Source organism: Mesorhizobium sp. WSM4823 (genome assembly GCF_055811195.1).
The window spans coordinates 57,672-114,791 of sequence record NZ_JBVVQL010000004.1 but is presented as its reverse complement, the minus strand read 5'-3'; the positions used below and the strand labels follow the sequence as shown (position 1 = coordinate 114,791).

The window sequence follows — 57,120 nt, the reverse complement described above, 5'->3', positions numbered from 1 at the left end:
ATGTGGCTGGTCTGGACCGCGAGGGCCGCAAGCAGGCTGATCGGCTCGAAGCCGATCGAACGCGACGTCTGGCTGGCGATATCGACATTGGCCTCGCGCACGCCTGCGGCGTCCTCCCAGAAGATCATATCGAACTTCGCCGCCTCAGCCGTCCGCGCCAGCTGGATGTAATGCTCGATGTCGACCCCCGCGGTCACATGCGCCTTGGGATGGCGCCAGGCAGCGATGTGATGGCCTGTCGCCCACAGGAAGACGCCGAGCTTCATCTGACGGGCGGTCATTGTCCCTCCTCCCCGGCCAGTCCGAGATGGGAGCGCAGCGTCGCGCCGGGATAATCCGACCGAAGAAGGCCGCGGCGACGAAGCTCCGGCAGGACGTGATCGACGAACTCGTCGAGTACAGGCTCGACCGGCGGCATGACGATGTTGAAACCGTCGCAGTTTTTCGATCGGAAGGGCTCTTCCAGCCTGTCCGCGATAACCTCCGGCCCAGCGGCCAGTTCAGCATCTGGCGCGACGTTCATCAGCGCCTTTATCGCGTCCGGACCGCGCCCGACCGCAAGCGCGCGGCGCTTCAGATCGTCAGCGTTCACGACCGCTGGCTCGTCAAGCAGGATGACATCGGCGAAGCGGGCGGCGATGTCCATGTCAGCCTCCGACAGGCCCGACATGACGAGCACCGGCATATCCTGCGGCGAGCGAGCTACATTGAGCGGCCCACGCACGGAGAAAAACTCGCCCTTGTGGTCGAGCAGGTGCATCCTTTCGGGATCGAAGAAGCGGCCATCGCTTTTGTCGAACAGCAAGGCATCCGCATCCCAGCCGCGCCACAAGCCCTGCACGATCCCGATGAATTCCTCCGCACGTCGGCGGAAATCGTCGCCGGAAAACCCTTCCGGCCGGCTGAAATTGGCTGCCTCGCGTGGATTGGGGACCATGCTCGCGTTCCAGCCGGCGCGGCCGTGGCTGATGATGTCGAGCGAGGCAAAACGGCGCGCCAGATTGTAGGGTTGATGGGCGACCGTCGACGCCGCGGCGACGAGGCCGATCCTGCTGGTCACCGTCGCCAGCGCCGCCAGCAGGGTCGTCGCTTCGAAAGGGAGTTGCCGGTTCGGTGCGTCGCCGGCTGCAGCCGGCGCAGTATCGGCAAGGATCACCATATCCAAGCCGGCGGCTTCGGCCTTTTGCACGAGCCGCGCCAGAAGATCGAAATCCGGACCGGCGTCGGACGGATGGGAAGGGGCGGTTTCCGGAAGCAGTGAGACGGCGAGATGCATTGTGGCGCCGTTGGCCATAGGTCTTCCCTGGTGAGTGAGATTCCGCAGGAATTATCTTCGCCAGCTGGACGGAAAGCAACCGGTAAGCCGGCGATCATTTGCCGGCCAGAATATCCTTGATCAGCCGTTGGCAACGCTCGGCCATAAAGTCGAGCAGCAGCCGCACCTTCGGGTCCTGCAGCTTCTTGTGCGGGTAGACGGCCGCAAACTGCACCGGCGTCGGCGGCGTGTCGGCCAGGATCACCTTCAGCCGCCGGTCGCGGATGAACGGCTCGACTTCGAATCGCGGCTTGTTGATGATGCCGCGACCCGACAGCGCCCAGCCGGTCAGCACATCGCCGTCGTCCGTGTCATAGGGCCCGTGCACTTCGAACTTTCGCGGGCCGTCGGCGGTCTGCAGCATCCACACATATTCGCGTGCGCCGGAATAGCGCAGCATCAGGCAGTCGTGCTTCTTGCCGATCAGTTCCTGCGGCTCGATCGGCTCGCCGCGCGCCTCCAGATATTTGGGCGCCGCCACCAGTACCCGTTCGCATTCCATGATGCCGCGCATCCTGAGGCTGGAATCCTCGATGATGCCCAGCCGGAAGGCAACGTCGATGCCTTCCTTCATGATGTCGACATTGTGGTCTGAAAGCCTGAGCCGCACTTCAATATCAGGATATTTGTCGTGGAAATCGGGGATGCCCGAAGCGACCAGTCGCCGGCCTAAGCCGAGCGGCGCCGTCACTTTTATGGTACCCCGCGGCTGGCCGGATAAGGCGCTGACCGCGGCTTCCGCCTCGGTGACCGCCTCAAGCACCTGCTTGGCGCCGGAGTAGAACACGGTGCCGTGCTCGGTCGGCATAAGCTGCCGGGTCGTGCGGTTGAACAGCCTGACACCGAGATGCTTCTCGAGCTCCTTGATGCGGTTGGAGGCGACTGCCGGAGAAATGCGCATGTCTCGGCCCGCCGCCGACAAATTGCCGAGTTCGACGACGCGGACGAAAACGGCGATATTGTCGAGGTAGGCCATGCGACTTTAGGACTCTCATACGGCGGCGTAGGGATAATCCTAGTATTTTCCATTTTTTTTTGAAAGTCATCGTACAGCTCGGCCCTTTCCGTTTGCGCTCCAGCCCGTAAAGTCACCCGATCGGCAGGGACGATCTTTCAATGATGGATTTCGCGATTTTCTGGGACTGGCTGAGTTTCGCCGTGCGCTGGCTGCATGTCGTCACCGGCATCGCCTGGATCGGCTCATCCTTCTATTTCGTCGCACTCGATCTCGGGCTGCGCCAGCGTCCGGGCATGCCCGCCGGCGCCTTCGGCGAGGAATGGCAGGTGCATGGCGGCGGCTTCTACCACATCCAGAAATATTTGGTGGCGCCGGCCGAAATGCCCGAGCACCTGACCTGGTTCAAATGGGAGTCCTACGCCACGTGGCTGTCGGGCTTTGCCATGCTGTGCGTCGTCTACTATGCCGGGGCGGACCTGTTCCTGATCGATCCCAATGTCCTCGCCATGTCGGTGCCTACAGGCATCTTGCTGTCGCTGGCGACGATCGGCGTCGGCTGGGTGGTCTACGACCTCTTATGCCGCTCGCCGCTCGGCAGGAGCGACACCGGCCTGATGCTGGTGCTCTATGGCGTGCTGGTATTCATCGCCTGGGGTCTTACCCATCTGTTTACCGGCCGCGCCGCCTTCCTGCATCTTGGCGCCATTACCGCGACGATCATGTCGGCCAATGTCTTCATGGTCATCATCCCGAACCAGAAGATCGTCGTCGCCGACCTGATCGCCGGCCGCAAGCCCGACCCGAAATACGGCAAGATCGCCAAGCAGCGCTCGCTGCACAACAATTACCTGACCCTGCCTGTTTTGTTCCTCATGCTGTCGAACCACTACCCGCTGGCGTTCGGGACCGAGTTCAACTGGGTGATCGCCTCGCTGGTATTCATAATCGGTGTGCTGATCCGGCATTATTTCAACACCATGCATGCGCGCAAGGGCAACCCGACCTGGACCTGGCTGGCTGCGGCCGTCCTGTTCGTCGTCATCATCTGGCTGTCGACGGTGCCGAAAGTGCTGACCGGCGAAGTCCAGGCGTCCTCGGCGGCACAAATCTACGTCGCCTCGGCGCATTTTCCCGCCGTGCGCGACACCGTGCTTGGCCGTTGCTCGATGTGCCATGCGCAGGAGCCGTCCTACGAGGGCATCTATCACGCGCCGAAGGGGGTGATGCTCGACACGGACGCTGGTATCGCCGAGCAAGCCCGTGAGATCTACCTGCAGGCCGGTCGCAGCCACGCGATGCCGCCCGCCAACGTTACCCATATCACCGACAAGGAGCGGGCGCTGCTGGTGGCATGGTTCGAGGAGGCAGGGAAATAAGCATGACCAGCACGCTCCTGCGCGGCCGCACGCTGTCCTTCCTGCGTTGGCCTGAGACCGTCGACGACCATTCCGCCTGGCGCTACGAGGAGGACGGCGGCCTGCTGCTCCGCGACGGCAGGATCGTTGCCGCGGGCGCCTACGCCGAGGTCGAGAAAGGGGCTGATGAAGGCGCAAAGAAGATCGATCACCGCCCACATCTGCTGCTGCCGGGTTTCATCGACGCGCATGCGCATTTTCCGCAGATGCAGGTCATCGCCTCCCATGGCGCGGAACTGCTCGACTGGCTGAACACCTACACTTTCCCCGAGGAAACCAAATTCCAGAACGCCCAGCATGGCCGTCGCATTGCCAGGCTGTTTCTCGATGAGGTGGTGCGTCACGGCACGACGACAGTCGCCGCCTATTGCTCGGTCCACAGGGAGTCTGCCGAAGCGTTCTTCGCCGAGTCGCATGACCGCAACATGCTCAACATCGCCGGCAAGGTGATGATGGACCGTAACGCGCCGGAGGGCGTGCTCGATACAGCTCAGTCGGCTTATGACGATAGCAAGGCGCTGATCGCCGATTGGCACGGCAAGGGACGCCAGCATTATGCCATCACGCCGCGCTTCGCCATCACCTCGTCACCGGAGCAGCTGGAAATGGCGGACGCGCTCTGCCGTGAACATCCTGATCTGCACATGCAGACGCATCTGTCGGAAAACCACGCCGAGATCGCCTTTACCTTGCAACTCCATCCAAAGGCGCGCGACTATACCGATGTCTACGAGCATTACGGGCTGCTCGGGCGCAAAAGCCTGTTCGGCCACTGCATCCATCTGTCGGAACGCGAGGCGGATGCGCTTTCGGATTCAGGCTCGGTGGCGGTATTCTGCCCGACCTCGAACCTGTTCCTCGGCTCGGGCTTGTTCGACTATCAGCGCTACCGCCGCCGCGAAAAACCGCTCCGCATCGCCGCCGCTACCGATGTCGGCGGCGGCACCAATTATTCGATGCTGCGTACTATGGACGAGGGCTACAAGGTGATTGCGCTGAACGGCGAGAAGCTCAACCCGTTCCAGTCGTTCTGGCAGCTCACTCGCGGCAATGCCGAGGCGCTGTCGGTTGTAGAAAAAATCGGCACGCTGGACCAAGGCAGCGATGCCGACATCGTCGTGCTCGACGCGCGCGCCACGCCGGCGATGCGGCTGCGGATTGAGACGGTGGAGACGCTGGCGGAGGAACTGTTCCTGCTGCAAACATTGGGCGACGACCGCGCCGTGCGTGAGGTCTATGTCGCGGGGTGGCCGGCCAAGAGCGATCTGTTATAGTATAAACGGCAGGTGCGAGGGGAACCCACCAATGACCGTCCGTCAGGCGAAACTCATCGGCATGATAGGCGGGATGAGCTGCGAATCGAGCGCGCTTTACTATCGGCTGCTCAATCAAACCGCGCGTCGGCTCCTCGGCGGACATCACAATGCCAGGTCGGTCCTGTTCACGCTGGATTTCGACGAATTGAACGAAATGGCAGCACTCGGACGCTGGGACGTCATCGCTGAAAGAGTAGCCGAAGCGGCGCGACACCTGGAAAGGGCCGGCGCCGATCTGGTGATGATCACCTCCGTCACCGCACACCGTGTGGCCGACCAGGTGGAGCCCCTGCTTTCCGTCCCGCTGCTGCATATCGCGGATGTCTCAGCGCAGGCTATTCGCTTGCGGGGCTTTGCGCGTGTCGGGCTGCTGGGAACGCGCTACACGATGGAGCAGGATTTCTTCTCGGGACGTTTGCGCCGGCACCACGGCCTCGAAGTTCTGACACCGCAGCAGCAACAGCGCGAGGCTTTGCACAGCATCATCATCGATGAGTTGACGCTGGGTATAGTGGAGCAGGCCTCCAAGGCTGCATTGCTGGACGTGGTGGTAGACCTCCAGACGCGCGGTGCGCAGGCGGTGATCTTGGGTTGCACCGAGCTTCCGCTTCTGGCCGCTTTGGACGAGTATCCATTGCCGGCTTTCGATGTCATCCAACTTCATGTCGAGGCGGCGCTGGATGTGGTTCTGGTGGATGGGCGCGCCTGACGGTCGATGTCTTGACCGCGCCGCGATAGTCGGCCAAAGCCGGCTAAGACATTGGGAGCGAAGACAAATGGCCGACGACATCGAGGCGATCAAGCGACAGGAAGCCACACTCGTCTTCCCGACCTTCGACGAAGCAGTCGCCTTTAAGATCGGTTCGGCGATCCGCGAGCGGGCATTGGCCGAGAACATGCCGATCATTGTCGATATCAGGACTTTCGACCGGCCGCTGTTCTATGCCGCGATGCCTGGCTCCAACGCTTCCAATCCGGACTGGGCGCGGCGCAAGATCAATGTGGTGCGACGCTATCTCAAAAGCACCTATCGCATGGTGCTGGAGCAGCAACGCCCCGACCGCAGCTTCAAGATCGGTGAAGGGCTTGATGTTGCCGACTATGTGCTGGCCGGCGGCGGGTTTCCGATAACGGTCAAGGGCGCCGGCGTAATCGGCGTTATCGCCGTCTCGGGCCTGCCCGAGCGCGAGGACCATGGCGTCGTCATCGACGCACTGTGCGAGCATCTCGGCATTGACGGGCGCGAGTTGGCACTGCCGCCGGAAGCAAAATGACAGAGATCGATCCCAAGACCTTCCTCACCGCCATCTTCAATGCCGCCGTTGCCGCAGCCGATCCCCAGAGGACCATCAGGGATCATTTGCCGGCAAAGCCGAAGGGCCGCACTATCGTCATTGGCGCCGGAAAAGGCTCGGCGCAGATGGCGGCGGCTTTCGAGAAGGTGTGGGACGAGCCGATCGAAGGGCTGGTCGTCACCCGTTACGGCTATGGCGCGATCTGCCAGCGCGTCGAGATCATCGAGGCGGCGCATCCGGTGCCGGACGCCGCCGGTCTCGAAGCCTCGCGCCGGTTGCTCGAAAAGGTCCAGGGCCTGACGGCGGACGATCTGGTCGTGGCCCTGATTTCCGGTGGCGGCTCGGCGTTGTTGCCTTCGCCCGCCGGCAGCCTGACGCTGGCCGACGAGATCGCCGTCAACGAGGCGCTGCTTGCCTCCGGCGCGCCGATTTCGGCGATGAACACCATCCGCAAGCATGTTTCCACGATCAAGGGCGGCAGGCTGGCGGCAGCCGCCCATCCGGCCAAGGTGGTCTCGCTGGTAGTCTCCGACATTCCGGGCGACAATCCGGCGCTGGTCGCTTCCGGCCCGACCGTTCCCGATTCCGGCAGCCGCCAAGACGCCCTGGCATCGATCGCCGCCTATGGCATGAAGCTGCCGGCTTCGGTGATGACGCATATCAATTCGCCGGCTGCCGATGCGCCGCGTCCGGACGATCCGCGCTTTTCGCGCAATGAAGTGCATCTGATCGCCTCGGCCGGCGTATCACTGGAGGCGGCTGCGGCCGAAGCCAGGCGCCAAGGTATCGAGGCGGTCATCCTCTCCGACTCCATCGAGGGCGAAGCGCGCGAGGTCGGCGGTGTCCACGCGGCGATCGCGCGCGAGGTGGCTATGCGCAACCGGCCTTTCCAGAAGCCGGTGCTGATCCTGTCAGGCGGCGAGACGACCGTGACGCTTCGAGCCAAGGGCAAGGGCGGCCGCAACTCGGAATTGCTGCTTGCCTTCGCCATCGGCATCAGCGGTATGGATGGCATCCATGCACTGGCCGCCGACACCGACGGCATCGACGGTTCGGAGGACAATGCTGGCGCCTTTGCCGACGGTTCGACGGTGTCGCGGATGCGGGCGGCAGGCGTCGATGCCAAGGCGATGCTTGCTGGCAACAACGCCTGGACGGCATTCGACGCCGTCGGCGATCTTTTCGTGCCCGGCCCGACCGGCACGAATGTCAATGATTTGAGGGCGATCCTGATCAGATAGGGTCAGGCCGCCATCAGCTTTTTCACCGCTCTCATGTCCTGTAGGAATCGCTCGCGTTCGGCCTGTTTGTCCGCCGGCTCGCGAATGCGCAGGATGAAGGACGGGTGGATGGTGACAAAGACGCGCAAGCCATCCTCGCGCTCCACCACCGCACCGCGCATCTTCATGATCGGCACGACCTTGCCGAGCAGCGCCTGCGCCGCGGTTGCGCCGAGCGCCACCACAAGATTGGGCTTGATCAGATCGAGCTCCTTGTCGAGCCACCATCGGCAGGCCTGCACTTCGCCGGCATTTGGCTTGGAATGGATGCGCCGCTTGCCGCGCGGCTCGAATTTGAAATGCTTGACCGCGTTGGTGACATAGGCCTTCAGCCGGTCGACGCCGGCATCGTCAAGAATCGCGTCGAAGACCTTGCCCGCCGGCCCGACGAAAGGTTTGCCGGCCAAATCCTCCTGGTCGCCAGGCTGTTCCCCGACGAAGATCACCTTGGCCCCGTCAGGCCCTTCGCCGAACACGGTCTGCGTCGCGTTGCGCCATAGCGGACAGCGGCGGCAGGCTTTCGCGACTTCGCTGAGCTCAGGAATGGTGCTTGCGCCATCGTCTTCCGCCGTCTCAGGCAATTCGCGCTTGGGCAAGCGTCTTGCCTGCACCTTGGCGTGGCGTGGCATGGGATTTGTATGCATCCTGGCGATCATGGCTGATGCGGCCTTCGTCCGCTGCTGCGATCAGATGCGGAATGAGCGAAGCCCCGGAAAGGTTCCTTCAAATAACCCGGACCGTGCTTCGCCGGGAGAATGTCCGGCGATGCGATCGCCTCATACCTCGTGCAGATAGAGATGATAGTCCAGTTCGCTGACCGTGCGCGCTACGCGCAAATATTCGGATTGCTTGATCGCCACGAACGTTCGGTGCAGGTCTTCGCCCAGTGCGCCTTTGAGGAATGTCGAAGCCCTCGCCGCCTCGATCGCGGCGCGCCAGTCCACCGGCATCGTCGTGCGCGTGATTGCCGACTCGTAGCCATTGCCGATGGTTTCGGGGCCGGGATCGAGGCCCTCGTCGAGACCCCTGGTGATGCCGGCCAGCACCGTTGCCGCGACCAGATAGGGATTGGCGTCGACGCCCGACGGCCGGTGCTCGATGCGCCGGTTTTTGGCATCACCCGCAGGCACGCGCAGCGCCACCGAGCGGTTGTTGACACCCCAGCTCGGCGCTACCGGCGCATAGGATTGCGAGACGAAGCGACGCCACGAATTGGCGTGCGGTGCAAACACCAGCATCGATTCGGCCATGGTCTGAATGAGGCCGCCCAGACCGCGCAGCAGCGGCAAGGACCAGGTCTCGCCGCTGGCTTCAGCGAAGACGTTCTTGCCGGCCTTGTCCAGCAGGGAAACGTGGAAGTGCATGCCGGAGCCGGCATATTTTTCGATCGGCTTGGCCATGAAGCAAGCGGTGACGCCGTGGCGGCGCGCCTGCGCCCGCACCAGCCGCTTCAGCATGACGAGATCGTCGGCCGCCCGCATCACGTCCTGGCGGTAGTTCAGCGTCAGCTCGTATTGGCCGGGCGCATATTCGGAAATGACCGTCTCGGCCGGAATGCCTTGCACCTTGGCCGCAGCGTAGATGTCGGAAAACAGCGGCTCCATGCCGTGCAGATGGTCGACGGAATAGACCTCAGTCTTGGCCGAACGACGGCCGTCGAGCACCGCGTTCGCCGGCTGCACCTTGCCGTCGGCGTCGCGCTCGTTGGCGAGCAGAAAGAATTCGAGCTCGAAGGCGCCGGCCGGATGCAAGCCTTTGGCCGCCAGTATCTCCACCTGACGGGCCAGCGCCAGCCGTGGATCGGAGGACATCGGCTGGCCATCGAGATGATACATCGCCATCAGCACCTGGCCGCGCGGCGGCTGTGTGCCGAACAGCGGCACCAGCGTGCCGGGGATCGGCCATGCCCGCAGGTCGCCGTCGCCGGTCGTCCAGATCAGCCCGGTCTCGTGAACGTCCTCGCCGGTGATGTCGAGGCCGAGGATCGAGATCGGCATGTGCCGGCCACCCTCGAAGATGCTCATCAACTCATGCCGGCGCACGATCTTGCCACGCCCGACGCCATTGGCGTCGGTCAGCACGATGTCGAACGCTTCGATCTCGGGATGGGCGTCGAGAAAGGTTTGCGCCTCGGCGGGTGTCGAGCCCGAAGGGGAGGCGATGATGGCGTTCAAAGTTTGCTTGTGCGCGTCTCTCATGCGCAAGCTTGTCTCATGCTGCGAGCCTTGCCGCAACCGCATCGAAGGCGCTGATCAGGCGGTTGACCTGGGTGGCGCTGGTCGCCGGCGAGATCAGCATCATGTTGTGGAACGGCGCGATCAGCACGCCGCGATTGACCAGCGCGACATGGATCGCCGCTTCGAGCTCCGGCGCGTGCGCTGTTTCCGCCTCGCCGCCATTCCTCAGCGGACCGGGGGCGCAGATGAATTCGACGCGCGCGCCGACTCGGGCGGCATGCCAGGGCAGGCGGTAGCGGTCGATGACGGCGGTCAACCCGGCGTCGAGCCGCCGCGCCAGATGATCCATATGATCATAGTTCTCATCGGTCATCACTTCTTCGAGCGTGGCGCGCATCGCGGCGAATTGCAGCGGATTGGCCGACAACGTCGTGCCCATGCCGGAATAGCCCGGTTGCTTGGTCCTGATATAGTCGGCGTAGCGCGTGGCGACTTCTTCGCTCATGCCCCATACGCTGGCCGGCACACCGCCGGCGATCGGCTTGCCGAGCACGAACAGGTCTGGTTCCAACCCATATTGCCCGGTGTAACCGCCGGGACCGGTCGAGATCGTGTGCGTCTCGTCGATTAGAAGCAAGGTGCCGGCCGCGCGGGTGAGACGCCGTAGCGCGTCGTGGAAGCCGGAATCGGGCAGCACCATGCAGGAATTGGTCAACACCGGCTCGGTGATAAGGCAGGCCACCTCCTTGTCTTTGAGTGCGGCCTCAAGTGCCGGCACATCGTTGAACTCGATGACGTCGGTTGCCCGGGTCAGGTCACGGAATTCGCCGGCCAATCCTGGCCGGTTGACCGGTTTGCCGTCGACCAGCCGCACCATCGTCTCGTCGACCGAGCCGTGATAGCAGCCGTTGAACACCAATATCTTTTCCCGGCCGGTAATGGCGCGCGCGACGCGCAGGGCAAAGCGGTTGGCATCGGTCGCCGTCGTCGCGATCTGCCAGAACGGCAGGCCGAAGCGCTGTTGCAGCAGCGGGCCGATGGCAAGTGCATCTTCGGAAGGCAGCATGTAGGTGAGGCCGCGTCCAGCTTGCCTACGGATGGCGCGCGCGACCGGCGGCGGCGAATGGCCGAACATCGAGCCGGTGTCGCCAAGGCAGAAATCGTCGAGCCGGTTGCCGTCGATATCGGTGATGGTGGCGCCTCTGGCGCTGTCGACCAGGATCGGGAACGGCGTCGGCCAGTCGTTCATCCAGTGCATCGGCACGCCGCCGAAGAAGCCCGGCAGACCATTGCCGACTTTCGCTGCCGATTTCGGCCGCGCCTTGCGGAAGGTTTCGGCCTCGGTTTCGCGCAGACCGGCGATGCGGGCAGTGCTGATGCCACCGATGGACGTCTTTGAAGGATCGATTGAATGCATGAAGGCCCCTCTCGTACGTCACTCTAGCCAATCGGCGGCCGGAACCGCAATTGGTCACGGGGAATAGGGGAATGGGGTATGTATTCTCTACTGCCCTACTCGCTAGGCCGAAATGTCGATGACGCCGCAGTCGCCGGCAGCACTGCCGAAGGCGACGCGGCGCTCTTCCTTGTCCCACATCATCGAGGTGATGGCGCCCTTGCCCGGCCGGCGCAACAGCACCTCCTTTGCGTCGGCGAAACGCACCGCCATCACCATGCCGTCATCATAGCCGACGGCGACGACATCCTGGCTCGGATGGCAAGCTACCGAGGTCACCATGGCGTTGCCGCGCGTGCCGAGTTCCAGCGGCGCTTTGCCCATCGGCCCGTCCTTGCCCGAAAACGGCCAGACGATCGCCGCCGGCGCACCGGAACTCGCCAGCCATTTTCCCTTGGACGCCCAAGACAGGCTTTTGACCTTGCCTGGATAGCCGCTCATGCGCATGTGCTTGCCGTCGGCCAGCTTCCAGCCATGCAGCGCGTTTTCCTGCATGGTGGTAACAAGGAAGGCGCCGTCCGGCGAGAAGGTGATGCCGGTGTGGGCGCCGGCCCATTCGAGCTCGACCGGCTTGCCGTCGGTCGCCGGGAAATGCAGCGTCGCGCCATTGTAGCGGGCGACGCCGAAGCGCATGCCCTTGGGCGAGAACGCCAGCCCCTCTACCGAGCGCGGATGCATGAATTCCTTGGTCTTGCCGTCGGCGAAACGCACGAACGCGATCTTGCCCGAGGCATAGGCGATGGCGCCTTGTGGTCCGGCGGCTACGCTGGTGATCCATTTTTTGCCGGCGCTTGCTAGTTCTGCCGTGTTGCCGCCTGCGGTAATCGAAAAAATCTTCCCATCCTCGCCCCCGGTGATTAGCCGGTCGTTGGCCGCGTCGTGGAAGGCGGCCAGCAGCCCGTCATTGGCCTGCTCAGTCTTGTGGCCATGATCAAGCCGATGGATCGCACCGTCGGCCAACGCAAAGTGCGGCACGTCGCCAAGGAAGACGGCGGCGATGCAATGTCCCTGGAGATCAAGCGGCGCGACTGTCGGCATGAGAGACTATTCCAAAATCGTTGGCGCGGCTAGGTGCGCGCGACCTTCTCCCCTTGCGGGAGAAGGTGGATTGGCGCGCAGCGCCAAGACGGTTGAGGGGTGCTGGAAGGATCGCCGTTGGTGCCAAGCTGGAACACCCCTCATCCGACCGAGCTTCGCTCGGCCACCTTCTCCCACAAGGGGAGAAGGAAAGAAGGTGCAGCGCTAGCGTTATAAGACTTGGAAATCAAGCGGCCTGGCAGGCCTCAAAACTCTTCTTCAGCCGCTCCGCGTCGAGTTCGCGGCCGATGAACACCAGCCGGCTCTCGTGCTTCTCGCCGTCCTTCCAGGCGCGCTGGTGGTCGCCTTCGATGATCATGTGCACGCCCTGGATGATATAGCGCTCGTCATCGCCCTTGAGCGCGATGATGCCTTTCAGCCGCAGGATGTTCGGGCCTTCCATCTGGGTGATCTTCTCGATCCACGGAAAGAATTTCTTGGGGTCCATCTCGCCGCCGCGCAGCGACACCGATTGCACCGTCACGTCATGGATATCGGAAGCGTGCGCATGATGATGGTGGTCGTGCCCGTCGTGATCATGGTGGTGATGGCCGTCGTGATCATGATGGTCGTGGTCATGATGATCATGGTCGTCATGCGCCTCGAGGAAATGCGGGTCGTTTTCCAGCGCCCGCGAAAGATCGAAGGCGCCGCGGTCCAGCACCTCGGACAACGCCAGGCCGGCGCGCGTGGTGCGGTGGATCCTCGCCGCCGGGTTGATCGCGCGGATCGTCGCCTCGACCTTGCTCAGTTCCTCCGGCGTGACGAGATCGGTCTTGTTGAGCACGACGACGTCGGCAAATGCGATCTGATCCTCGGCTTCGCGGGAATCCTTCAGCCGCAACGGCAGGTGCTTGGCGTCGACCAGCGCCACCACCGCGTCGAGCCTGGTCTTGGAGCGCACGTCGTCGTCCATGAAGAAGGTCTGCGCCACCGGCACCGGATCGGCGAGGCCGGTGGTCTCGACCACGATGGCGTCGAAGCGGCCTGGCCGGCGCATCAGGCCCTCGACGACGCGGATCAGGTCGCCGCGCACCGTGCAGCAGACGCAGCCATTGTTCATCTCGTAGATTTCCTCGTCGGATTCCACGATCAGCTCGTTGTCGATGCCGATCTCGCCGAACTCATTGACGATGACGGCGTAGCGCTTGCCGTGGTTTTCCGAAAGGATGCGGTTGAGCAGCGTGGTCTTGCCGGCGCCAAGATAGCCGGTGAGAACGGTTACGGGGATCTGCGTCGTCTGTGCATCGCTCATGTTGGGCCTCGAAAAGGATTGTTGGCTCCATATAGGGTGCCGCCGGCCGTTTTGCACGGGGCAAACCGATGGGCCAAACAGACGCCAACATTGCTGAACTTTCCCAACATTGCTGAACTTTCATTGGCGCGGGCTGGTCTCCCTGCCTAGATAAAAACAATGCAGCTTGCTCCAGGATCAAAGAGGCGCCGGATGTCCGACAAACCATTGTCCTTGCCGTTGAGCCGGCGCCAGGCCCTCGGCCTGATTGCCGTTAGCGCCGGCGGCGGCGTCTTTCTGCCGGGCATCGCGCTGGCTCAGCAGGCCTCGCCCTATACCGGACTTGCCCTGTTCGATAGCGGTGCCGGCGTCTGCGCCATCACGCCGGAAGCGACCGAGGGGCCGTTCTATTTCGACCCGAAGCTCGAACGCGCCGATATCACAGAAGGCAAAGCGGGCATTGCCCTCAATGTGCGGCTGCAGGTGGTCGACGCGGGCTGCCGGCCGCTTGCCGGCGCGCGCGTCGACATCTGGCATTGCGACGCGCAAGGACATTATTCGGGCTATCCCGGGCAAGGCGACGGCCAGGATGCCGACACCTCAGGCCAGAGTTTTCTGCGCGGTTGGCAAAAGACCGATGGCACCGGCATCGTCTCGTTCGCCACCATCTACCCCGGCTGGTATCGCGGTCGCACCACTCATATCCACTTCAAGGTCTTCCCCGATGACAATTCGGTGATGACCGGCCAGCTGTTTTTCCCCGACAGCCTGAGCGAGCAGATATTCACCACTGTCGCGCCCTATACCGACCGGTCCGGCAGGCGCGATACGCTGAATGCCAGAGACGGTATCGCGCGGCGCGCCGGGCCACTGTCGCAGGCGGCCCTGCGCGAGGTAGCGGACGCCTACCAGGCCTTGATGATCGTCGCGGTAAAGGCAGATTGAGTTTCGTTTCATGTGTGCGGGGCTCCGGCTTAAGGCTCCCACCTGCACAGAAAAGTCGTTTGTCATCTAACTGAAATAAACATCTGGCATTAGCCACGGCGGACATCGCATTGCTTGCCGGCAAAGCTGTTTGCAAAGCCGGATCTGTTAGATCGTCGATTGCCAACCGGGCGGCTGCCTCTATGCTGTCCGCACCGGTTCGGCCGAAGAGGGATGACCATGGCCAAGGCGGACAAGACTGCGACAATGAGCCGGCTGCATTCGGCGGCGCGGCTGGCACGTACTGCGCTGGCTGCGCGGCTTCTAGGGCATGGCTTTTATGCCGGCCAGGACCAGATCATGCTGGCGCTCGACCGTGAAGACGGGCAGACGCCCGGCAATCTTGCCGGCCGCCTCGGCGTGCGCCCGCCGACCATCACCAAGACCATCAACCGGCTGCAGGCGCAGGGCTTCCTGGAAAAGCGCGCCTCTGCCGCCGATGCCCGCCAGGCCCATATCTTCCTGACCGACACTGGCCGCGAAATCATTCACGCCATCGAGAAATCGGTGAAGAAAACCGAGAAGCAGGCGCTGAAGGGTCTCGACAAAAAGGACCAGAAGGCACTGTTCAAGCTGCTCGCCCGCGTTGAGGCCAATCTCTCGAACGGCGAGATGGTTCTCGTCGATGACGAGATCGACGCCGACGAATGATCTGCAGCTGACGCCATCAGGCAGCCGCTGCCGACGACCCGTGGATCAGGGCCGACCAGCGGCCCGGGGTGACGCCGAACGCCTTCTTGAAGTGCCTGATAAAATGGCTTTGGTCGCTGAAGCCGGCCGCTATCGCGATCTGCGCCAATGGTTCATTCGCCTCGATCATGCGGCGTGCCCGTTGAAGCCGGCGCATCAAGAGAAAGCGATGCGGGCTGGTGGAGAAGGCAGCACGGAAATGCCGTGATAGGGCGTAGCGGTCCAGCCCGGTGATCGCCTCCAGCTCTTCGGAACGCACGATGCGGAAAACATTCTCTTCCAGATAGTCGCGCGCTAGGCTGGCAGCCCGCCACGCTGTCCTTGGGATCGGTTTGGCCGGCAGGCCTGCATGCCGTGCCAGGCTTTGCATCAGCTGCGCAATGAAGTCGGCGACAAACAGATCGTCCAGCTTCTGGTCCAACGGCCCCAGCGCCGAAAGCAGCCTGGTGCGAAAGACAGGATCCGTTACCACGGCATCCCTGACGAAAGGCAGCGGTGCGCCGACCGTATCGAGGCAGTCCAGCACGATGGACGGCTCCAGATAAAGCATTCTGTAACGCAGGCCGTCTTCGGTGCCAGCACCCCCATCGTGCAATTCGTCGGGATGCAGCACGATGATCTGGCCGGGCAGGCTGTGACGCGTCGCGCCGCGATAACGGAAGGTCTGTACGCCATGCAGCGTCACGCCGATGGCGTAGGTATCGTGACGATGGAGATCGAAGGCGCTGCCGTGGAACCGGGCCTCGATACGCTCCATACCGACGGAATCGGGGGCCGAGATGACGCAGTTTTCCGCCGCATCAACGCACAAACGTCCAAGACCCTGGAAGGCCTCGCCATTTAGATCGTGTGACATCGCTTCATTTGCGCCTTCGAATTAGAAAGTCTCTCATGTTCGACACGAAAATTGCAATCGTGCTGCAGGACGACCTTCCCGTCTGGCAGAAGCTCAACGTCACCGCCTTTCTGACCAGCGGCATCGTCGCGCAGTATAGAGACATCATCGGCGAACCCTATCGCGACCGCGCCGGCAACATCTACAATCCGCTGTCGATCCAGCCGGTCATCGTGCTTTCGGCCGACCGCTCGACGCTCAGTGCGATCCACCGGCGGGCGCTGGAGCGCGGTGTGACGACCTCGCTCTATGTCGACGAAATGTTTTCGACCGGCCATGACGCGGCCAACCGCGCCGTCTTCGCCGAATTCGCACCCGACGACGCCAAGGTCGTCGGCATCGCCCTGCGCGCCGAAAGAAAGCTAGTCGACAAGATCACCAAGGGCGCCCGTATGCATTCTTAGCGCATCGGCCCGAAAATCTTGATCGGGCCCGACCCGGGGCGCGTGCCGGTTGGGGCGGCGACATGCAGGAACAAGACCAAGCCTGTGACGGCTGATTGTTGTGCCAGTCTCTTTTGGCTTGCCGGCAAGTGGCAATTCCCGCAAAAGTGAGCTCTATCTCACCATCCGGCCTGAAATTTGAGTCCTCCCCCAAGACAAGACGAAAGCGCGACGCCTCCGACGGCGATCCTTTGCATGCTTTCCGTCTATGTGTTTTTCACTTTCCTCGATAGCAGCAGCAAATATCTTGTGGTGGCCGGCGTCTCGGCGCTGATCGTCGCCTGGGCTCGCTTCGCCGTCCATGTCGTGCTCGTCGGTATCTTTCTGCGCGGATGGCGCGAGCCGGCGCGCTTTCGCGCCAACAATCTGCCAGCGCATATCCTGCGCGGCGCGTTCCTGTTCGGATCGACCATTTGCAATGTCATGGCGCTGCGGACCCTGCAACTGGCCGAAACCACCTCGATTTACTTCTTTGCACCGATGGTGATCACAGCACTCGCCGGTCCTTTGCTCGGTGAGTGGGCGGGCTGGCGGCGCTGGCTGGCGATCCTGAGCGGCTTCATCGGCGTCCTCATCATCACCCGGCCGGGCGTCGGCGTCTTTGGCATCGGCCACCTCTTCGCGCTCGGCTCGATGCTGTCGAATTGTTTCTACGTCATCATGACGCGGCGCATGTCGGCGACCGAAACTTCGGAGAGCCTCATCCTCTTTTCAGCGCTGGCGCCTGCCGTACTGCTGCTGCCGATGCTGCCGTTTTCGCTTTCGCTGCCACAGGATGGCTGGCACTGGTTCATCCTGCTGATGCTCGGCGTCTTCGGCGCGATAGGCCACTGGCTCCTGGTTCAGGCCTACCGTCTCGCCACCACCACCGCACTGGCCCCCTATCCCTATTCGCAGATGATCTGGATGATCATTGCCGGTTGGATTGTCTTCAACCAGTTTCCCGACCGCTGGACGCTTATCGGAGCTGCCGTCATCGTCGCCAGCGGCCTTTATATCGTCCATCGCGAGCACCGGCTACGCGTGCGCAACCGCGCCGCCCTCGACGTCGAGGTGGAAGCGTTGGCAAAAAAACTTTGATTTGTTCCCGAAGGGTGGCATAAGGCCGCGTTTAAACTGTTTAGATCATGATCCCGCAAAGTGGAATCCGGTTTTAGCTGGAGATCATGGATCGGCTCTAGACCGTCGGGGGAGCGCAAGGCGCTGGCACAGAAGATCAAGCTTTCGACGATCGCGGACGCGCTCGGCGTGTCCACGGCCACGGTCTCGCTGGCCCTGCGCGACAGCCCGCTGGTCGCCGGAACCACCCGCGATCGCATCAAGGAACACGCCCGCGCTATCGGCTATATCTACAATCGCCGCGCCGCCAGCCTGCGCACCTCGCGTTCGGGCATCGTCGGCGTCGTTGTCCATGACATCATGAATCCCTTCTTCGCCGAGATCTTGCGCTCGATCGAGAGCGAGCTCGACCGCAGCCGGCAGACCTTCATCCTGTCGAACCATTACGACCAGCTCGAAAAGCAGCGCACCTTCATCGATACGCTGCTGCAGCTCGGCGCCGACGGCGTCATCATGTCGCCGGCCATCGGCACGCCGCCCGAAGACATCCTGATGGCCGAGGAAAACGGCCTGCCGGCGGTGCTGATCGCGCGCACCGTCGAAGGCGCCGACGTGCCGGTGTTTCGCGGCGACGATGCGTACGGCACCGGGCTTGCCACCAACCATCTGATCTCGCTCGGCCACAAGCGCATCGCCATGGTCGGCGGCACCGACCAGACCTCGACCGGCCGCGACCGCTACCAGGGCTATGTCAACGCGATGGAGGCGGCCGGGCTGGAGGTCAGGCCGTCCTGGCGCATCGCCGGCCCGCGCACCAAGCAGGCCGGTTTCGAAGCCGCCGGGCAGTTCCTGGCGCTGAAGGACAGGCCGACCGCCGCCTGCTGCTGGAACGACCTCGTTGCCATCGGCCTGATGAACGGCATCGCACGCGCCGGGCTGGTGCCTGGCATTGACATATCCGTCACCGGCTATGACGATCTCGAGGAAGCCGCCATCGCGACGCCGGCGCTGACCACCGTCTGGAACGGCCAGCGCGAAGTTGGCCGCCGCGCCGCCAGTGCGCTGCTCGACAAGCTCAATGGGCAGGTGGTGCGGCCGTCGCAGGAACTGATCAAGCCGGAACTGCATGTGCGCCAGTCGACCGGCAAACCGGTGGAACGTGCATGACAAAAGCCGAACAGCAGCAAGCAGTCGCCATTCTGGTGCCGGGCCAATTCAACGATCATGCCGTCGGTCGCATCGACCGGACGTTCACCCGCATGGGGATCGAACGGCCTGACGCGTCGCTGGTCACCGACGAGCTGCGCCGGTCGGTGCGCGGCATCGCCGCTTTCGGCGGCATAGATGCCGCACTGATGGACGCGCTGCCGAATCTCGAGATCATCGCCAATTTCGGCGTCGGCTATGATTCGGTGGATGTCCGCCACGCAGCAAGGCGCGGCATTATGGTGACCAACACGCCTGACGTGCTGACCGAGGAGGTCGCCGACACCGCACTCGGCCTGCTGATCAACACCGTCCGCGATCTGCCGCGTGCCGAGACATGGCTGCGCGACGGCAGTTGGGCGCGCAAAGGCAACTATCCGCTAAGCCGGCTGACCTTGCGCGGCCGCAGCGTTGGCATTTTCGGCATGGGCCGCATCGGCCTTGCCATTGCGCGGCGGCTGGAGGCCTTCGGGCTGCCGATCGCCTATCACAACCGGCGCCAGGTCGAAGGCCTGTCCTATGAATACCACGGCACGCTGAAGAGCCTCGCCGAGGCGGTGGATACGCTGATCTCGGTGGCGCCCGGCGGCGCCTCGACGCAAAAGGCGATCAATGCCGAGATCCTGTCGGCGCTCGGCCCCAACGGCGTCTTCATCAACATCGGCCGCGGCAGCACGGTGGACGAGGCGGCCCTTGCCACAGCCCTTGCCAATGGCACCATTGCCGCCGCCGGGCTCGACGTCTTCGCCGACGAGCCGAATGTGCCGCCGGCGCTGCTTGCCGCTCCCAACACGTCGCTTTTGCCGCATGTCGGCTCGGCGTCCGAGCATACCCGCCGCGCCATGGCCGACCTGTGCGTCGACAATCTGTTTTCCTGGTTTTCGGAAGGAAAGGCGCTGACGCCGGTGCCGGAGACGACAAACGTCAAGGCGCAGCGTTGAATGGCGATCTGCCACATTTATTAACGTCGGCTTAACGTTTTGAAATCCCTTCGCTGAACACGCGGAGAAACAGGATGGAGACGCTCCCCGCATTGCTCGCGACGGCCGCTCTGCTCGGCAGCGTTCAGTTGTTAAATAACAGTAGTAGCAAAGGTGGCACAGCCAATGAGCCTGCGCCATCGTCCGTTAGCTACAGGCTGGTGGCCAATGGCGACACCTTCAGCGCGAACGGCATCGACCCGATCGTCACTTTCGCCGTCGCCGACGGTTACGAATCCTATGCGCCGGCCCTGCCACCGCTGTCGCTGGCCGCCAGCATCCGCTGATTAACTTGTCTATTCCGCGGCGGCGCGCACACCGGACTTCGTCGCCGCGTGCAGGCGCACCGCGTCGCCGAAGGCACGGAATATCCTTGCCGAGACGCTGTCCGACTTGACCCAGTATTCGGGGTGCCACTGGACGCCGACCGCGAAGGCGCGGGCATCCCGCACCGAAACCGCCTCGACCGTGCCGTCGGTGGCGACCGCCTCTATTTGCAGCTTCGGGCCGAGCCGGTCGACCGCTTGGCGATGCACCGAGTTGACCATGATGTCGCCCGCCCCGAACACGCCGGCGAGGCAACTTCCCGGCTTGATTGAAATCCTCTGGCGGACGGCGAAGCGCTCGTCCTGATTTTCGCTCGCCGGAGCGCGATGGTCCAGCGACCCCTCGCGCTCCTGGATTTCCGCGGCCAGCGTGCCGCCCAGCGCCACATTCATCTCCTGGATGCCGCGGCAGATGGCGAGCAGCGGCACGCCGCGCTCCACCGCCTTGCGGATCAGCGGCAGCGTCGTGGCATCGCGGGCAGGATCGTAGGGGCCGTTGGCCTCGCTGGCGTCGCCGCCATAGAGCGAAGGGTGCACATTGGATTTCGAGCCGGTGATCATGACCCCGTCGACGGAGGCCAGGAGTTCATCGAAATCGAGCCGGTCGCCGAAGGATGGCACCAGCACCGGGAACACACCGGCGGCCGAAAGCGCCGCCTCCAAATATTGCTGCGGAGCGGCATGCCAAGTGTAATTGTCGAATTGGCGGACGTCAGTCGATATGGCGACGAGCGGCTGCTGCATTTTGATCCGGGTCCATTCAAGTGCAAGGATGCATTCTGCCTCTAAAATAGGCGATCCGAAGGCGCTTTGCCATGGCAAGTTTCGGTGCGTCACATGGGCCACGGAGCGGTCGTTAGACTATAGTTGCAAAGGGGGCGTTCACGCCGCGGATTCAGCGGAAATACTGTCAGCAAAAACCGGCTGCCATGCTGGACTCGACTTCTTGCCCGTGTATTGTTTGCCGCCAAGCCGATCCGGGAAACAGAGCATTTCCCGAACGTCGGTCTGTTGATCCAATAGGGAGGACTTCATGGATCGTCGATCATTCATCCGCAAGGCCGGCGCGACCGGTGTGGGCGCCGCCGCGGCTGCCGCAACGCTTGCCTCTCCGGCTATCGCCCAGTCCAATCCGAAAGTGACGTGGCGCCTTGCGTCGTCCTTCCCGAAATCCCTCGACACGATCTATGGCGGCGCCGAGGTTTTTTCCAAGATGCTATCGGATGCAACCGACGGTAACTTCCAGGTCCAGGTCTTTGCCGCCGGCGAACTGGTGCCCGGCCTGCAGGTCGCTGACGCCACCACCGCCGGCACCGTCGAGGCCTGCCATACGGTGGCATATTATTATTGGGGCAAAGACCCGACATGGGCGCTGGGCGCTGCGGTTCCGTTCTCGCTTAACGCGCGCGGCATCAATGCATGGCATTACCACGGCGGCGGCATCGACCTGTTCAACGAGTTTCTGGCCACGCAGGGTCTTTTTGGTTTGCCGGGTGGCAATACCGGCGTGCAGATGGGCGGTTGGTTCCGCAAGGAAATCAATACGGTCGCCGATCTTTCGGGTCTCAAGATGCGCATCGGCGGCTTTGCCGGCAAAGTGGTGCAACGGCTCGGCGTCGTGCCGCAGCAGATCGCCGGCGGCGACATCTATCCGGCGCTGGAAAAAGGCACGATCGACGCTGCCGAGTGGGTTGGCCCTTATGACGACGAGAAGCTCGGCTTCTACAAGGTCGCGCCCAACTATTATTATCCCGGCTGGTGGGAAGGCGGGCCGACCGTCCATCTGATGTTCAACAAGGCGAAATACGAGGAGCTTTCGCCGGCCTACAAGGCGCTGGTGCACACCGCCGCACAGGCAGCCGACGCCAACATGCTGCAGAAATACGATTACCTGAATCCGGCAGCCGTGAAGCGGCTGGTGGCTGGGGGTGCCAAATTGCGCCCGTTCAGCCCGGAAATCATGGCGGCCTGCTTCGAAAAAGCGAACGAGGTCTATGCCGAGATGGAAGCCTCCAACGCGCCGTTCAAGAAGATCTGGGACTCGATCAAGGCCTTCCGCAAGGAGCACTATCTCTGGGCACAGGTGGCCGAATACAATTACGACACCTTCATGATGGTCCAGCAGCGCAACGGCAAGCTCTGACATCGGGTTACGGCGCCACCGCCTTCTTAGGACGTGTGGCGCCGTAACACTTGGATTTGCCGGATCAGCGCGGCACCACCAGCACCTTGACTTCACCTGGCGCTGGCGGATTAGCGATCACCGCGACCGCTTCTTCAAGCGTTACCTGCCGTGAGATGAGCTTGTCGATCTCGATCGCACCTGACGCAATGAGATCGGCGGCCCGGCGGTGCGTAAACGGATTGAGGAACGAGCCCAAAACCTTCAATTCCCGGAACAGCAGGTCAAAGGGTTCGAATTCTGCCTTCATGCCTTGAGGCGTCACGCCGACGACGACGATTGTGCCGCCGGCCCTGGCGAGCCGCATCGATTGCTCGACGGTTTCTCTAACGCCAGCACATTCGAACACCACATCGACGCCGCCCGGCAGCAGACCCGACGGGCCGACGACCGTGTCGATGATATCGCAAGCACTGGGGTCGACCGTCGCAGTTGCGCCCAGTTCTTTGGCGAGGGCACGTCGCGAGGCCTGGCGCGTCGACAGGATGATTGTGGTCGCACCGGCAAGCCTCGCCAGTTGCACAGTGAGCAGGCCGATCACGCCGCCGCCAAGCACGGCGACCGAGGAGCCGGGCTTAATCCGGGCCAGGTCAACGCCATGCAGGCAGCAGCCAAGCGGCTCGCAGAACGCGCCATGCGTCGGCTCGAGGTCTTTCGGAAGAAGGAAGGCCTGCTTCTGAGGCAGCACGACATAGTCGGCGAAGCCGCCGTCGCGGCGGATGCCGATGGCAGCCAGATTCTGGCAGAGATTGACCCGGCCGGCATGGCAATGCGGGCAACGGCCGCAGACGATGTTGGGGTCGCCGGTGACGCGATCGCCGACCGAAAAGCCGGACACTGCAGTTCCAATCGCTTCGACGATCCCGGAGAATTCATGTCCGGGCGTCACCGGTGGCGTACAGGGGAATTCGCCGTGGTAAAGATGCCGATCGGTGCCACAGACACCACACGCCTCGATCCGCACCAGGAGATCATCCGGCCCGACGGTCGGTTTGCCGACCTCTCGTAGGGCAATGATGCCCACGCCCTCCAGCCGCACCGCTTTCATATCTGTTGCGCCTCCGGCATCAATTGAAGCTCGGTGGTTGGGACAGATCGGGTGCTGGCGCTGCCGGCTTGGTAGGCGGGGTTTCACCGAAATTCGGCGGCTGCGACAGATCCGGTGCAGGCGCAGTCGGCGCCGTGCCATCCGCCGACGGTGCGCCAAGCGGCGACAGGCCCGGCGTTTCCGGCACCTGGTAATCGATCGTGCCCGGATCGACTGGCGTGCCCTTGTAGTGCATCACCATTTGCGGGAAGGCGATGGTCAACCCAATCATGATGACCTGAATGCAGACGAAGGGAACCGCGCCCCAATAGATCTGGCCGGTTGTCACCGGCGCGATCTGCTTGCCCGTGAGCCGGTCGAGATAGGGCACGCGGGCGGCGACCGAACGCAGGTAGAACAACGCGAAGCCGAAGGGTGGATGCATGAAACTGGTCTGCATGTTGACGCCGAGCAGCACGCCGAACCAGATCAGGTCGATGCCGAGCTTGTCGGCGGCCGGCGCCAAAAGCGGCACGATGATGAAGGCGAGCTCGAAGAAATCGAGGAAGAAGGCGAGCAAGAAGACGAGGATGTTCACCCCGATCAGGAAGCCGACTTCGCCACCCGGCAGCGAGGTCAGGAGGTGCTCGACCCAGATATGGCCGTTGACGCCGTAGAAGGTCAGCGAGAACACCCGCGCGCCGATCAGGATGAACAGCACGAAAGACGACAGCCGCGTCGTCGACGCCAGCGCCTGCTTGATCACATCCAGTGACAGCCGCCCCTTCATCGCCGCCATGACCAGCGCGCCGACGGCGCCCATGGCGCCGCCCTCGGTCGGTGTGGCGATGCCCAGAAAGATGGTGCCCAACACCAGAAAGATCAGCGCCAGCGGCGGGATCAGCACGATGATCACCTGCTGCGCCAGCCGCGACATCATGTTGATCTTCAGGCGCTGGTCGACGATCGCCACGACATAGATCAAGACCACGCCGATAGTGGCGCCGAGAATGTCGGCGTTTTGACCCTGCGAGGGCGCAAGATAGCGATAGGCCGCGTAGGAAACCACGACCGTCGCCAGCACTGCCACCAGCAACGACAAGATGCCGTGGCCGAGAGTGCGCGCCTCCAGCGGCAATGCCGGCATCGACTTCGGCCGGACAATCGACATGATCACGATATAAAGAGTGTAGAGGCCGGTGAGCACGAGGCCGGGGATCAGCGCACCCGCATACATGTCGCCGACCGAGCGACCAAGCTGGTCGGCCAAAACGATCAGCACCAGCGACGGCGGAATGATCTGGGCGAGCGTGCCCGATGCGGCAATGACGCCGGACGCCACGCGCCGGTCATAGCCGTAGCGCAGCATGATCGGCAGCGAGATCAGCCCCATGGCGATGACGGAAGCAGCCACCACACCCGTGGTTGCGGCAAGCAGCGCGCCGACGAAGATCACGGCATAGGCGAGGCCGCCGCGGATCGGCCCGAACAATTGGCCGATCGTATCGAGCAGGTCCTCGGCCATGCCCGATCGTTCGAGCACGATACCCATGAAGGTGAAGAACGGGATGGCCAGCAGCGTGTCGTTCGACATCACCCGGCTGCCGTAGAAATTATCCGGCAGTGCATGCAGCAACGGCCAGGCGAGATTGATCGATCCGCCCGAGTAAGGTGACAGCACAACGCCTATGAAGAAGAACATCAGGCCGTTGGCGGCGAGAGAGAAGGCGACGGGATAGCCGATCAGCAGGAAGACGATCAGCGAGGCGAACATGATTGGCGCCATGTTCTGGGCGATGAACTCGATCACGAGCGCACCTCTTCGGCGAGCGCTTTCGCCTCGATCTCGGCCTGCTCATGCACCGATATGAACGGATTGGGATCGTCCATGTCGCCGCGCATGATGGCGATCTTCTTGATGATTTCCGAGATTCCCTGGAGCGCCAGCAGGAAAAAGCCGACCAGCAGGATCGCCTTTGCCGGCCAGATGATCAGCCCGCCGGAATTGTTCGACATTTCGCCGCTGCGAAACGACAGCGATACATAGGGAACGAAATAGATCACCATCAGTGTCACAAATGGCATCAGGAAGAAGAGGTGACCGAGAAGGTCGATCCAGTGCTGTACGCGACGCGAGAACATGCCATAGACGATGTCGATGCGGATATGGTCGTTCTGCTTCAGCGTGTAGGCGGCGGCCAGCATGAAGGCGGCGCCGAACAAATACCACTGCAGTTCCAGCCAGGCGTTCGACGACATGTCGAACGTCTTGCGGATAACCGCATTGGCGGCGCTGACCAAGATTGCCAGCAGGATCAGCCACGACACCCATCTGCCGATGAATTCGTTCACACGATCAATGGTTCTGGATAGAGCGAGAAGCCCTGCCATACATTCCTCTCTTTACGCATCGGCACGATGCGTCACTCAAAGCGTCAGCAGCGGCCCGTTCCCGCTTGTTTTTCGACGCGCCGCTGTGGCCCAACGGTATGCCGTGCGTGGCCCGGCGGGTCAACACAGGGCAGACCGAGTAAAACAATCTTGTGGGATGAGGAAGGGGCGAAACCGCCGCATGACTAGCGCATGACCCCGAAAACCGGAATCGATTTTCGCTGGGATCATGCGCAAAATCAAAGTGCTACAGCGTCCTTTGCGCGTCCGAGAGGACGCGCGGCGCTGTAGACGTCATGCAACCAAAGTCTACTCAGGTCCGATGCAATCAGACAATCTTGCTCTGGTCGCGGCCGGTGCCGATCAGCACCAGCATGGCGACCAGGAATAGATACATCCAGGCGTCGCGCCACTCGACCGGGAAATAGCCGGCCCATAGCGATTCGGCCATGCCAAAGGCGGCAGCGCCAAGTGCGGCCCGCAACGGCGAGAGATAGCCGCCCACCGCCGTGACGAACAGGATTTTCAGTCCGTAGACCAGGCCGGAGCCGAAGCTGATATTGCCGTAGTAAAGGCCGGCAAGGACGCCGGCCAGCGCCGCGCAAAGACCGCCGGCTAGCACCGCGTGCCGAAACACCCTACGCACGTCGACGCCGCACATGGCTGCGGCCTTGGGGTCGTCGGACACGGCGCGCCAACGCCGCCCGAAGCTCGAATGGGCCAACGCCCAGGCGGCGAGCCCGATGGTTGCCGCGACCGTCGCACAGTCGAGCAACTGTATGAGCGTCAGCGTGGCATTGAAATTGGGCCCTCGCGCGAAAATGATGGGCTGGGCCAGCATTGGCGGCAGCCACAGGTCGTGGGTGTTGGCGGCAATGCGGCTTGCCTCCGACAGGAGCAGCAATATGCCCAGCGTCGTCACCACGATCGCATTGGGCGTGCGGTCGGCAAGCGGCTCGAAGATGCAGCGCGACAAGACATGGCTGATCAGCGCCGCATAAAGGAACGCCGCCAAAATGCCGAGCACAACGGCCGCGAACAGGGTCAGCCACAGGGCCTGGTAGCCGAAGGCGGCGGTGAGGATCATCGTCTGTCCGCAAAACGCGAACAGCGCGCCATAAGCGAGGTTCGTCCGGTGCAGGACCCCGTTGGTCAGCACATATCCGAAGGCGAGCAGCGCATAGAGCGCGCCGGAATGCAGCCCGTTCAGGACCTGCTGGAAGAAATAGAGCATGCGAATTTCCTTGGATCGCGGAAAACCGCGCCCCTGCGAGAAGATTTGCACCGGGAATCTAACTTGTCAAATGCGATTCATTGGTTAGAAATAGCGCTCATGACGGTTTCATGGACTCCGCACCGCTTCACCGGCGGCATGCTTGCGCTCGACACGGCGAATACGGTCGTGCTGCGGTGTGATCCTCAGAAAACCTTCGATCGGTTCAAGGATCCCGCCGAGATCGCCCGTTTTGCCGACGCGGCAAGCCGCTTTCGCGCCGCCGAGCTTGGCGGCAGGCGGCTCGAAGCGCCGTTGGCGGACAAAATCGCGCCGACCGTGCTGTCGATCCGCGAGATGACCGACCGGCTGTTTCGTGGTGCGGTGTTGAAAGGTGCGGTCGCCACAGCCGATCTGCCTGGCTTCCTTGAAGCCTGCGCCGCGGGTCTCGCGCACAGCCGCACCGAGATCGGTGCGCCGGGACGGCCGTTCGGCGATGCGGCGACGCCCATCGCTTTCGAGGCGGCACTGGCGATTTCCGCACTGTCCCTGCTGCAAGGCGGCACCATCGCAAGGCTGAGGATCTGCCCCAATTGCACCTGGCTGTTCGTCGACAGAAGCCGCAATTCCAGCCGTCTTTGGTGCGACATGGCGGTGTGCGGCAACCGCCAGAAGGCGAGCCGCCACTATCGACGACGCCGAACGACGGCCGGAGGGATAATCAATGTCTAGGAAAATTTTGCGCCTGGTCGTGGTCGGCGCCGCGCTCGTGGCAGCGGCAACGCTCGGCGCCTGCCGCGATACCGGCAAGGACGGCGAAGGCAGATTGTTCGAGATTTCCGGCAAGCTGTTCGTCTTCAATTACCGGCTCGCGAGGGCGACCTATGTCGTCACGCTGAGACCGTTGCGGCCGATGGAGGAAGGGCAGGTCGCCGTCGCCAGCTTTCAGAATCCGGCCGGCGGCGAGCCGCTGATCGTCGAACAGAAAATCTGGCCGAAGCTCGGCAAGGTGTCGCTGGAGAGCCCGGCACTTTTCTGCATCGTCAAGGACAAGCCTTATGCGATTGCGATCAGCATCAAGAATGGCAACGGTACGGTCCTCCAGAAGATCGACACCACGCTGATGTCGACGCAGGACCAATCGGTCCTGCCCGACCGGCCGCTGGTCATCGACCAGCTCTATACGCCCAACCCCGAGCTTGCCGGCCATCCTGACGGCAAGCTGCCGGACGCACCTAAGCCCGACTGTTCGAAGGCCAGCTGACGCGTCACTGCCGGTATCGGCTGCGGCCGAAATTTTCGTGCGCTGTCGGGTTATCCGGTGCGCAACCTGATACGCTGCCAGCCCTTCACCGGATTGTTTGTTGCGCATCGCCTGGCATCTTCGATTTCGTTTGACCTGTCCGGCAAGGGGAGAAAGACTGATCCATCCAGCTCCGACGTTGGCCGCGCCTGAATGCGGTCTCCGCAGAGGAAGTGCCTGATGACGCTGCATGATGTCGCGCTCGACGACAAGTTCGATCTGGGAAAGGAGCGCATCTTCCTTTCCGGCGCGCAGGCGGTCATCCGCATGCTTTTGATGCAGCGCGAGCGCGACCGCCGGGCTGGCCTGAACACCGCCGGTTTCATCTCCGGCTATCGCGGCTCGCCGCTCGGCGGCCTCGACATGCAACTTTGGAAGGCCAGGAAGCAGCTCGCCCAGTCGGACATCGTCTTCCAGCCAGGTCTCAACGAGGAACTCGCGGCCACGGCCTGCTGGGGGTCGCAGCAGGCGGAATTGCTGGGTGAGGGCACGCATGACGGCGTCTTTTCGGTCTGGTACGGCAAGGGACCGGGCGTCGACCGCTCCGGCGACGTCTTCCGCCATGCCAATCTCGCCGGCTCGTCTAGACATGGCGGCGTGCTTGCCTTGATGGGCGACGACCACATGGCCGAATCCTCGACCAACGCGCACGCGACCGAGTTCCTGTTCGTCGACACCATGGTGCCGATCCTCAATCCGGCTGGTGTTCAGGAGATCATCGACTACGGGCTCTACGGCTTTGCCATGTCGCGTTTCGCCGGCACCTGGGCGGCGATCAAATGCGTCAAGGACAACATCGAATCGACGGCTTCGGTCGATGCCGCGCTCGAACGGCTTGATATCGTCGTCCCCGACTTCGACATGCCGCCCGGCGGCCTCAACATCCGCAACGAAATCGACATGCTCGGCCAGGAGGAGCGGCTGCATGAATACAAGCGCGCCGCCGCTTCGGCCTTCATCCATGCCAACGGGCTGAACCGGATCGTCTATTCCGGTGGACGTGCCCCGAAGCTTGGCATCGTCACCATCGGCAAGAGCTATCTCGACGTTCGCCAGGCGCTGGAAGATATCGGCGTCGACGAGGCCGCCGCCAACCGCATCGGTATCAGGCTGTTCAAGATCGGCTGCCCCTGGCCGCTCGACCTGCACCACATCGCCGACTTCGCTCGCGGCCTCGACACCATCGTCGTCGTCGAGGAGAAACGCTCGCTGATCGAGGTGCAACTGCGCGAGAACCTTTACGGCACCGCCACGCAGCCGGTTATCGTCGGCAAGAAAGACGAGCGCGGCGACGGGCTGTTCCCGGCCAAGGGCGCGCTCGATCCCAATGACATCGCCATAGCGCTCGGCGAGAGAATCTTGCGAACCATCGGACCGTCGGAAGAGATTGCCGCGCGGGTGGCGAAACTTCGCCAGTTCCAGGCAATGCTCGCCGACACGTCGGACATCGCCTCACGCACGCCCTTCTTCTGCTCCGGCTGCCCGCACAATTCCTCGACCAAGGTGCCCGACGGTTCGCTCGCCGCCGCCGGCATTGGCTGCCATTTCATGGCGCTGTGGATGGACCGCAACACCGTCGGTTTCACCGCCATGGGCGGCGAGGGTGCGCAATGGGTCGGCCAGGCGCCGTTCTCGAAGCGCGACCACATCTTCCAGAATCTCGGTGACGGCACCTACAACCACTCTGGTGCGCTGGCGATCCGCTTTGCGCTGTCCACCGACGCCAACATCACCTACAAGATCCTCTACAACGACGCCGTCGCCATGACCGGCGGCCAGCCGCACGAGGGCGGCCTGACCGTAGACATGATCGCCAGGCAGGTGCGGGCCGAGGGCGTCGAGCGTATCGCCATCGTCACCGACGAGCCGGACAAATATGCCGGCAAGGTCGAATTCCCCGCTGGCGCCACCGTCCATCACCGCGACGATCTCGACCTCGTCCAGCGCGAATTGCGCGCGGTCAGGGGCACATCCGTGCTGATCTACGACCAGACCTGCGCTGCCGAAAAGCGCCGCCGCCGCAAGCGCGGCACCTTCCCCGATCCAGACAAGCGCGTCTTCATCAATGAACTGGTTTGCGAAGGCTGTGGCGACTGCGGGGTGCAGTCGAATTGCGTGTCGATCCAGCCGGTCGAGACCGAATTCGGCCGCAAGCGCAGGATCGACCAGTCGAGCTGCAACAAGGATTTCTCCTGTATCAACGGGTTCTGCCCGTCCTTCGTCACCGTGCATGGCGCCAAGATCAGGAAGGCCGAGGGTATTGCCGGCACGACCGACCCGCTCGACGGCGTGCCCGGGCCCGTTGAATTCCCGCTCGGCGAGCAAGGCTGGGCGGCGATCATCGACGGCGTCGGTGGCACTGGCGTCGTCACCATCGGCGCGGTGCTCGGCATGGCGGCTCATCTCGAAGACAAGGGCTGCGGCATGATCGACATGGCCGGCCTTGCCCAGAAGGGCGGCTCGGTGTTCACCCATGTCCGCATCGCGCGCCGCCCGGACGATATCCATGCCATCCGCGTTTCGGCTGGGAAGGCCGACCTCGTGCTTGGCTGCGATCTCGTCGTGTCGGGCGCCCAAAAGGTGCTCGCCGCGGTGCGCGAGGGCCATACGATCTTCCTCGCCAACACCGCCGAGATCATGCCCGGCGAGTTTACCCGTTCGGCGGATTTCTCGCTGCCTGTCGAGCGGCTGAAAAAGGCGATCCGCACTGCCGCGGGCGACGACAAGGCGCATTTCTTCGACGCCACCCGCACCGCCACCGCGCTGTTCGGCAGTTCGCTCGGCGCCAACATGTTCATGCTCGGCTTCGCCTTCCAGCATGGCGGCTTGCCGTTGTCGGCCGAGGCAGTCGAAAAGGCGATCGAGCTCAACGGCCAGGCCGTGGCAATGAACGTCTCAGCCTTCCGCTGGGGCCGTCGCGCCGCCCACGAGCCGGATTTCGTCCGCGGCCTCGTCGCCCAGCCAGGCAAGACTGCACAGACAGCCGCTGTCGCCGACACACTGGACGACATTGTCGCCCGCCGCGTCGCCTTCCTCACCGCCTATCAGAACGCTGCCTATGGCAAGCGCTATGCCGACAGGCTGGCCGCGCTGCGCAAGGCCGAAGCCAAGGCAGTGCCGGGTTCGACTGATGTGACCGAGGCTGCAGCGAGGAACCTGTTCAAGCTGATGGCGATCAAGGACGAATACGAGGTGGCGAGGCTCTACACCGACGGCTCCTTCGCCGCCGAGCTGGGCAAGCAGTTCCAGAGCTACGACAAACTTGAATTCCATCTCGCGCCGCCGGTCATGGGCCGGCGCGGTAAGGACGGCAAGCCGAGGAAGTCGAGCTTCGGTCCCTGGATGATGAAGGGGTTCCGCCTGCTGGCAGCGATGAAAGCCTTGCGCGGCACGGTTTTCGATGTGTTCGGCTACAGCACGGAAAGACGCATGGAGCGACAGCTTCTTGCGCAGTACGAGGCCGATCTGGAGCTTATCGCCGGCGCGCTGGCGCCGGGCAAGGTCGAGGCCGCGGCAGCGCTTGCCTCGGTGCCGGCGCTCATTCGCGGCTATGGTCACGTCAGGCAAGCCAGTGCCGAAAAGGCGGCTGGCGAGCGGCAGAGGCTGCTCGATCGCCTGGGAAAGACGCCGGTGCGGTCGGAACTGCAAGCCGCCGAGTGAGCGATAGGCCCTGCTTACCGTGAAGAATGATCTCTTGCCTTACGCGGCTGAACTGGAATCGTGACAGGGCTCGAAACGGCCGCTCTAAACCTTTCTTAAGGCGAATGTGACACAGCTTGGCTCCCCAGGGTTGGGATTCAGGCGTGAATCTGAAGAGAAAAAACGAGATCCCGGTCGACGTCTATATCCCGTTCGTGGAAACTCTGTTTCGCGACGTGCTGACGCTGGCCATTGGATTCTCTGCCCAAACCCTGCTGGTGGTGCTGGTCTACTGGAAAACCAGGGATCCGACCTACCTCGCAGTGGCCGCCGGATTGCTGGTCGTCGCCTTCCTGCGCCTGCGCAATATGAGGAAATACCGCCGCGCCCCACCACCGAAGAATTGGGAGGAGGCGCGCCGCCGCGAGAATGATTACATTCTCTACGGCTCCATGCACGGTTTCATGTTGGGTGCCTTCTGTTTCGCCGGCATCTACCTGGCGCATGACAACTATGCTGAAATAGCCGCCGTCTGCGTTACGCTGGCGTCCGCTACGGCGATAGCCGGCCGCAATTACGGCTCGCCGAGGATGGTCATGATCTTCATCATGACCATGACATGGTCGATCTCTCTGGGCTTCATCCTGCGCGGCGATGTCTATCATGTCATACTCGGTCTGATGTCGGCTCCCTTCCTGTTCGCGATCAAGCGTTTTGCCGATGTGGTCAGGGAGGTGCTTTTCGCCGCTCTGTCAGAGGAAAAGAAGGCGAACCGCATCGCCCAGCGCTTCAATCGGGCGCTAAACACCATGTCGCATGGGCTTGTCATGCTCGGCCCTGACGGCCGGGTGGCGGTGGCCAATGCCGAAGCCGCGCATCTGATGTCGCTCAAATCGCCCGACGTGCTGCTCGGGCGGTCGATCCATGGTCTGCTGATGCGCGGCGTTGCCGGAGGCATGCTGGCGCCGAAGGACTGCCGCTACATCGAAGCCCAGCTGACACGCGCCCTGCGCGAAGGCCGCGACCGCAAGGTTCTCGTCTCGCTTGCCAACGGACAGCATTATGAGTTCTCGGCGCGCGAAGGCAGTCAGGAGCTGGGCGTCATCACCTTCGAGGATGTGACGGCTCGCGTCGAGGCGGAAGACAAGATCCGCTTCATGGCGCGTTACGACAACCTCACCGGTCTGCCCAACCGCGCGTACTTCCACGAGCTGATCGGAGAGGCGATGGCCTCAGGCGATCTTGAGCGTCTGTGTGGGCTCGCCGTGCTCGACCTCGACGACTTCAAGAGCGTCAACGACACGCTTGGCCATCCGGTTGGCGACGGATTGATCTACGCCGTCGCCGAGCGGCTGGCGGCGGTCGCTGGACCAGGCATCACCGTCAGCCGTTTTGGCGGCGACGAGTTCATGATCTTTTTCGACCGCATCGAGGGCGAAAGCCACCTGGTCAGCCAACTCGACGAGATTTTCGTTGACCTGCAGGGCGAGGTCGACGTCGCCGGCCATGGACTGCGCATCCAGGCCAGCGGTGGCGCGGTGCTGTCGCGGGTCAAGGATACCGATGTCGACGCCATGATCGTCAAGGCGGACCTCGCGCTCTACAAGGCCAAGGAACTCGGTAAGAACACTTGGCGGCTGTTCGAGGCATCGATGGATGCCGCTTTCCGCAATCGCCAGCTGATGAAGGCGGATCTGCGCACCGCGGTGGAAAGCAAGGGGTTGCGGGTGGTCTATCAGCCGATCGTGGCGATGAGCACGATGCGCATAGACAGTTGCGAGGCGCTGTGCCGTTGGGACCACCCCGATCTCGGGCCGATTTCGCCCAGTGTCTTCATTCCACTGGCGGAAGAAATGGGCATTATTTCCGAGATCAGCACTTTTGTCCTGCTTGCGGCGTGCACCGAATGCGCCAAATGGCCCGCACAGACCAGTGTCTCGGTCAATCTCTCAGCCAAGGACTTCCGTAACCGCGACGTCGTCCAGAAGGTTAGCGATGCGCTCGCCATTTCCGGTCTCGCCCCCGGTCGCCTGGAGATCGAGGTCACCGAGACGGCGCTGCTCGACGACAAGTCGCTGACGCGTCAATATATCGAGGAATTGAGGCGGCTTGGCGTGCGCATCGCGCTCGACGATTTCGGCACCGGCTATTCGAGCCTGAGCTATCTCCACAAACTGCCGCTCGACAAGATCAAGATCGACCGTTCGTTCCTGATGGATGTCACCCAGAACAGCCGTTCGCTCGAACTGCTCAAAGGCATCGTCAATCTGTCACGGCCGCTGGGGCTTTCGGTCACCGTCGAAGGCGTCGAAACCTTCGAGCAGCTCAAGATTCTGGCGCTGGAGGTCAAGCCGGATCTCGTCCAGGGTTTTCTGTTCGGTTCAGCGCTCAGCGCATCCGGTATCGAGACCATGTCGAGCACGGTCTGGCCCTTCGCCAAGGATATCAAGACGGCCCGGAAGTCGACGCGTCGCTGATTCCTGCCGCTAGAAAATATCGTACTTTAGTACAATTGTCCCAATTATTAACCTTAATGACTGGTAAATGATCCCTATCTTGTTTTCATCTTTACATCGTACGACCCTGCCTTAGTGTCGGTTGCGGGGGTAGTTTGCGGGGTCCGAGTTCATGGTTATTGAGTTGATTTCGCCTCGCCAGGCGGCGAGCGCGAACCGGAGTGATGCGTCTGACGCCATGTCTGGCTTTGCCAGGAATGTCTCGGCGATGCTCGAGCGCACCGAATACCGCCGATGTGACAAGGGCGAAGACCTCGAAGACATCTACAGGTTGCGCTACAAGTCCTATCGTCTGAGCGATATGGTCCCGGAAAATCCCGACCATATTGTGCATGATGAGCTCGACGAAGCGGCCAATTGCTCGAAATTCGGAATGTATATCGACGGCGTTCTAGTCAGCACGCTACGCATTCACCATGCCAGCGGCGCCACGCCGCAGTCGCCTTCCACGACGGTCTATGGTGACATATTGCACCCCATGCTGGCGTCTGGTGCACATTTTGTTGACCCCAGCCGCTTTGCCGCCGATCCGGACTGGTCGCGGGTCTATCCGCAGATTCCATATCTGACGCTACGCCTCGCTGGCATGGCATGTTTTTACTTCGACGCGCCTTATTGCCTCTCCACCATCCGCCCGGAACATGCAGGCTTCTACCGTCGCATTTACTGTTCCGAGCAGATCGGCGAGTTACGCGATTATCCGGGCCTGAATTACAAGGTCGTGCTCTACCGCGCCAACGTCAGCGCCATCCGCGAACGGTCTTTCTCACGGTTTCCGTTCTTCCGGTCGACACCGATGGAGCAGCGCATGCTGTTCGAAGCGCTTAGCGCCGGCGAACTCGCGCCGCTGACCATCCTGCCCACTGCCAAGTATTTTGGCGAAGCCGCCTGATGCATGCCGGCCAGAAGTCCGCAGCGACTTTCGGCCGGCGATAGGCATCAAAACAAAGACGCGATATGTAGCATCTTTAGAACCGGCTGGAGCTTTCCGGCCGCTTCGGCGTTCTGCCAAGCGCGCCGGTGGCGCATGAACGACGTCGACCCGCATAGGGTTGGCGGCAATTATCGAAAGGAACCGACATGACCATTTCCACGCTCGCACTCACACCGCTGATCTCGCTGATTGCCGGCGTGCTGATCCTGGTGATGCCACGGCTCCTCAACTATATCGTTGCGCTCTATCTAATCGTCGTCGGCCTGCTTGGGCTATTTCCGCAACTCGCCGGCTGAAAATGCCGGCTGGCGCGGGCGAGCGTTAGCCGGCAAGCAAACGCGAGGTGGCAGCCACTGGTCGCCCCTGGCGCGTCGTCCTGTGGCTGGCAGCTTCAACTTTTCTTTGACGCTGTTGTCTTCGACGATGCGGCAATAGCGCCATTGCCCTCAGCCTGGCTTTTCGCTATGTGCCTGAAAGATGTCTTCGAAGGGGTATTCCTATGGCTGATCATGCGCCGACCGGTCCTGTCGAACTGGGCGCGAAGATGGACTATGCCGAGCATGACCGCACCTATGCCGGCTTTGTCATGCTCGCCAAATACGGTTCGCTCTTTTGCGCCGCCGTGCTTCTGGCAATGGCTTTCGGCTTCTTCGCGGGCGGCTTCTTCTCGGGGTTCATCCTGTTCGTTCTGATCCTCGCCGTCGGCGCTTTCATTCTCAGGTAAGTTCTTCAAAACCCCTTGCCCGTGACATCGCCGGAGATCCGGCCGGCGTCCTGCGCAGACAGGTTCCAGCCGAAAGGATCATGCGGTGGGACAGACGGTTTTCATCCCTCGTGAGCTCGATGCGAACGAGCCGCGCGTTGCGGCCTCGCCTGACACGGTGAAGCGGCTGGCGGCGCTGGGGCTCGACGTTATCGTCGAAAGCGGCGCCGGCACGGCATCGCGCATTCCCGACGAGGAGTTCGCCAAGGCCGGCGCTGTGATCGGTAAGGCCGGCGATGTCGCCAAAGCCGATGTGGTGCTGAAGGTGCGCCGGCCCAGCGAAGTGGAACTGAACGCCTATCGTGCGGGCACTGCCGTCATCGCCATCATGGATCCCTACGGCAACGACGTCGCGGTCGCAGCACTTGCCAAAGCCGGTGTCACCGCCTTCTCGATGGAATTCATGCCGCGCATCACCCGCGCCCAGTCCATGGACGTCCTGTCCAGCCAGGCCAACCTTGCCGGCTACCAGGCGGTGATCGACGCAGCTGCCGAATATGACCGGGCGCTGCCGATGATGATGACGGCGGCCGGCACGGTACCGGCGGCGAAAGTCTTTATAATGGGCGTCGGCGTCGCCGGCCTGCAGGCAATCGCCACCGCAAGACGGCTCGGCGCCGTCGTCACAGCCACCGATGTGCGTCCCGCCGCCAAGGAACAGGTCGCCTCGCTGGGCGCAAAGTTCCTGGCGGTCGAGGACGAGGAGTTCAAGGCGGCCGAGACCGCTGGCGGCTATGCCAAGGAAATGTCGAAGGAGTATCAGGCCAAGCAGGCGGCGCTGACCGCCGAGCACATCGCCAAGCAGGACATCGTCATCACCACGGCGCTGATCCCCGGCCGCCCGGCGCCGAAGCTGGTCTCGGCGGCCATGGTCGCCTCGATGAAGCCCGGCTCGGTGATCGTCGACCTCGCGGTCGAGCGCGGGGGAAATGTCGAAGGAGCCGTGCCCGGGCAGGTGGTAACCACGGCCAACGGGGTAAAAATCGTCGGCCACCTCAACGTACCGAGTCGCGTCGCGGCATCCGCCTCGCTGCTCTATGCCAGGAACCTCTTCGCGTTCATCGAGACGCTTGTCGACAAGGCCACGAAGCAGCTTTCCATCAACCGCGACGACGATCTGGTCAAGGCGACGATGCTGACCGATGGCGGCCAGGTCGTGCATCCGGCTTTCGTCAGGGTTGAGCAAGCGCCGCGTGTCGAACCGCCGGCGATCCCGGCCCAAACGATGGTCGCCGACGCTTCCGCGAAACCGGCTGCTGCAAAGAAGGCCGCGCCCAAGAAACCGGCCGCGCCCAAGTCGCCCCCATCGAAGTCGCCCGCATCGAAGTCGAAAGGGACCGCGTGATGGACCAGACCTTGCAGAAAGCTCTCGACCAGCTCGACCAGGCGACCGCTGCCGTCCGGCTCGCGGTGCAGGACCTGGCCACCGCTCCGGGCGGCACCGATGCGGCAGCCGACGCTGCGCACGCGTTGTCCGGCGGGGCGATCGATCCCTTCGTCTTCCGTTTCGCCATTTTCGTGCTGGCGATCTTCGTCGGCTATTACGTCGTCTGGTCCGTCACGCCGGCTCTGCACACGCCGCTGATGGCCGTCACCAACGCCATTTCCTCGGTGATTGTCGTCGGCGCGCTGCTTGCCGTCGGCATTTCGGCGTCCGGCATCGCCACCGGCTTCGGTTTCGTCGCGCTGATGCTGGTCTCGGTCAACATCTTCGGCGGCTTTCTCGTCACCCAGCGCATGCTGGCCATGTACAAGAAGAAGGACAAGTAGAGCGAGATGAACGCCAACTTCGCCTCCTTCCTCTACCTGGTCTCCGGCATCCTGTTCATCCTGGCATTGCGCGGCCTGTCGCACCCGACCACCAGCCGCCAGGGCAATATGTACGGCATGATCGGCATGGCCATTGCCATTGTCACCACGCTGGCGCTGGCGACCCCTTCGGCGGGAGGCTTCAGCCTCATCGTGCTCGGTCTCGCCATCGGCGGCTCGGTCGGCGCGGTCACCGCACGGCGCATCGCCATGACCTCGATGCCGCAGCTGGTCGCCGCCTTCCACTCGCTCGTCGGCCTTGCCGCGGTCATGGTCGCGGCTGCCGCCATCTATGCACCGGAGAGTTTTGGCATCGGCACGGTCGCCGACATCCACGCCCAGGCGCTGATCGAGATGAGCCTCGGCATCGCCATCGGCGCCATCACCTTCACCGGCTCGGTCATCGCCTTCCTGAAGCTCGACGGCCGCATGTCGGGCAAGCCGATCATGCTGCCGATGCGCCATGTCGTGAACGCAGCACTCGGTATCGCGCTGGTCGTGCTCATCGTCCTGCTCGTCACCAGCGAGTCCAAGCTGGTGTTCTGGTTGATCGTGGCGGCATCGCTTGTTCTTGGCGTCCTGCTCATCATCCCCATCGGCGGCGCCGACATGCCGGTGGTCGTCTCGATGCTGAATTCCTATTCGGGCTGGGCGGCGGCAGCACTCGGTTTCACGCTCGGCAATCTGGCGCTGATCATCACCGGCGCGCTGGTCGGCTCGTCCGGTGCGATCCTGTCCTACATCATGTGCAAGGGCATGAACCGAAGCTTCATTTCGGTCATTCTCGGCGGCTTCGGCGGCGAGACCTCCGCGGCTGCCGACGACGGCATCGAGCGCACGGTCAAGCAGGGTTCGGCCGACGACGCCGCCTATCTGATGATGAACGCGCAGAAGGTCATCATCGTGCCGGGCTACGGCATGGCTGTCGCCCAGGCGCAGCATGCGCTGCGCGAGATGGCCGACAAGCTCAAGGCCAACGGCGTCGACGTGAAATACGCCATTCATCCGGTGGCCGGCCGTATGCCCGGTCACATGAACGTTCTGCTCGCCGAAGCCAACGTGCCCTACGACGAAGTGTTCGAGCTGGAGGACATCAACTCCGAATTCGCGCAGGCCGACGTCGCCTATGTCATCGGCGCCAACGACGTCACCAACCCTTCCGCCCGCGACGACAAGTCGTCGCCGATCTACGGCATGCCGATCCTCGACGTCGACAAGGCGCGCACCTGCCTGTTCGTCAAGCGCTCGCTCGGCTCCGGCTATGCCGGCATCGACAACACGCTGTTCTACAAGGACGGCACCATGATGCTGCTCGGCGACGCCAAGAAGATGACCGAAGAAATCGTCAAGGCCATGGATCACTGATCCGGGTTCGCGACCCGGCGCACCATTAATCACTTGAAGAAACCTGGCTCCGCGCCGGGTTTTTTCTTGGCCCTGAGCATCAGGTCACCGGCCTCCTTTGCTCTCATGCCGGGTTCAGAGTTACCATGGGTAAATTCTGGACGGGATTTGCACCTACGGAGGTACCGGTGTCCGACCCTCATCATGCTGCGTCGCCGATCACAGCCAGTCCGCCGTCGGCCTCTGGAAAGGCGCAGCGCAAGCTCGGCCAGGCGGTAGTCATCGTGCATGGCATGGGCGAACAGCGACCCATGGGCACGTTGAGGGAATTTGTTCAGGCCGTTTGGAGCCATGACCCCGCCCGCGCGCCGTTTTATGCCCATGTCGCGGATCCCGCCGACCCCGGCGGCGAGAAGATCAACCAGAGCTGGATTACGCCCGACAGCCGGACCAACTCGCATGAGCTTCGCCGGATCACCACTCCTTACGATGTCGATGGCCGCCGCACCGATTTCTACGAGCTTTACTGGGCCGACATCACGCAAGGCACAACGCGGGGCCGGCTCGCAGCCTGGGTGACGAGCCTGCTCTGGCGCAAGCCCGCCGATATTCCGCGCGACGCCCGCGGGCTCTATGTCGTTACGCTTCTGGCCGTGATCGTCATCCTGGCCGCAGCGCTCGTGCTCGTCACGTCGGCCTGGCAAGGGTACATTTCCTGGACTACGGGCACGCTCGTCACGATCCTGGCCTCGGTCATCCTCTGGTTGGTGGACCGGTTCGGCCTGCCTTATTTCGGCGACGTTGCCGCCTATGTGCGTGCTGAAGCGGCAACCGTCGAGAAGCGTGCGCTTGTCCGCGAGCGAGGCCTGACGCTGCTCAGGCGTCTGATGATGGACGATGCTTACGACCGGATCGTGCTGGTCTCGCACAGCCTGGGATCGATCATCGCCTATGATCTGCTGCAGATATTGTGGGCCGATTTCAGGCCCCGAAAGCTGGAAGCCGTTCGCGACAAGGCGAGACTGAAAGCGATCCTCGCCGTCGACAAGGCCCTGCTCAGCGGCGATATTTCTGCTTGGCCCGACAGCTTGGATGATTTTTCCGGATTCCGGCGCGCCCAGTGGGAACTCTATCGGCAGCTTCGCGTCAGGGACGCCGATCATCCATTGCCGTGGAAGATCAGCGATTTTGTCACGCTCGGTAGTCCTCTCACCCACAGCGAGTTTCTGGTGACCTACAACCTCACCGAATTCAGACGCGGCATCGCGGAGCGGCTATTCTCGGCATGTCCACCGATCGCCGAGACTGCGGCCGGTGGAACCGTCCTCTACCAGGAAGGGCGCAGCCGTTCGGGCAAGCCGCAGCGGGCGGTGCATCATGGCGCAGTGTTTGCCGCGACGCGTTGGACCAACATCTTCGACCGGGGCAATGGCTGGCTGACGGGCGATCCGATTTCCGGATCGATGGGAGAAAATTTCGGCCCTGGCGTGGAGAACATTCAGGTCGAGCTGCGCAGTTCGCTTGGCCGCATCTTCACGCACAGGCTCTACTGGTCGCTAAAGGCCACCGGTGTCGAGATCGCCGGAGCCACTGGCAGGCCGCGCTCGCATATTGACGTGCTGCGCGACGCAGTCGACCTCGGCCGCCAACTGGAGCCAAGCCAGGCGGCGTCGACGGTTGCTGCTGGGAAATAGGAATCCCGCCCATCTGGGCGAGATGCCGGGCACTGTCCCAGCATCTATAGAGCCCATCAAGCACCGATCAACGGTTGGTTGGGAAGACCGCCTCCTCGTCGTCGCGTTGCCTGCCGCCAAGGGCGGCCGCAGCGCTCGCGATGAAGGCGCCGACGACCAGCGACAGCGCACCAACCAGCGCAAAACTGGCACCCGCCTTCCTGGCGGTATCGGCGGCCTGCTGGGCCTGGGCCTTCGCTTCCTGTGCCCTGGCAATAACCGCATCGACACGGGCCCTGGCATCCGGTTCCGACAGCCCCGTGCGAGCAGCCACCAACTGCGACAGATAGGTCTTGTCGTCGGCCGACACTTCGCCTGCTGCCGCGCCCGCGATCAATATGCGTGAAGCCTGTGCTGTCGCCGCTGCATCGCTCTCCGGATTGGTGGCGGCAAGCCTGGCCGCATCGGTCGGACGGAACAACGTATCGACGAAGTACGACGTTGCGTTGTCGGTCGAGCCGCCTCCCGCGTTTGCAGTAGCACCTGCCGAAGCGCCCATCGCCGCGCCAGATGCGACAGTCGAAGCGGCCTGGACCCCAGTTCCGATAGCCGCTGAGAGCGCCGAACCGAGCACCGCGGCAACGAGCAAGGTCGCAAGCGCCCAGGCGAGGAAGCCGTGGGCGGTGTCGCGGAAAAAGACTTCATCGGTGTGGACGCCGACCCATTTGGTGCGCAGCCGCCCGGCAAGATAGCCGCCGAGAGCCGACGACAGCCACTGCACGATGATCAGCCACGCCGCGGTGGAGGCCGCGAAAGTTGTGACCGACGTGCTCAAGCCGGACCACGGCGAAATCATGGTTAGCCCGAGCCCGGAGCCGAGCAGCATCAGGATCAATGTCAGCGTCGAGGCAGCGAACGCGCCGGCAATGATCGGCCCCCAGCTGACAGCGGTGGAGGAGGATTCCGTCGGTGCGGAAACGTCGACAGCCGTTAGGGTTGACTGCATGTCAGCCCCCTACCGTGCGAAAAGCATGATGAGAATAATGATCGGAATCGGGACTCCGAGAAGCCAGAGCAAAATGCCACGTCCCATGAGTGCCTCCTGCGGCTATTGTGATCGTTGATCGATTACAATGCCTTGGAAGCCGTTCCGTTCCGGCCGGCCCTCGGTGATCTTTGTTCCAGTGCGGGAGAGATGATTGGTAAGCCTAAGCCTACCAACTATGTCTCAAGCAACCGAAATTGAGCACCCTGACTGGGCCTCAGATATCCAGATTGGCCACCGACAGCGCGTTTTCCTGGATGAACTCGCGCCTGGGCTCGACCTCGTCGCCCATCAGCCGTGAGAACAGCGAGTCGGCGTCGGTGGCATCGTTGACCTTGACCTGCAGCAGCGAGCGCACATTCGGGTCGAGCGTGGTTTCCCAGAGCTGCTCGGCGTTCATCTCGCCGAGGCCCTTGTAACGCTGCATGGTCAGGCCTTTGCGGCCGGTGGCAAACACGGCGTTGAGCAGCGCCAGCGGTCCCGAGATGGTTTCGGACACGTCCTTGCGGCGCAGCACCGGCGGCTCGCCATAGACTTCTGCAAGGCGCGGCGAATAGCGGTCGAGCTGGCGGGCATCGGCAGAGTTGATCAGCGCGAGATCGAGATGCGCGAACTCCTTGACGCTGCGCACCGTGCGCTCGAACACATAGCCGCCGATACCTTCGTTCGAGGTCGACATGCGGCCGATCCAGCCGCGTTCGGTGTCCTCGGCGATGATGTCGAGACGCCGCGCGACACGCTCGGCCATGTCGTTGGCCCGCCCGAGATCGGCGAAAACCTCCGGGTTGAGTGCGCCGGCAATCGCCGCCTGCTCGACCACGCCTCTGTTATAGCGTGTGTGCAGCCCGTTGATGAGCTGGCGCACCGCCAGCGCATCGTCGATGGCGCTGCGCAAGTCCTGTCCGGCCCGCACCTCACCCGTGCTGAGCGCGAGCGACGCCTCCTCCAGCCCCGAGCCGATCAGGAATTCCTCGAAGGCGCTTTCGTCTTTGATGTATTGGGAGCTCTTGCCGCGCGTCACTTTGTAGAGCGGCGGCTGGGCGATGTAGAGATGGCCGCGCTCGATCAGTTCCGGCATCTGGCGGAAGAAGAACGTCAGCAGCAAGGTGCGGATATGGGCGCCGTCGACATCGGCGTCGGTCATCAGGATGATCTTGTGGTAGCGCAGCTTGTCGGCGTTGAACTCGTCCTTGCCGATCGAGGTGCCGAGCGCGGTGATCAGCGTACCGATCATGTCGGAGCCGAGCATGCGGTCGAAGCGCGCCCGCTCGACATTGAGGATCTTGCCGCGCAGCGGAAGAATTGCCTGGTTCTGGCGCGAACGGCCACCCTTGGCCGAGCCGCCGGCGCTGTCGCCCTCGACGATGAAGATTTCGGATTTTGCCGGGTCGCGTTCCTGGCAGTCGGCCAGCTTGCCGGGCAGCGAGGTGACGCCGAGCGAACTCTTGCGGGTGATGTCGCGCGCCTTGCGTGCGGCTTCGCGCGCCGCTGCTGCCTGGATCACCTTGTCGATGACCACCTTGCCCTCGGACGGATGCTCTTCGAGCCAGGTTCCGAGCGCCTCGTTGACGAGCCCTTCCACCACCGGGCGGACTTCGGATGAGACCAGCTTGTCCTTGGTCTGCGAGGAGAATTTCGGGTCGGGAACCTTGACCGACAACACCGCCGTCAGCCCTTCTCGGCAATCGTCGCCGATCAGCGCCACCTTCTCCTTCTTGGTGAGGCCCGAGGATTCGCCGTAGCCGGTTATCTGGCGGGTCAGCGCGCCGCGGAAACCGGCAAGATGCGTGCCGCCGTCGCGTTGCGGAATGTTGTTGGTGAAAGCCAGCACGTTTTCGTGGTAGCTGTCGTTCCACCACATGGCGACTTCGACGGTGATGCCGTCGCGCTCGGCCTTGATGGCAATCGGTTTGTCGATCAGCGGTTTCTTGACGCGATCGAGATATTTAACGAACTCCTCCAGTCCGCCATCATAGTGCAGCTCATGGCGCACCACGTCGGCATGGCGGGCATCGGTCAGAATGATGCGCACGCCGGAATTCAGGAAGGCGAGTTCGCGCAGCCGGTGCTCCAACGTGCCGAAGTCGAACTCGACCATGGTGAACGTCTCGGCCGACGGAAAGAAAGTGATCTCGCTGCCGCTGCGCCCTTCATAAGTGCCGGCAATCTTGCGCTGTTCGTAGGTGCCGGTGACCTTCAGCGGCGCGTCGGCATTGCCATGCGTGAAGCTCATCTCGTAGATCTGGCCGTTGCGGCGGATCTTCAGCTTCAGCCAGGCCGACAGCGCGTTGACCACGGAGACGCCGACGCCGTGCAGGCCGCCGGACACCTTGTAGGAGTTCTGGTCGAACTTGCCGCCGGCATGCAGCTGCGTCATGATCACTTCGGCCGCCGAAATGCCCTCGCCAGTGTGGATATCGGTCGGAATCCCGCGGCCATTGTCGATGACCGTCACCGAACCGTCGGGGTTGAGCGTTACCGTGACGAGGTCGGCATGGCCGGCCAGCGCCTCGTCGATGGCGTTGTCGACCACCTCGTAGACCATATGGTGCAAGCCCGAGCCGTCGTCGGTATCGCCGATATACATGCCCGGCCGCTTGCGGACGGCATCCAACCCCTTCAAAACCTTGATGGAATCGGCGCCGTACTCGGCCTCAGCGCCGCTGGCGTTGTCGATCTGATCGCTCATGAAAACCTGTCTGATTGATGCCGCATATCCAGCGCTAAAAATCTGCTCCGAATCGCGCGTCCTTGATGTCCTAGATATAGGCGCAAAAGGCGGTTTTTCCAAGGTTTGCAAGCATTTCCGAACGGAGGAAGAGCACGCTTGGCCGGTTAAAGGCATCGGACCCCAAGCCTGCTCCGGGACTGACCCGGGATGGGCGACCGGTTTTCGGAAAATCCGATGCCCAAACAACCGGCTAGATGCACCAGGCACATTCCGGAGAGCGGAGTGCTTCGCCTTTGCCGTTCGGTCACATGGACGCCCGCCCTGCGGCCCCCTACATTGTGGTCATCAGCGGAGCACGCCATGGACAGTCAGCCCGCCCCCTTCGTCCCGCCGGCGCCGAAGCCGCGCACGTCGCCGCCTTCGACGCTGGAGATGATCCGCATCGTCTATCGCAATCCGCTCGAACTGTGGGGCGAGCCGACCTACAACCAACCGTGGATATCGGTGACCGGCATCGGTGGGCCGTTGGTCATCGCCAATGACCCCGGCCTGATCCGCCACGTGCTGGTCGACAACGCGAAGAACTACAAGATGGCCACGGTGCGCCAGATGATCCTGCGGCCGATCCTGCGCGATGGCCTGCTGACGGCTGAAGGCGAGGTATGGAGGCGTTCACGCAAGGCGATGGCGCCGGTGTTCACGCCGCGCCATATCTTCGGTTTTGCCGAGCCGATGCTGAGGCGCACGAGGGAGTTCGTCACGCGCTACGAGAGCGGTGGCACGTCAGACATCGCTCACGACATGACGCTGCTTACCTTTGACATCCTGGCCGAGACGCTGTTTTCCGGCGAGATATCAGGCGAACCGGGCAGCTTCGCCAAGGAGATCGACCGGCTGTTCGAGACGATGGGGCGCGTCGATCCACTCGACCTGCTGCGGGCACCCGAATGGCTGCCGCGCCTGACCCGCATCCGCGGCCGTAAGACCATGGCCTATTTCCGCAAGATCGTCACCGACACCGTCAAGATGCGCGAAGAGCGGGTCAAGCGCGATCCGGACAAGGTGCCGCAGGATTTCCTCACGCTTTTGCTCAAGGCGGAGGGACCGGACGGGCTGACGCGCGCCGAGGTCGAGGACAACATCATCACTTTCATCGGCGCCGGCCATGAGACCACGGCGCGTGCGCTCGGCTGGACGCTCTATTGCCTGGCCGAAGCGCCTTGGGAGCGCGAAAAGATCGAACGCGAGATCGACGCCGTGCTGGCGCGCGAGCCAGACCCGACGAAGTGGCTCGACGCCATGCCGTTCACCCGCGCCGCCTTCGACGAAGCGCTCAGGCTTTATCCGCCGGCGCCGTCGATCAACCGCGAGCCGATCGAGCCCGAAACCTGGAATGGTCTCACCATACCGAAGCGCGCCGCGGTGCTGGTCATGCCCTGGGTCGTCCACCGCCACCGCAAGCTGTGGGACAGGCCTGACGCCTTCATGCCCGAACGCTTCCATCCGGGAAATCGCGAGAAAATCGACCGCTTCCAGTATTTGCCGTTCGGCGCCGGGCCTCGCGTCTGCATCGGCGCCAGCTTTGCCATGCAGGAGGCGATCATCGCGCTGGCCATCATGCTGTCGCGTTTCCGCTTCGATACCACCGCCGAGACCAGGCCCTGGCCGGTGCAGAAACTGACGACGCAACCGCAGGGCGGCCTGCCGATGCAGGTCACGCGACGCTTTTCGTGAGCGCCTGATTGCCTGGTATTAGGCCGCAGTCTTGCGCTGGAACTGGCCGGCGGCGCGGTAGCGCCAGAGATAGCTCGGCAGGATGCTGCCGATCGACTGCGACTGGATGCCGAGACCGGCGAGCGTCCTGTTTTCCCTGGTGGCCGCATCGGACACGATGTTGTGCTCGCGCAACTGCAGGACCTGATCCTTGGTCAGCAGCGGATTGGGCAAAAGCCCGAGGATCGATGCCTGCATGTTCGCCACCCACCACGGCACCGACACCAGAAGCCGTTTGCGGTCGATCATGGCAAGCATTTCCTGCATGCATTCCTTGAAGGTCAGCACCTGCGGTCCGCCAAGCTCATAGATCCGGCCGCGCTGGACCTTGCCGTCGACCGAGCGCGCCACCGCTTCGGCGACATCGCCGACATAGACCGGCTGGAATTTGGTCTGCCCGCCGCCGATCAGCGGCAGCACCGGCGAATAGCGCGCCATGTTGGCGAAGCGGTTGAAGAAGCTGTCCTCCGGCCCGAAATTGATCGACGGCCGCAAAATGACGGGCTCCTCGATCGTCTCCAGGACCGCTTTTTCACCGAGCGCCTTGGTGCGCGCATAGTCCGATTGCGCGTTCAGATCGGCGCCCAGCGCCGAAATATGGGTGAGGCCGGCGCCGACGGCGCGCGCCGCTTCGGCGACCGCGCGTGCGCCGAATTCGTGGACGGACGTGAATTTCTGCCGGCCGCTCTCATGCAGGATCGCCACCAGATTGACGACATGGTCGGCGCCCTGCACAGCGCGGTCGACCGACCAGCGCACGCGAACATTGGCCTGCACCGGCTGGATCTGGCCGACATTGCCGAGCGGCTGCAGATGGCCGGCGAGATCGGGTCGGCGGCAGGCGACTCTGATGCGATAGCCACGCCTGGCCAGTGCCCGCACCACGTGGCGGCCGACAAAGCCCGAGCCGCCGAACACGACGACGAGCTTTGGGGTCTGCAGGATTTCGGTCATGGCTGGCTCCGGCGCAGTTTCCAGATTTACTGGGGCCCAGATCTACTGGGGTTAGGCTGAAGCCGTTTCATAATCGGTTTCGCATCAAAGGCAAAGGGCGATCAATTGTCGCCGATGCCTCTGCTTCGGCTGGTTCAGAACGCCTTGCCGATGCGTGCGTCGACCGATTGGCGGTTGCCGCCGCGGATGACGAAGAAGAACAGGATCGCCGCCCACAGCAGCGACTTTTCGGCGCCCGAATAGCCTTCCCCCATGGTGACCCAATGGAACCAGACCGTGACCAGAAGCACGAACATTCCGGCGAAGGCGGCCGGGCGGGTCAGTAGGCCGATGGCGATGAGGATGCCGCCGAAGAACTCGGTGCAGGCCAGAAGCAAGGACCAAAATGCGCCGGGATAGAAGCCGAGGCCTTCCACCATCTCGGCGGCGCCGAACGGTTCGGTGATCTTTTGCGAGCCATGTATGGTGAGGAAGATGCCGGCTACGGCACGCAGGAGTGTCTCGCCGGCATCATGCAAGGCCGAATACAAGCCACCAAGGGCTGGGATGACAAGGCTTTTGCGCGGATTGTCGGTGGTTGCAGACATTGGGGCTCCTCTTTTTTGCCGATGTTTGCAAACGGCCGACAGGTCCGGCCATGTCAAATGAACAAAAGTTGACTACCAACAGCATGTTTTCTACTTTGGCTGCTGAAAAGCGGAAAATCCCGCCGAAGCGGGGTTTTCCGGGCAACATTCACGCGGCGTCAGGGTCCAACGAGGCGACCTGACCTGAGACGGTGTCAGGAAGAATAGCGTTCGGCGAATTCCGAAATGCGTTGCACCACGGCCTTGGGCGCCGTTATGCCCCGTGCCGTCGCCTTCTCCGCCGCCTCGGCCCGGCCACGGCCGGGCACATGCACGCCGTAACGGCGCCGCAACCGGTCGAGCTGGTCTTTCATCCGCTTTTCGAAGTCCGGATCGAGCAGTTTGGGCTCGACGGCCAGCACGAAGAGGCCGGTTCCCGGGCTGTCCGGTCCGTCGGTGAACCATGGTGCATCGAGCGACCAGTTGGCGCCCGACAAGCCCGCCGCCAGCACTTCGACCATCAGCGCGATGTTGGCGCCGCGCTGGCCGCCAAAGGCAAGCATAGCGCCTTTCATCGCGGCCGCCGGATCGGTGGTCGGGTTGCCGCTCGCGTCCAGCGCCCAGCCTTCTGGAATCTTCTTGCCGTCCTCGGCCGCCTTGCGGATGTTGACGAAGGCAGTTGCGCTCGACGACTGGTCGATGACCAGCGGCGCTCCGTCGGCGGAGGGTGCGGCGAAGGACATTGGATTGGTGCAATAGACCGGTTTGACCGAGCCCGAGCCGGCAAGCACGGCCGGCCCATTGGTCGCGGCGAAGGACACCAGACCCTGCGCGGCCAGCCGCCCGGTGAAATAGCCGAGCGCACCGCACGTATAGGCGTTCTTCTGCGAAAAAATGGCAACGCCGAACAGGCGCGCCGCCTTGGCGAGATCGTCGATCGTGCGGTCGAAGCCGGTATGCGCCAGGCCGCCGCGCGCGTCGGAGAGATAGACCGCCAAAGCCGGCCTGGTAATGACCGGCTCAGCCTTGCCGTCGATGCGGCCAGCCTCCAGCGCTTCGAGATAGTCGATGAAATGCGACAGTCCGACGGTGGACAGCCCTTCCGCCTCGGCCGCGACGATGGAAGCCGCGAGCGACTGCGCCGCTTCTTCATTGGCGCCGGCGCCGAGCGCCGCCATCCGGCACAGTCCTGTTGCCTGGTCGAGACTGAGTTGCATCGCACTGGGTTCCTAAGTGAGTAGCGAATAGGGGGTAGCGAGTAGGGGGAATCAGCGAACTATTCGCTATTTGCTACTCCCTGTTCGCTAGCCGAGCTTGTTCGGGATCCGCGCCTCAATCTTGCCGAGGGCGAAGACCAGGACGCCGGTGATCGCCATATAGATCAACGCCAGGAGCAGCAAGGGTTCATAGGTGAGGAAGGTGCTCTGCCTCACCTTGGACGAGACGGCGAATATGTCGATTACGCTGATGGTCGCCACCAGCGGCGTCGATTTCAGCTGCAGCACGGTTTCGCCGGTCAGCGTCGGCAGCGCCCGGTAGAAGGCTTGCGGCAGCCAAATCCGACGGAGGATTTTCCAGCGGCTCATGCCGAACGCGCGGGCGGCCTCGAGCTGCCCTTTCGGTACCCCGGCAAAGGCGCCTCGCATCACCTCGCCCTCATAACCGGCGAAGGACAAGGTCAGCGCCAGGACGCCGTAGGGCCACGCTTGCCTGAGATACGGCCACATCCAGGATTCGCGTATCCATGGATACTGTGGGAACAGCGAGCCGAGCCCATAGTAGAGCAGCCAGAGCTGCAGCAGCAGCGGCGTTCCCCTGATGATGGTACAGAAAGTCTTTGCGGGCGCCGCGAGCCAGAAGGGGCCTGCCGCCTGCGCCAGTCCGAGCGGCACTGCGAGCGTGAAGCCCAGTATGCAGGTCACGGCCAGGATCCATAGCGTGCGCCAGATGCCGACAAGCGCCATTTCATAATATTGCGGCAGCCAGTCCCAGCGCATGAAGAAGGCGGCGGCCAGAACCAGAGCCAGCCCGATCAGGATCAGCACGATACGGTGCGGCTGCAGCCACAGCGACGCTCGGGCGACATTGACGATGATCGCTTCGCCAGCCATCAACGCGCCTCCTTGACGGAGGGCATGCCGCGCCGAGCCCGGGCCTCGATGCGGCCGATGATCAGACTGGAGACCAGCGTCAACAGAAGATAGATCAGGCCTGCGGCGAGGAAGAATGTGAGATAGGCTTTGGTCACGCCCGCCGCTTGCCGCGTGGCCAATGTCAGCTCGAAGAAGCCGACGACCGCCAGCAGGGCGGTGTCCTTGGTGGCGATCAGCCAGAGATTGGCAAGGCCGGGTATAGCGAAGGGCAGCATCGCCGGCAGCGTGATGCGTCGCAGCAGGAGGCCGGGAGACATGCCATAGGCGCGCGCTGCTTCGATCTGGCCTTGCGGAATGGCAAGGATCGCGCCGCGCATCACCTCGGTCGAATAGGCGCCCTGGACGAAGCCGAGCACGGCAATGCCGGCCACCAGCCCGCTGATGTCGATGCGCTGATAGCCCATCGCCGTCAGCAGCTGGTTGATCAAATCGGTGCCGGCATAATAGAGCAGCAGGATCAGCACCAGCTCCGGCACGGCGCGGACGATCGTCGTGTAGACCGCCAGCAGATCGCGTATCACGGGCCCGCCATAGAGCTTGCCATACGCGCCGCAAATGCCGATCACGAGGCCGAGGCCGAACGCACCGGCAGCGATCTCGACCGAGTGGAGCAGTCCGACCAGAAGCGTTCCGCCCCAGCCAGGCGGCGTCGGCGAAAGCAGTTCGATGATACGGGCCGCAGAGGCCGGAAGAAATGCGTCGATCAGCGTCGCCCCCGAATTGCTAGCGCCAAACGCCGGCGATGCCGTCAGCGGAAAGCTTGCATGGGTGGATTTCGGCGAAGCCACACGACGCGCTGTCCGCGCCGTGTGGTTATTCGCTCAGCGATGCCGTCAGTTCGACTGTGTGTCGGCGCCGTAAATGTCGAAATCGAAGTATTTCTTCGAAATCTCGTCATATTTGCCGTTGGCGCGGATCGCCTTGATGCCGGCGTTGATTTTCTCTTTCAGCTCGGTGTCTTCCTTGCGGACGCCGGCGCCGACGCCGGGCCCGAGGATTGCCAGATCCGGCGCGACCGTGCCCTTCAGGTCGCAGCATTGCTTGCCCTGATCCGATTTCAGGAAGGCATCGAGCGCGATGGAATCGGCCTGCACCGCATCGACACGACCGGCGGCAAGATCCTGATTGGCCTCGTCCTGGGTCTGATACTCCTTGATTTCCGCGGCTTCAGTGAAGTGCTTCTTCACGTAGTCGGCATGCACGGTCGAAACTTGCACGCCGATGATCTTGCCCTTGAGATCTTCCGGGGCGGCGCCGAACTTCTGGTCCTTCGGACCGATGATGGCTGTCGGGGTGTTGTAATATTTGTCGGAGAAGTCGATCGTTTTCTTGCGCTCGTCGGTGATCGACATGGAGCTGGCGATGACGTCGATCTTCTTGGTCGTCAGCGCCGGGATGATGCCGTCCCAGGCGACGGGCGTGATGACGCAGTCGAGCTTCTGCTCGGCGCAGACGGCGTCGATGAATTCGATTTCCCAGCCGACCCATTTGCCCGAGGCATCCGGCGAGGTGAACGGCGGATAGGGTTCGGCGGCAACGCCGATCTTGACCGGATCGGCCTTGGCCACGCCCATCGCGGCGACACCGAGCAGAAGCGCTGCGGCAAATGTCTTCAGAACGGTCTTCATTTCAATAACTCCCAGTTTGTTGTTGTTCCCGTTTTTCCATCCGCCTCGGCTTAACCGATGTTGCGGATGAATTGCTTCAGCCTTTCGGATTTGGGCGCGCCGAAAATCTGCTCCGGCGGCCCTTCTTCCTCGACCAGCCCGTTGTGGAGGAAGACGACATGTGACGCGACCTCGCGGGCGAACTTCATCTCATGGGTGACCAGCACCATGGTGCGTCCTTCGCGCGCCAGATCGCCGATCACCTTCAGCACCTCGCCGATCAGTTCCGGGTCGAGCGCCGAGGTTGGCTCGTCGAACAGCATGACACGCGGATTGATGGCCAGCGCGCGGGCGATGGCCGCGCGCTGTTGCTGGCCGCCCGACAGATAGGCCGGATAGACGTCGCGCTTTTCGGCCAGGCCGACACGGGCGAGCAGCTTTTCGGCTTCGGCGATAGCCACGTCGCGCTTGACGCCTAGAACATGCACCGGAACCTCGATGACGTTCTCGATCAGCGTCATGTGGCTCCACAGATTGAAGTTCTGAAAGACCATGCCGAGCTTGGAGCGGATGCGCTCGATCTGCTTGCGGTCGGCGGGAACGGTGTGGCCATGGCTGTCGGCCTTCATCCGGATCTCCTCGCCATTGACGCGAACGATCCCGCTGGTCGGGTTCTCCAGGCAATTTATGCAACGCAGCAGCGTCGACTTGCCCGAGCCGCTGCCGCCGATGATGGCGATGACTTCGCCGTCGCGCGCCGACAGCGAAACACCCTTCAGCACATGCAGTTCGCCGAATCTTTTATGCAGGTTCTCGACATGGATGGCTTCGGCGGCGTCATTCTGCGCCGTGTGCTTCAGGGCGGGAGCCGTGCCTTGCGCTGTCACCTTTTCGGTGCCTCACGATGCGGCTGGACCCGTCGCTGGAATTTTTTACTCATCAGCATCACTGCACAGACTTCTCATTCTCAAGATGGACCGTTCCGCTTGCCGCCGTCAACCATGCTTTTTTGGACCATTGATCACGGCTCGCTGAGTAGCTATTGGCTGGATGGGATAGTTCAGGAGCACTTGGTGGGCAAAGCATACGGGTCGCAGTCCATGGCCGGGCCGCTCAGGCGAGTGTTGATGCGGTCCGCTGCAAGCGCCATGCACCGCGCCGAAGCGTCGGAATGGCACTATGGTCCCGGCTTCGATCCGCACAAGGCGGCTGTCCAGCATGAGGCGCTGACGACGCTGGTTTCGGCATCCGGCGCCGAGATCGAATGGCTGACTGACGCCGACGACGGGCTGGCCGATTCCGTCTTCACTCACGATCCGTCGCTGATGACCGACCACGGCGCCATCATCCTCGCCATGGGCAAGGCGCTGCGCCGGGCCGAGCCCGGCCTGCACGAGGCCGCATACAGGCGCATGGGTGTGCCGATCCTTGGCCGCATCGAGCACCCCGGACAGGTCGAGGGCGGCGACTGCGTCTGGGTGGATTCACGGACGCTTGCCGTCGGCCGTGGCATGCGCACCAACCAGGACGGCATCCAGCAACTCGCCAACCTGCTCACACCCCGGGGTATCCGGGTCTATGGTTACGACCTGCCGCTCTGGCATGGCGAGGAGGCCTGTCTGCATCTGATGTCGGTGATCAGTCCGCTCGCCGACGATCTGGCGCTGGTCTATGCACCGCTTTTGCCGGCCGCCTTTTACCAGATGCTGCGGGCGCGAGGCATTCGCCTGGTCGAAGGCGACGCGGACGAGTTCTTCGCCTCCAACGGCCTCAGCCTCAATGTGCTGCCGACCGCGCCACGCGACGTGATCGCCGTTGCCGGATTCCCGAAGACGGCGGCGGCCATGGCGGCCGCCGGCTGCAAGGTTTCGACCTTCGAGGCGGACGCGCTGTGCATCGCCTGCGAGGGCGGTCCGACTTGCCTCACACGTCCGGTGCTAAGACAATGACGACAGTCGGCGAAGCGCTCATCACTTTACTCGAGGCCCATGACGTCGACACCGTCTTCGGCATTCCGGGTGTGCATACTGTCGAACTCTATCGCGGGCTGGCGTGCTCGAAGATCCGCCACGTCACCCCTCGCCATGAGCAGGGCGCCGGCTTCATGGCCGACGGTTATGCGCGCGCCAGCGGCAAGCCGGGCGTTGCCTTCGTCATCACCGGACCAGGGCTGACCAACACCATCACCGCCATGGGCCAGGCCCGCGCCGATTCGGTTCCTATGCTGGTGATCTCAGGCGTGAACGCCACGCCGACGCTGGGCAAAGGCCTTGGCCATTTGCACGAACTGCCCGACCAGCGTGGCATGATGGAGAAGGTCGCGCTGTTCTCGCACCGCGTCGCCGATGCCGACGAACTGCCCGGCGTTCTTGCCCGCGCTTTTGCCCTGTTTTCATCCTCGCGCCCCGGCCCGGTTCATATCGAGATCCCGACCGACGTCATGGTCAAGCCGGCCGACGGCCTCGCGGCCTTGCTGACGAACGTAGCGCCGCCCGAGCCGGAAGCGGCCGCGATAGCAGAGGCGGCAAGGCTTTGCGCTGCTGCCCGCCTCCCGCTGATCCTTGCCGGCGGCGGCGCCAAGAGAGCCGAAGCGCCGTTGCGGCGCCTCGCCGAAAGGCTGGGAGCGCCGGTCGTCCAGACGACCAATGCCCGCGGCTTGCTGCATCGCCATCCACTTGGCGTGCCGGCCAGCCCCAGTCTGAAGGCGGTGCGCGCGCTGATTGCCGACGCCGACCTGGTCATCGCCGCCGGCACCGAATTCGGCCCGACCGATTATGACGGATATGGCGACGGCGGCTTTGTCCCGCCCACCAATCTCATCCGCATCGACATCGGCGCCGACCAGCTTGCCCGGCGACCAGCCACAGTTTCGATCCAGGCCGATTGCGGCGTAGCCCTCGAGGCGCTGTTTGCCGAAATCGGCACCGGCCAACCATCGGGCGACGGTCAGGCGCGCGCCGCTGCGACCAGGCAAGCCGCCTTTGCCGAAATCAGCCCTGGTCTCCAGGCGCAAACGCGCGCCGTCGAGGTGATCCGCGATACATTGCCAGGCTCGATCATCGTCGGCGATTCGACCCAGCCGGTCTATGCCGCCAATCTCTATTACGATCACGACCGGCCGGGCGGCTGGTTCAACGCCGCCACGGGCTTCGGCGCGCTCGGCTATGGTCCGCCGGCGGCGATCGGTGCGGCCCTTGCCGTGCCTGATGCGCCGGTCGTTTGTCTCACCGGCGACGGTGGTTTCCAGTTCACACTGCCGGAACTGGGCGCCGCCCTCGATGCTGCGGCGCCAGTGATCTTCATCGTCTGGAACAATCGCGGCTATCGCGAGATCGAAACCTCGATGCTCGATGTCGGCGTCGAACCGGTCGGCGTCTCGCCGGCGCCGCCCGACTTCTGCAAGCTGGGCGAGGCCTATGGCATTGCCGCCGAGCGGATTGTCGGTATTGACGACCTGGCGGACGCACTCAAGCGTACGCGGGCGACAAGACTGCCATATCTCATCGAGATAACTGTCGATTGAGACAGCGTCTGTCGGGATGCGATCCTCGTCGCATGGTCGACGGCTTGATGCGCAAAAGCGACGCTGCATCATCGAGATTTCGGTTGAGTGATCGCACGAAAGGCGCGACCTTCGGCGGCGGCGGGGCATATGAGTGACTGGAGCGGTCGAAGATGACGGACACACTGGACGGCAGGCATATTGTGGTGACCGGCGGCACCGGAGCGCTCGGTGGCGCGGTTGTCGGAAAACTGCTGGGTGAGGGCGCGGTCTGCCATGTGCCCAATGCCCATGCTGCCGCGCCGGCGCATTTTCCCTTCCCGGCCCATGAGCGTGTCAGGCTGGCGCACAATGTCGATCTCGCCGACCCCGCCAAGGTCGATGCGTTCTACGCCAGTGTTCCGGATTTGTGGGCATCCATCCATCTGGCCGGCGGCTTCACCGCCGCGCCGGTCGAGAAGATCGAGCCCGCCTCCTTTGCCGAAATGATGGATACCAACGCCCGCACCACCTTCCTGTGCTGCCGCGCGGCGATACGCTCGATGCTGGAATCTTCCGTGTCGGGCCGTATCGTTAATGTCACGGCGCGCGCCGGGCTCGATCTGCGGCGCGGTTCCGGCATGGTCGCCTATGCCGCCAGCAAGGCGGCGGTCGCGGCAATGACGGTGGCGATGGCGGAAGAACTCAAGGGCAGGGGCATCCTGGTCAATGCGGTCGCGCCCTCGACCCTCGATACGCCGGCTACCCGGGCTGACATGCCGGCTGCCGATTTCAGCAAATGGGTCAGCCTGGAAGCGGCCGCTGAGGCCATTGCATACCTCGCTTCGCCGGCCAATCTGGCGATGAGCGGCACGCTGGTGCCGCTTTACGGCAGGGCCTGATTTGCCGGTATCGGATCGGGCGGATGGCTCGCTGGAAAATCAGCGTCATCCGGCGGCTCATTTGCAGACGAGATCGCCGAGCTTGAGCTTGAACTTGCGCGGTCCCGGCATCGCGACCGCGCTCGCATCGTCGACGATCTGCACGTCCAGCGCGCAGCCGCCGGCCCGCACCCGATAATGGTCGTTTCCGACGCGCTCGACCGCGTCGATCGGGCCGCGGTTTTCCAGCACGCCGGCCACGGCGCCGCTGTCGACTATGGCCTGGATTTCGGCTTTGCGTTGCCAGTAGGGCGGCAGGGCCGCCGATGCCGCGATCGTGCCGATCAACAGGATTGCAAGACTAAAACCGATGCGGATCATAGAGCTCGCGCCTTCGATCGTTTCGCATTGTCCCGGACCGATCTTTCGGGCCGATGCGGCAGACTACAGGCTCCATCGGACGTTTCAAGCATGACCGGCTGCCGGGCCACCCAGCGACATTGCGCGCCTCTTCGCGGCCATGAAAAACCCGCGAACCTTTCGGTCCGCGGGTTGTGTGTTCGAGCCGCGCGCGAGGCGCGGCGTTTGCAGATTTAGCTGCCCTGCTTCTTCAGCGCGGCACCTAGGATGTCGCCCAGCGAAGCGCCGGAGTCGGTCGAGCCGTACTGGGCGACCGCTTCCTTCTCTTCGGCGATTTCCAGCGCCTTGATCGAGACCTGCAGCTTGCGGGTCTTCTTGTCGAAGGCGATGACGCGGGCGTCGACCTTCTGGCCGACCGTGAAGCGCTCGGGACGCTGCTCGTCACGGTCACGGCTGAGGTCGGAGCGCTTGATGAAGGTCTCGATGCCGCTGTCGACCAGCCGCACTTCCAGACCGCCATCCTTGACGCCGGTGACCTCGCAGGTGACGACCGCGTTCTTGCGCAGTTCGCCTGAAGTCGCCGCCTCGCCGGCCGTGTCCTTGGCCAGCTGCTTGATGCCGAGCGAGATGCGCTCCTTGTCGATGTCGACGTCGAGCACCTGCGCCTTGACCATGTCGCCGCGATTGTACTCCTCGATCACCTGCTCGCCCGGACGGGTCCAGTCGAGG

The 57,120-nt window shown here is 63.0% G+C and carries 53 protein-coding genes (2 of these 53 running past the window's edge); 28 read left to right on the top strand and 25 right to left on the bottom strand.

Going from position 1 to position 57,120, the window contains the following annotated elements:
• From AC0L26_RS12520 to AC0L26_RS12510, 3 genes are all read right to left on the bottom strand, one after another.
• A protein-coding gene (locus AC0L26_RS12520; RefSeq protein ID WP_473632805.1) for an LLM class flavin-dependent oxidoreductase crosses the window boundary here: on the bottom strand, positions 1-281 show its beginning. The gene continues 985 nt to the left of window position 1, outside the view; 281 of the gene's 1,266 nt are visible here — the first part of the coding sequence; its start codon is at positions 279-281; its stop codon lies off the left edge, out of view.
• Positions 278-1,294, bottom strand: a complete 1,017-nt coding sequence (locus tag AC0L26_RS12515; RefSeq protein ID WP_473632804.1) for an LLM class flavin-dependent oxidoreductase — start codon at positions 1,292-1,294, stop codon at positions 278-280. The genes AC0L26_RS12520 and AC0L26_RS12515 overlap by 4 nt, the downstream gene beginning before the upstream one ends.
• Positions 1,295-1,370: 76 nt before the next feature.
• Positions 1,371-2,291 (bottom strand): LysR family transcriptional regulator, encoded by a 921-nt coding sequence (locus AC0L26_RS12510; RefSeq protein ID WP_352926577.1) that lies wholly within the window; start codon positions 2,289-2,291, stop codon positions 1,371-1,373.
• Between the two features lie 140 nt (positions 2,292-2,431).
• Between AC0L26_RS12510 and AC0L26_RS12505 the strand changes: the two genes are divergently transcribed.
• From AC0L26_RS12505 to AC0L26_RS12485, 5 genes are all read left to right on the top strand, one after another.
• On the top strand, positions 2,432-3,649 hold the full coding sequence (locus AC0L26_RS12505; protein ID WP_473632803.1) for a urate hydroxylase PuuD: 1,218 nt from the start codon (positions 2,432-2,434) through the stop codon (positions 3,647-3,649).
• A gap of 2 nt (positions 3,650-3,651) precedes the next feature.
• Positions 3,652-4,962 carry a guanine deaminase gene (guaD, locus tag AC0L26_RS12500; RefSeq protein WP_473632802.1) on the top strand — a complete coding sequence of 437 codons (1,311 nt, stop codon included), beginning with the start codon at positions 3,652-3,654 and terminating at the stop codon, positions 4,960-4,962.
• Between the two features lie 31 nt (positions 4,963-4,993).
• Positions 4,994-5,713 carry an aspartate/glutamate racemase family protein gene (locus AC0L26_RS12495; RefSeq protein ID WP_473632801.1) on the top strand — a complete coding sequence of 240 codons (720 nt, stop codon included), beginning with the start codon at positions 4,994-4,996 and terminating at the stop codon, positions 5,711-5,713.
• A 67-nt stretch (positions 5,714-5,780) separates the two neighbouring features.
• Positions 5,781-6,278: a heme-degrading domain-containing protein gene (locus AC0L26_RS12490; protein WP_473632800.1), complete on the top strand. Its 498-nt coding sequence runs from the start codon at positions 5,781-5,783 to the stop codon at positions 6,276-6,278.
• Complete coding sequence (locus AC0L26_RS12485; RefSeq protein WP_473632799.1) at positions 6,275-7,540, top strand: glycerate kinase type-2 family protein; 1,266 nt, start codon at positions 6,275-6,277, stop codon at positions 7,538-7,540. The genes AC0L26_RS12490 and AC0L26_RS12485 overlap by 4 nt, the downstream gene beginning before the upstream one ends.
• A 2-nt stretch (positions 7,541-7,542) precedes the next feature.
• Here the strand turns inward: AC0L26_RS12485 and AC0L26_RS12480 are convergent, their stop codons facing one another.
• The 5 genes from AC0L26_RS12480 to AC0L26_RS12460 all read right to left on the bottom strand — a co-directional run bounded on the left by AC0L26_RS12480 (position 7,543) and on the right by AC0L26_RS12460 (position 13,544).
• Positions 7,543-8,223, bottom strand: coding sequence for a UdgX family uracil-DNA binding protein (locus AC0L26_RS12480; protein ID WP_473632798.1), 681 nt, complete (start codon positions 8,221-8,223; stop codon positions 7,543-7,545).
• 132 nt (positions 8,224-8,355) lie between these two features.
• Positions 8,356-9,777, bottom strand: a complete 1,422-nt coding sequence (locus AC0L26_RS12475; protein ID WP_473632797.1) for a glutamine synthetase family protein — start codon at positions 9,775-9,777, stop codon at positions 8,356-8,358.
• A gap of 13 nt (positions 9,778-9,790) precedes the next feature.
• The gene (locus AC0L26_RS12470) at positions 9,791-11,173 is read right to left on the bottom strand and encodes an aspartate aminotransferase family protein (protein WP_473632796.1); all 1,383 of its coding nucleotides are present in this window, start codon (positions 11,171-11,173) and stop codon (positions 9,791-9,793) included.
• A gap of 102 nt (positions 11,174-11,275) precedes the next feature.
• Positions 11,276-12,250: a WD40 repeat domain-containing protein gene (locus AC0L26_RS12465; protein ID WP_473632795.1), complete on the bottom strand. Its 975-nt coding sequence runs from the start codon at positions 12,248-12,250 to the stop codon at positions 11,276-11,278.
• Positions 12,251-12,476: 226 nt separating this feature from the next.
• Complete coding sequence (locus AC0L26_RS12460) at positions 12,477-13,544, bottom strand: CobW family GTP-binding protein (protein WP_473632794.1); 1,068 nt, start codon at positions 13,542-13,544, stop codon at positions 12,477-12,479.
• 192 nt (positions 13,545-13,736) lie between these two features.
• Between AC0L26_RS12460 and AC0L26_RS12455 the strand changes: the two genes are divergently transcribed.
• On the top strand, positions 13,737-14,468 hold the full coding sequence (locus tag AC0L26_RS12455) for an intradiol ring-cleavage dioxygenase (protein WP_473632793.1): 732 nt from the start codon (positions 13,737-13,739) through the stop codon (positions 14,466-14,468).
• Positions 14,469-14,687: 219 nt separating this feature from the next.
• On the top strand, positions 14,688-15,158 hold the full coding sequence (locus AC0L26_RS12450) for a MarR family winged helix-turn-helix transcriptional regulator (RefSeq protein ID WP_095484383.1): 471 nt from the start codon (positions 14,688-14,690) through the stop codon (positions 15,156-15,158).
• Between the two features lie 16 nt (positions 15,159-15,174).
• Here the strand turns inward: AC0L26_RS12450 and AC0L26_RS12445 are convergent, their stop codons facing one another.
• A complete protein-coding gene (locus tag AC0L26_RS12445; protein WP_473632792.1) occupies positions 15,175-16,053 on the bottom strand; it encodes an AraC family transcriptional regulator in 879 nt (292 codons plus the stop codon).
• Positions 16,054-16,088: 35 nt separating this feature from the next.
• Here AC0L26_RS12445 and AC0L26_RS12440 point away from each other — a divergent pair, with 35 nt between their 5' ends.
• From AC0L26_RS12440 to AC0L26_RS12420, 5 genes are all read left to right on the top strand, one after another.
• Positions 16,089-16,496 (top strand): DUF2000 family protein, encoded by a 408-nt coding sequence (locus AC0L26_RS12440; RefSeq protein WP_473632791.1) that lies wholly within the window; start codon positions 16,089-16,091, stop codon positions 16,494-16,496.
• 234 nt (positions 16,497-16,730) lie between these two features.
• Positions 16,731-17,615 carry a DMT family transporter gene (locus AC0L26_RS12435; protein WP_473632790.1) on the top strand — a complete coding sequence of 295 codons (885 nt, stop codon included), beginning with the start codon at positions 16,731-16,733 and terminating at the stop codon, positions 17,613-17,615.
• 123 nt (positions 17,616-17,738) lie between these two features.
• Entirely contained in the window at positions 17,739-18,761 is a 1,023-nt protein-coding gene (locus tag AC0L26_RS12430; RefSeq protein WP_352927637.1) for a LacI family DNA-binding transcriptional regulator, read from the top strand.
• Positions 18,758-19,741 (top strand): 2-hydroxyacid dehydrogenase, encoded by a 984-nt coding sequence (locus AC0L26_RS12425; RefSeq protein ID WP_473632789.1) that lies wholly within the window; start codon positions 18,758-18,760, stop codon positions 19,739-19,741. The genes AC0L26_RS12430 and AC0L26_RS12425 overlap by 4 nt, the downstream gene beginning before the upstream one ends.
• Positions 19,742-19,815: 74 nt before the next feature.
• The gene (locus tag AC0L26_RS12420) at positions 19,816-20,067 is read left to right on the top strand and encodes a hypothetical protein (protein WP_473632788.1); all 252 of its coding nucleotides are present in this window, start codon (positions 19,816-19,818) and stop codon (positions 20,065-20,067) included.
• A 9-nt stretch (positions 20,068-20,076) separates the two neighbouring features.
• Here the strand turns inward: AC0L26_RS12420 and AC0L26_RS12415 are convergent, their stop codons facing one another.
• Complete coding sequence (locus tag AC0L26_RS12415) at positions 20,077-20,850, bottom strand: gamma-glutamyl-gamma-aminobutyrate hydrolase family protein (RefSeq protein WP_473632787.1); 774 nt, start codon at positions 20,848-20,850, stop codon at positions 20,077-20,079.
• Positions 20,851-21,139: 289 nt separating this feature from the next.
• Here AC0L26_RS12415 and AC0L26_RS12410 point away from each other — a divergent pair, with 289 nt between their 5' ends.
• Positions 21,140-22,249, top strand: a complete 1,110-nt coding sequence (locus AC0L26_RS12410) for a TRAP transporter substrate-binding protein (RefSeq protein WP_352926526.1) — start codon at positions 21,140-21,142, stop codon at positions 22,247-22,249.
• 64 nt (positions 22,250-22,313) lie between these two features.
• Here AC0L26_RS12410 and AC0L26_RS12405 read toward each other — a convergent pair whose 3' ends face one another.
• The 4 genes from AC0L26_RS12405 to AC0L26_RS12390 all read right to left on the bottom strand — a co-directional run bounded on the left by AC0L26_RS12405 (position 22,314) and on the right by AC0L26_RS12390 (position 26,940).
• A complete protein-coding gene (locus tag AC0L26_RS12405; protein WP_473632786.1) occupies positions 22,314-23,336 on the bottom strand; it encodes a zinc-dependent alcohol dehydrogenase family protein in 1,023 nt (340 codons plus the stop codon).
• A 19-nt stretch (positions 23,337-23,355) separates the two neighbouring features.
• Entirely contained in the window at positions 23,356-25,125 is a 1,770-nt protein-coding gene (locus AC0L26_RS12400; protein ID WP_473632785.1) for a TRAP transporter large permease, read from the bottom strand.
• Positions 25,122-25,706: a TRAP transporter small permease subunit gene (locus AC0L26_RS12395; RefSeq protein ID WP_473632784.1), complete on the bottom strand. Its 585-nt coding sequence runs from the start codon at positions 25,704-25,706 to the stop codon at positions 25,122-25,124. Before AC0L26_RS12395 ends, AC0L26_RS12400 begins: the two co-directional genes overlap by 4 nt.
• Before the next feature lie 328 nt (positions 25,707-26,034).
• On the bottom strand, positions 26,035-26,940 hold the full coding sequence (locus AC0L26_RS12390) for a branched-chain amino acid ABC transporter permease (protein WP_473632783.1): 906 nt from the start codon (positions 26,938-26,940) through the stop codon (positions 26,035-26,037).
• 99 nt (positions 26,941-27,039) lie between these two features.
• On the opposite strand from AC0L26_RS12390, the gene AC0L26_RS12385 reads away from it, so the two are divergent.
• The 11 genes from AC0L26_RS12385 to AC0L26_RS12335 all read left to right on the top strand — a co-directional run bounded on the left by AC0L26_RS12385 (position 27,040) and on the right by AC0L26_RS12335 (position 40,921).
• Complete coding sequence (locus AC0L26_RS12385; RefSeq protein ID WP_473633198.1) at positions 27,040-27,651, top strand: CGNR zinc finger domain-containing protein; 612 nt, start codon at positions 27,040-27,042, stop codon at positions 27,649-27,651.
• Positions 27,644-28,183 carry a hypothetical protein gene (locus tag AC0L26_RS12380; RefSeq protein WP_473632782.1) on the top strand — a complete coding sequence of 180 codons (540 nt, stop codon included), beginning with the start codon at positions 27,644-27,646 and terminating at the stop codon, positions 28,181-28,183. Before AC0L26_RS12385 ends, AC0L26_RS12380 begins: the two co-directional genes overlap by 8 nt.
• Positions 28,184-28,402: 219 nt before the next feature.
• Positions 28,403-31,882, top strand: a complete 3,480-nt coding sequence (locus tag AC0L26_RS12375) for an indolepyruvate ferredoxin oxidoreductase family protein (RefSeq protein ID WP_473632781.1) — start codon at positions 28,403-28,405, stop codon at positions 31,880-31,882.
• A 143-nt stretch (positions 31,883-32,025) separates the two neighbouring features.
• The gene (locus AC0L26_RS12370) at positions 32,026-34,338 is read left to right on the top strand and encodes a putative bifunctional diguanylate cyclase/phosphodiesterase (protein ID WP_473632780.1); all 2,313 of its coding nucleotides are present in this window, start codon (positions 32,026-32,028) and stop codon (positions 34,336-34,338) included.
• 217 nt (positions 34,339-34,555) lie between these two features.
• Positions 34,556-35,269, top strand: coding sequence for an N-acyl amino acid synthase FeeM domain-containing protein (locus tag AC0L26_RS12365; RefSeq protein ID WP_473632779.1), 714 nt, complete (start codon positions 34,556-34,558; stop codon positions 35,267-35,269).
• Positions 35,270-35,457: 188 nt separating this feature from the next.
• A complete protein-coding gene (locus tag AC0L26_RS12360) occupies positions 35,458-35,607 on the top strand; it encodes a DUF3096 domain-containing protein (protein WP_065006071.1) in 150 nt (49 codons plus the stop codon).
• A gap of 203 nt (positions 35,608-35,810) precedes the next feature.
• The gene (locus AC0L26_RS12355) at positions 35,811-36,035 is read left to right on the top strand and encodes an aa3-type cytochrome c oxidase subunit IV (protein ID WP_473632778.1); all 225 of its coding nucleotides are present in this window, start codon (positions 35,811-35,813) and stop codon (positions 36,033-36,035) included.
• 85 nt (positions 36,036-36,120) lie between these two features.
• Positions 36,121-37,419: a Re/Si-specific NAD(P)(+) transhydrogenase subunit alpha gene (locus AC0L26_RS12350; protein WP_473632777.1), complete on the top strand. Its 1,299-nt coding sequence runs from the start codon at positions 36,121-36,123 to the stop codon at positions 37,417-37,419.
• On the top strand, positions 37,419-37,844 hold the full coding sequence (locus AC0L26_RS12345) for a proton-translocating transhydrogenase family protein (protein WP_077375054.1): 426 nt from the start codon (positions 37,419-37,421) through the stop codon (positions 37,842-37,844). Before AC0L26_RS12350 ends, AC0L26_RS12345 begins: the two co-directional genes overlap by 1 nt.
• Positions 37,845-37,850: 6 nt before the next feature.
• Positions 37,851-39,248 carry an NAD(P)(+) transhydrogenase (Re/Si-specific) subunit beta gene (locus AC0L26_RS12340; protein WP_473632776.1) on the top strand — a complete coding sequence of 466 codons (1,398 nt, stop codon included), beginning with the start codon at positions 37,851-37,853 and terminating at the stop codon, positions 39,246-39,248.
• A 167-nt stretch (positions 39,249-39,415) separates the two neighbouring features.
• Complete coding sequence (locus tag AC0L26_RS12335; RefSeq protein WP_473632775.1) at positions 39,416-40,921, top strand: hypothetical protein; 1,506 nt, start codon at positions 39,416-39,418, stop codon at positions 40,919-40,921.
• Positions 40,922-40,988: 67 nt separating this feature from the next.
• On the opposite strand, the gene AC0L26_RS12330 is transcribed toward AC0L26_RS12335, so the two are convergent.
• On the bottom strand, positions 40,989-41,906 hold the full coding sequence (locus AC0L26_RS12330) for a hypothetical protein (RefSeq protein WP_473632774.1): 918 nt from the start codon (positions 41,904-41,906) through the stop codon (positions 40,989-40,991).
• Between the two features lie 256 nt (positions 41,907-42,162).
• Positions 42,163-44,634, bottom strand: a complete 2,472-nt coding sequence (gene gyrB / locus AC0L26_RS12325) for a DNA topoisomerase (ATP-hydrolyzing) subunit B (RefSeq protein ID WP_473632773.1) — start codon at positions 44,632-44,634, stop codon at positions 42,163-42,165.
• 342 nt (positions 44,635-44,976) lie between these two features.
• Between gyrB and AC0L26_RS12320 the strand changes: the two genes are divergently transcribed.
• On the top strand, positions 44,977-46,350 hold the full coding sequence (locus AC0L26_RS12320; protein WP_473632772.1) for a cytochrome P450: 1,374 nt from the start codon (positions 44,977-44,979) through the stop codon (positions 46,348-46,350).
• Positions 46,351-46,368: 18 nt separating this feature from the next.
• Here the strand turns inward: AC0L26_RS12320 and AC0L26_RS12315 are convergent, their stop codons facing one another.
• From AC0L26_RS12315 to AC0L26_RS12285, 7 genes are all read right to left on the bottom strand, one after another.
• Positions 46,369-47,343, bottom strand: coding sequence for a complex I NDUFA9 subunit family protein (locus AC0L26_RS12315; RefSeq protein WP_473632771.1), 975 nt, complete (start codon positions 47,341-47,343; stop codon positions 46,369-46,371).
• A 134-nt stretch (positions 47,344-47,477) separates the two neighbouring features.
• Positions 47,478-47,930, bottom strand: coding sequence for a DoxX family protein (locus AC0L26_RS12310; protein WP_352926476.1), 453 nt, complete (start codon positions 47,928-47,930; stop codon positions 47,478-47,480).
• A 194-nt stretch (positions 47,931-48,124) separates the two neighbouring features.
• Positions 48,125-49,126: an Ldh family oxidoreductase gene (locus AC0L26_RS12305; RefSeq protein ID WP_473632770.1), complete on the bottom strand. Its 1,002-nt coding sequence runs from the start codon at positions 49,124-49,126 to the stop codon at positions 48,125-48,127.
• An 87-nt stretch (positions 49,127-49,213) separates the two neighbouring features.
• Complete coding sequence (locus AC0L26_RS12300; protein ID WP_473632769.1) at positions 49,214-50,020, bottom strand: ABC transporter permease; 807 nt, start codon at positions 50,018-50,020, stop codon at positions 49,214-49,216.
• Positions 50,020-50,733, bottom strand: a complete 714-nt coding sequence (locus tag AC0L26_RS12295; RefSeq protein ID WP_473633197.1) for an ABC transporter permease — start codon at positions 50,731-50,733, stop codon at positions 50,020-50,022. Before AC0L26_RS12295 ends, AC0L26_RS12300 begins: the two co-directional genes overlap by 1 nt.
• Positions 50,734-50,895: 162 nt before the next feature.
• Complete coding sequence (locus AC0L26_RS12290) at positions 50,896-51,690, bottom strand: transporter substrate-binding domain-containing protein (protein WP_473632768.1); 795 nt, start codon at positions 51,688-51,690, stop codon at positions 50,896-50,898.
• A 50-nt stretch (positions 51,691-51,740) separates the two neighbouring features.
• Entirely contained in the window at positions 51,741-52,556 is an 816-nt protein-coding gene (locus tag AC0L26_RS12285) for an ABC transporter ATP-binding protein (protein ID WP_473632767.1), read from the bottom strand.
• A gap of 213 nt (positions 52,557-52,769) precedes the next feature.
• Here AC0L26_RS12285 and AC0L26_RS12280 point away from each other — a divergent pair, with 213 nt between their 5' ends.
• The 3 genes from AC0L26_RS12280 to AC0L26_RS12270 all read left to right on the top strand — a co-directional run bounded on the left by AC0L26_RS12280 (position 52,770) and on the right by AC0L26_RS12270 (position 56,052).
• Entirely contained in the window at positions 52,770-53,618 is an 849-nt protein-coding gene (locus AC0L26_RS12280; RefSeq protein ID WP_473633196.1) for a dimethylarginine dimethylaminohydrolase family protein, read from the top strand.
• Positions 53,615-55,192, top strand: coding sequence for a 5-guanidino-2-oxopentanoate decarboxylase (locus AC0L26_RS12275; protein WP_473632766.1), 1,578 nt, complete (start codon positions 53,615-53,617; stop codon positions 55,190-55,192). The genes AC0L26_RS12280 and AC0L26_RS12275 overlap by 4 nt, the downstream gene beginning before the upstream one ends.
• 152 nt (positions 55,193-55,344) lie before the next feature.
• Positions 55,345-56,052, top strand: a complete 708-nt coding sequence (locus AC0L26_RS12270; protein ID WP_473632765.1) for an SDR family NAD(P)-dependent oxidoreductase — start codon at positions 55,345-55,347, stop codon at positions 56,050-56,052.
• Positions 56,053-56,109: 57 nt separating this feature from the next.
• Here the strand turns inward: AC0L26_RS12270 and AC0L26_RS12265 are convergent, their stop codons facing one another.
• The gene (locus AC0L26_RS12265; protein ID WP_473632764.1) at positions 56,110-56,412 is read right to left on the bottom strand and encodes a hypothetical protein; all 303 of its coding nucleotides are present in this window, start codon (positions 56,410-56,412) and stop codon (positions 56,110-56,112) included.
• Between the two features lie 212 nt (positions 56,413-56,624).
• On the bottom strand, positions 56,625-57,120 hold the final stretch of the coding sequence (gene rpsA / locus AC0L26_RS12260; protein WP_352926453.1) for a 30S ribosomal protein S1. It continues 1,202 nt past the right edge of the window; the window shows 496 of its 1,698 coding nt (coding positions 1,203-1,698); its start codon lies beyond the right edge, outside the window — the gene reads right to left on this strand; it ends in the stop codon at positions 56,625-56,627.

Bases quoted from the DNA above. Each gene is read 5' to 3' on its own strand.
- AC0L26_RS12270 (WP_473632765.1), top strand. From the start codon at position 55,345: ATGACGGACACACTGGACGGCAGGCATATTGTGGTGACCGGCGGCACC.
- AC0L26_RS12470 (WP_473632796.1), bottom strand. From the start codon at position 11,173: ATGCATTCAATCGATCCTTCAAAGACGTCCATCGGTGGCATCAGCACT.
- AC0L26_RS12360 (WP_065006071.1), top strand. From the start codon at position 35,458: ATGACCATTTCCACGCTCGCACTCACACCGCTGATCTCGCTGATTGCC.
- AC0L26_RS12445 (WP_473632792.1), bottom strand. From the start codon at position 16,053: ATGTCACACGATCTAAATGGCGAGGCCTTCCAGGGTCTTGGACGTTTG.
- AC0L26_RS12310 (WP_352926476.1), bottom strand. From the start codon at position 47,930: ATGTCTGCAACCACCGACAATCCGCGCAAAAGCCTTGTCATCCCAGCC.
- AC0L26_RS12485 (WP_473632799.1), top strand. From the start codon at position 6,275: ATGACAGAGATCGATCCCAAGACCTTCCTCACCGCCATCTTCAATGCC.
- AC0L26_RS12265 (WP_473632764.1), bottom strand. From the start codon at position 56,412: ATGATCCGCATCGGTTTTAGTCTTGCAATCCTGTTGATCGGCACGATC.
- AC0L26_RS12490 (WP_473632800.1), top strand. From the start codon at position 5,781: ATGGCCGACGACATCGAGGCGATCAAGCGACAGGAAGCCACACTCGTC.
- AC0L26_RS12355 (WP_473632778.1), top strand. From the start codon at position 35,811: ATGGCTGATCATGCGCCGACCGGTCCTGTCGAACTGGGCGCGAAGATG.
- AC0L26_RS12410 (WP_352926526.1), top strand. From the start codon at position 21,140: ATGGATCGTCGATCATTCATCCGCAAGGCCGGCGCGACCGGTGTGGGC.
- AC0L26_RS12440 (WP_473632791.1), top strand. From the start codon at position 16,089: ATGTTCGACACGAAAATTGCAATCGTGCTGCAGGACGACCTTCCCGTC.
- AC0L26_RS12495 (WP_473632801.1), top strand. From the start codon at position 4,994: ATGACCGTCCGTCAGGCGAAACTCATCGGCATGATAGGCGGGATGAGC.
- AC0L26_RS12420 (WP_473632788.1), top strand. From the start codon at position 19,816: ATGGAGACGCTCCCCGCATTGCTCGCGACGGCCGCTCTGCTCGGCAGC.
- AC0L26_RS12395 (WP_473632784.1), bottom strand. From the start codon at position 25,706: ATGGCAGGGCTTCTCGCTCTATCCAGAACCATTGATCGTGTGAACGAA.
- AC0L26_RS12280 (WP_473633196.1), top strand. From the start codon at position 52,770: ATGGCCGGGCCGCTCAGGCGAGTGTTGATGCGGTCCGCTGCAAGCGCC.
- AC0L26_RS12450 (WP_095484383.1), top strand. From the start codon at position 14,688: ATGGCCAAGGCGGACAAGACTGCGACAATGAGCCGGCTGCATTCGGCG.
- AC0L26_RS12330 (WP_473632774.1), bottom strand. From the start codon at position 41,906: ATGCAGTCAACCCTAACGGCTGTCGACGTTTCCGCACCGACGGAATCC.
- guaD (WP_473632802.1), top strand. From the start codon at position 3,652: ATGACCAGCACGCTCCTGCGCGGCCGCACGCTGTCCTTCCTGCGTTGG.
- AC0L26_RS12405 (WP_473632786.1), bottom strand. From the start codon at position 23,336: ATGAAAGCGGTGCGGCTGGAGGGCGTGGGCATCATTGCCCTACGAGAG.
- AC0L26_RS12425 (WP_473632789.1), top strand. From the start codon at position 18,758: ATGACAAAAGCCGAACAGCAGCAAGCAGTCGCCATTCTGGTGCCGGGC.
- AC0L26_RS12460 (WP_473632794.1), bottom strand. From the start codon at position 13,544: ATGAGCGATGCACAGACGACGCAGATCCCCGTAACCGTTCTCACCGGC.
- AC0L26_RS12505 (WP_473632803.1), top strand. From the start codon at position 2,432: ATGATGGATTTCGCGATTTTCTGGGACTGGCTGAGTTTCGCCGTGCGC.
- AC0L26_RS12480 (WP_473632798.1), bottom strand. From the start codon at position 8,223: ATGCATACAAATCCCATGCCACGCCACGCCAAGGTGCAGGCAAGACGC.
- AC0L26_RS12315 (WP_473632771.1), bottom strand. From the start codon at position 47,343: ATGACCGAAATCCTGCAGACCCCAAAGCTCGTCGTCGTGTTCGGCGGC.
- AC0L26_RS12340 (WP_473632776.1), top strand. From the start codon at position 37,851: ATGAACGCCAACTTCGCCTCCTTCCTCTACCTGGTCTCCGGCATCCTG.
- AC0L26_RS12455 (WP_473632793.1), top strand. From the start codon at position 13,737: ATGTCCGACAAACCATTGTCCTTGCCGTTGAGCCGGCGCCAGGCCCTC.
- AC0L26_RS12320 (WP_473632772.1), top strand. From the start codon at position 44,977: ATGGACAGTCAGCCCGCCCCCTTCGTCCCGCCGGCGCCGAAGCCGCGC.
- AC0L26_RS12345 (WP_077375054.1), top strand. From the start codon at position 37,419: ATGGACCAGACCTTGCAGAAAGCTCTCGACCAGCTCGACCAGGCGACC.
- AC0L26_RS12375 (WP_473632781.1), top strand. From the start codon at position 28,403: ATGACGCTGCATGATGTCGCGCTCGACGACAAGTTCGATCTGGGAAAG.
- AC0L26_RS12290 (WP_473632768.1), bottom strand. From the start codon at position 51,690: ATGAAGACCGTTCTGAAGACATTTGCCGCAGCGCTTCTGCTCGGTGTC.
- AC0L26_RS12435 (WP_473632790.1), top strand. From the start codon at position 16,731: ATGCTTTCCGTCTATGTGTTTTTCACTTTCCTCGATAGCAGCAGCAAA.
- AC0L26_RS12305 (WP_473632770.1), bottom strand. From the start codon at position 49,126: ATGCAACTCAGTCTCGACCAGGCAACAGGACTGTGCCGGATGGCGGCG.
- AC0L26_RS12365 (WP_473632779.1), top strand. From the start codon at position 34,556: ATGTCTGGCTTTGCCAGGAATGTCTCGGCGATGCTCGAGCGCACCGAA.
- AC0L26_RS12380 (WP_473632782.1), top strand. From the start codon at position 27,644: ATGTCTAGGAAAATTTTGCGCCTGGTCGTGGTCGGCGCCGCGCTCGTG.
- AC0L26_RS12390 (WP_473632783.1), bottom strand. From the start codon at position 26,940: ATGCTCTATTTCTTCCAGCAGGTCCTGAACGGGCTGCATTCCGGCGCG.
- AC0L26_RS12515 (WP_473632804.1), bottom strand. From the start codon at position 1,294: ATGGCCAACGGCGCCACAATGCATCTCGCCGTCTCACTGCTTCCGGAA.
- AC0L26_RS12275 (WP_473632766.1), top strand. From the start codon at position 53,615: ATGACGACAGTCGGCGAAGCGCTCATCACTTTACTCGAGGCCCATGAC.
- AC0L26_RS12385 (WP_473633198.1), top strand. From the start codon at position 27,040: ATGACGGTTTCATGGACTCCGCACCGCTTCACCGGCGGCATGCTTGCG.
- AC0L26_RS12415 (WP_473632787.1), bottom strand. From the start codon at position 20,850: ATGCAGCAGCCGCTCGTCGCCATATCGACTGACGTCCGCCAATTCGAC.
- AC0L26_RS12510 (WP_352926577.1), bottom strand. From the start codon at position 2,291: ATGGCCTACCTCGACAATATCGCCGTTTTCGTCCGCGTCGTCGAACTC.
- AC0L26_RS12300 (WP_473632769.1), bottom strand. From the start codon at position 50,020: ATGGCTGGCGAAGCGATCATCGTCAATGTCGCCCGAGCGTCGCTGTGG.
- AC0L26_RS12465 (WP_473632795.1), bottom strand. From the start codon at position 12,250: ATGCCGACAGTCGCGCCGCTTGATCTCCAGGGACATTGCATCGCCGCC.
- AC0L26_RS12475 (WP_473632797.1), bottom strand. From the start codon at position 9,777: ATGAGAGACGCGCACAAGCAAACTTTGAACGCCATCATCGCCTCCCCT.
- gyrB (WP_473632773.1), bottom strand. From the start codon at position 44,634: ATGAGCGATCAGATCGACAACGCCAGCGGCGCTGAGGCCGAGTACGGC.